Raw genomic sequence first — 55947 nt, forward strand, 5'->3', positions numbered from 1 at the left:
GTGTTGCGCGCGCATTGCCCGGGGAGGAGCATCCATGATCATCGACACGCATCTTCATCTGATCGACAAGACGGCGCTCACCTATCCCTGGCTTTCCGCAGTGCCGGCGCTGGATCGGGACTATCTTTACGAAACCTATCGCCAGGAAGCGCTCCGTTGCGGTATCGCCGCAAGCCTGCACATGGAGGTCGATGTCGCCGCTGACGAGATCGAGGCGGAGACGCGGCATGTCGGGCAACTGGCAGCAACGCCCGAAAGCCTGATCGTCGGCGCTATCGCCGCCTGTCGGCCGGAGGATGAGACGTTTCCCGCAACGCTGGAGCGCCAGCGCGACAATCCGCTCGTCAAGGGGTTTCGCCGCGTCCTGCACGTCATGCCCGACGCGCTTTCGGAAAGCGCCGTTTTTCGTGACAACATCAAACGTCTCGGGGGTACCGGCCTCACCTTTGATCTCTGCACCCTGCCGCGGCAGCTCGGTCATGCGGCCGCGCTGGCCGACCTCGCGCCGGACGTGACGTTCATCCTCGACCATTGCGGCGTTCCCGATATCCGTTCGGGCGACATGTCGCTGTGGCGGGACGAGCTGAAGAACGTTGCCCGCCGGCCGAACGTCGTTTGCAAGATCTCCGGGCTGATCGCCTATACGGATCCCGACAGCTGGTCGGTGGAAACGATCCGACCTTACGTGGAAACCGCGATCCTGCAGTTTGGCTGGGACCGGGTGGTCTGGGGCAGTGACTGGCCGGTCTGCACGCTCGCCGGCAGTCTCTCGACCTGGGTTGCCGCCACGCATGCGCTGCTGGCAACCAGCAGCGATGCCGAGCGCCACGCGCTGCTCGCCGGCAACGCCCTGAAGCTCTGGAGCCTCGACCTCCCCAGGCGGGGGTGAAGACGAGGTGACTAGCGCGCCTTGAAACTGTCGCGGAACAGGCGGTTGAGCTCGGCGACGACCGCCGGGGCCGGCCGCCTTTCCAGAAGGCCGCGATTGATCGTCTCAGAGGCTGCCTGCTGGAACGGCATGTAGCCATCATGGCGTGGCCGAACCCAGGCCGCCTCCAGCGTTGCCCGCGTGGCATGATAGAAATCGGCGGTCGCGGCGTTCACCGTCTCGTCTTCCCAGGCTGCGGCGTGTCCCGGCTGCCCGCTGGACGCGGCATAGTGCCCCTTCTGCACATCGCCACTCGCGATCCAGTAGGCGAAATCGAGCGCTTCTTCCGGCGATGTCGAGAAGGCGGAGACAGCGATGCCGGTGCCACCGATGGCAGAGCCGACCGGCCCTTCGTGACCCGCGGACGGTATGTCGTGAAAATGGATTGGCTTTTCCCGGAAGCCCTTCATGGCATAGCTGACATAGCCGTAGATCAGCGGCGACAGGGCATGCGCCGAGCGGGTATCCGCCATGGCTTCGAGGACGGCGATCGGGTCCATCTCGAAACATTTTTCTGGGACAAGGGCGGCAAGCTCCCGCAGCGCCTCGAACGCGGCCACACCGGCCTCCGGTACAATGAGCTGACCACCCTCGACGGCGCACGGCGTGCCGAGGTTGGCCGCCAGTGTATAGAAACTCATGAGGCTGTGCGGCGGGCGAAGAGGCAGCAGCACCAGGCCCCTGCGCGCGAGATCCAGCATCTCCTCCCACCGCTGCGGAGGTGCGGATAGGAGATCCGGCCGGAACGCCTGCACCTGCGTAGCGGCGTCGATCGGGAGCGCCCATTGCCGGCCCTGCCAGTTGTAGCTCGGAAAGGATGCGCCGACGCTGCCTGCGCGAAGCGCTTCGGCCTCGGCCACCTTTTCCGGAACATCGAGCGGCGCGAGGCAATTCTCGCGCGTGATCTGGCCGACATGCGGATGGTCGATGACGATGAGATCGTAGGCGCGCGCCAGCTCCTCGACCGGATAGGTCTCGAAATCCTGCAGGGATCGTTTATCCCAGGTGACGGCGACCCCGGTCTGCTCCTGCCAGAGGCGCGCGCAGGCGACCAGGGGATCGTAACCGCGAGGATGGTTCCAGGTCATGCCCTTGAGGGCGATGCCTTGCGCGCTCACAGGCCGAACTCCTTGCGGATGGCGGCGCTCTGCTCCCCGATCTTCGGAGCGGCACGCCCGAACGTCGGCCGGACGCCGTCGATGCGCAGCGGCGAACGCGTGGTGTGAATGGAGACGCCATCGTCGCGCGACACCGTCTGCAGCATGTCGAGATGGCGGAAGCCGTCGCTTTCCATCAGTTCCTTCCAGTCCATCACCTTGGCGCACCAGATATCGGCCGGCTCCAGGATGGCGAGCCATTCGTCGATGGTCTTTTCGGAAATGCGTTTGGCGATCAGCGCCTTGATCGCGTCGCGCGCGGTAAACCAGCTCGCCGGGTCGTCGCGGAACAGCGCGAGCTCGTCCATCTCCAGAAGGTCCGCGAGCTTGGAGATCGGCGTCATCGCGATGGCGAGATAACCGTCGGCTGCGGGATAGACGCCGTAGGGCGCGGAGAGATAGGCGTGCGCGCTGCGGAAATCAGAGCGCTTCGGCAGGCGACGGCCATCGTTCAGATGCGTGGTCAGGACTTCGAACTGCAGATCGACCAGGGCCTCGAGAAGGCTCGTTTCCACATGGCTGCCTTTGCCCGTCACCCCGCGGCGCACGAGGGCGGCAAGGATACCCTGCGCTGCGGCCGCGCCGGCCAGCATGTCGCCGATGGCAAGCCCGAAGGGCACCGGCCCCTGCCCCTCGTCGCCGTTCAGCCACATGACGCCCGAGCGCGACTGCGCCAGAAGATCCTGACCGGGCCGCGACACCCAGGGGCCTTCATTGCCGTAGCCGCTGATCGAGCAGAACACGATGCGCGGATTGATCGCCCTGACCTTGGGATAGTCGAGCCCAAGCCGCTCGATGACGCCGGGGCGAAAATTCTGGATGACGACGTCGGCGCTCTCCAGCAACTTGCGGAGCGCTGCAAGGTCGTCCGTGTTCTTCAGATCGATCGCGAGGCTTTCCTTGGCACGGTTGATCGCATGGAAGATCGTGGAATCGCCGCCGATCTCGGTGTCGCTCAGATAAAGCCGCCGCGAAAGATCGCCGCCATCGGGCCGCTCGATCTTGATCACGCGGGCGCCGAGATCCATCAGCCGCAGCGAACAATAGGGACCGGACAGGAACTGGCTCATATCCAAGACGAGCAGTCCGCTCAAGGGAAGGTCTGAATCCGCGGTCTCCGTTGTGGTCGCGAAGGAGGAAACGGAGGTCGGGAGATCGGACAGGGGCATGACGCTGACTTTTCGATGACGGCGAGATCGCCGAGGTTTTCAGAGGAGCGATCGGACGGCTGGCCAGACTGTTCCTGGCGGGAGCGTGCCAGCAGCGAGGCGCTGTACATCTCCCTCTGGCCTGCCTCATCACTTTCTTATGTGAATATAGTGTTCACATATGGATGACATTTACAAGGGGCGACAATCGCGCAGGAGCGTGCCGCTCCGGACCGCAAGGGACGCGGAAAAACGCGTCCGAACGCGACAGTCTCTCCGTCATCTCGGACGGGCACGACATCAACGGCAGTTCAGAAGGTTTTCGGCTGGGCGCAGAGCCTAACCTCGGCGCTGTCCTTCGCCAAAGAGACGGGACGACTGGATCGGAATGCGGCCGCCGCTCGGCAGCATCGCGGCGCATCATACGCGTTCAAATGATGACAAATGCCTGCCCGCCGCGATCGAACCGGCGCCATGACAGCATCGTCACGTTTACGGGCAGCCGCCAAAAAGACGATCGCGGAGCACACGCCGATGTCATCCGCTTTGCAAGATGGCTGCAACGGGACCGGCAGGACAGCGCCTGCCGGACCCCTCGCACGTTCAGGAACTTACTTGCCGTCTTTCAGCTTGCCGACCTCGTCGGCACTCAGTTCGCCCACGGTGGTGACGTCGCCATTGGTGATCTTCCACAGGCGGAACGGACCGGTGATATCGCCGTACTGGTCGAAGCTGACGGGGCCGATGACGCCTTCATATTTCACCGGCTTGCCCTCCTTGATCAGGGACAGGGCCTTGACGAACTCGTCCTTGCCCGCATGGATCGGCGTGCCGCCCGCGGCCACGACCTCGCGCATCGCGGTCTTGATGGCTGCCGCATCCGATTTGCCGGCCTTGGCAATGGCGAGGCCGACGATCGCGCCGGCATCGTAGGACCGATCGGCGGCCGGCGCCGAGGGTGCGATACCGCCGGAGAAGGCCTCATAGTTGGCGTTGAAATATTCGGTCGATGCCGTCGGGCTGGTGCCCGAGGAGGTGCCATAGGCGTTTTCGAGATATTGCGCGCCGACGCTCTCGATGAAGTCCTTGGAGTTCATGCCGTCGTTCAGAAGGAAGGTCTGCTTGCCGCCGCCGGAAATCCAGGCGCGGGCGATCGTGGCGCCGTCCACCGGCGTGCTGACGAGATAGAGCGCATCCGGTTCGCCAGCCATCGCGGCACTCGCCTCGGAGGCGTAGCTCGACTGTTTCTCGTTATAGGGCGTCATCGAGGTGATCGTGCCGCCAAGCTTTTCGTAGGCCGTCTTGAATTCGCGCACCATGTTGACGCCGAAGTCGTTGTTGACGTTGATGATGGCGATCTTCTTCAAACCCTGGTCGATCGCGTATTTCGCCGCCGCCGTTCCCTGCAGCGCGTCCGAGGTGATGGTGCGGAAGAAGACGCCGTTCGTCTTGCCGTCGCGGCCGAGCGCGGTGAGCGTCGGCGAAGAAGAGGCCGGGGACACCTGCACGACGCCGGCCGGCGCGGTCACCGAGGTCAGGATCGGAATGGAGACGGAGGAGATGATGCCGCCGATGATGACCGGCACCTTCTTGATGTTGACGAGCTGCGTCGCCTGATCGACGGCGACGTTGCCCTGGCTCTGGCTGTCGCGCGTGTCCGCCACCAGCTTGCAGCCCGCCACGCCGCCGGCCTCGTTGATGTCGCGGAAGGCCATCTCGACGGATTTCGCACCTGCCTGGCCATACTCGCCGGCCGGCCCCGTCAATTCCATCACCAGACCGACCGTGATGTCGCAATCGGCGGAAAGGGCGGGCGATGCGGAGGCGGCCAGCGTCGTGAACAGGGCGGCGAGCAGATAGGACGATCTCATTTTGATTCCCCTTTGTTGAGATTGTATTTCATGATGGAACCGTGGCGACCCGTGCGGTCGCGCTCCAGCGCATAGACATCGCCGTCCAGCGGCAGCGCCTCGGCCAGCACGGCATCGAGAGCCGCATGGTCGCTGCCATCGAGCGCGATATCGGAGATGGCGAGATTGGCCGGCAGATGGCTGCGGTTACGGGCGCCGACGATCACGGCAGCGACGGCGGGCTTCGTCAGCAGGGCAGCGCTCGCAACCGTCGCGATATCGGTTCCATGGCGGTCGGCGATGCGGCGCAGCGTGGCGAGCAGGGACTGGAAGAGATCCCATCCGCCGAAATCGTCGATGATCAGCTTGTATTTCGTCAGCGATCGATTTTCGAGCGGATGCTCCGGTTCCACCTGCCCCAGCCAGCGATCGCTGAGAAAGCCGCCGGCGACCGTGCCGTAGCAGAACAGGGCAAAGCCCTTGTCGCGGGCGAGATCGGCCATGCGCTTCTCCGGCCGCCGGTCGAGAAGCGAATATTGCAGCTGCAGCGAGGCGACGGGAACGCCGGCCTCGATGATGGCCGCCACGTGGTCGGTATCGAAATTGGTGAGACTCACCTTCCCGATCCGGCCCTCCTCCGAAAGCTCCCGCAGCCATCCCGCCGTCTCCAGCCAGCCGGGAACATCGAGCGCCCACCAGTGGAACTGCACCAGATCGAGCGTTTCGAGGTTCAGCCGCTTGCGCGAGGTATCGATGACGCTCTCGACATAGGCCTTGTCGATGGTCGGGAGGACCGTGAGATCGGGTACGAACTTGGTATGGACACGAATGCGCGACAGGGCTTCCGCACCGCGCAGGCGACCGTAGGCAAGCCGGAAGCGGCCGATCAGCTCTTCGACGCCGGTGTAGATATCGGCACAGTCGAACGTCGTGATGCCGGCATCGGCAAAGGCGATCATGTCGTCCACCGCCGCATCGGCATCGATGGCTCCATGGCCGCCGGCCAGTTGCCAGCCGCCGCGGATGACGCGGGAAATCTCGTAGCCGGGGGCGATGGCAAAGCGTTGCATGTCGGGAAGCCTATGTTTCGTCGGTCAGGGGGACGGCCGTGGTGGCGGCATGGCTGAAACGCCGGTGGCGCAACCGCGTGATCCGCAATCGAGTCGAGCAGTTGGGGTCCGGGCAGGCGATCTCCGTGTCCGTCGTCATCCAGTCGTTGCGATGCGTCGGCCTCTGCTTGGCGGCAAGAAGCGGCAGCACGGATGCGAGGGAATAGATCGAGACGCCCTGCCCCTCCGGGAGATGCAGCATCTCGCCGCGCAGCTCGAAATGGTCTCCCGGCCTCGCGCCGCAATAGACGACGCCGCCCTCGGGAATGATGATATCGACGCGCAGATCGTAGAGGTCGAAACCATCATCGCCAGCCTCAGCCATATCGCACCTCCGCTGTCTCCTGCGTGTCCAGCCGCCCGCGGATGAGGTTGAACGAGCGGCTGATATCATTGGTGAGCGACTGCAGTGCGGCCGCCTCGTCGCCGGCTTCCAGGGCTGCAATCAGCGCCCAGTGATGGTCCGTCGCGGCCAGCCCGCCTTGCGCATCGTGGATCTGCGCCGCCTGCCGGATGATCGCGCCGGACTGCAGCCAGAGGCTCTCGACGATCGACAGGAGCACAGGCGAGCGCGCGACGCTGTAGAGGTGGAAATGGAAGCGCTGGTTCAGCGCGGAGGTGACGTGGCCGATATCCCGACCATGTTCCTCGAAGGCGGCATCGCAATCGAGATTGGCCTGCTTCAGAACGGAGAGATCGTCGCGCGTCAGATGCGGCAGCGCCAGCGAGACCATCCGTCCCTCGATAAGGATGCGGGCGCGGGCGAGATCGTCAAGCCGGGAGCGGGTGATCAACGGCACGCGGACGGAGCGATTGGGCAGGGATTCCAGCGCCTTTTCCGAGACGAGACGCCCCAGCGCCTCGCGAACCGGCATGGTGCTCGTCTGAAGCCGTTCGGCGAGATCGACGATGCGCAGCACGTCGCCGGCATCGAACATGCCGTTGATCAGCGAATGGCGAAGCTGGGCGTAGACGCGATCCTGCAGCGTCTCGCGCCCGACCGGAGAGAGCGCAGCCTCCTCCCTGCCGTCATCCGAGCGATCCGATCCCACGATGCCACGCACCTTCGTCACAACAAACCGAGCTCCTTTAGGCAGAAAGTTTGATCAAACATCACCGATCAAAGCAAGCCGTTTTCGAGGTCAGGGACGGTGACAGCTTGATCCGGAGGGACAGCAGTCCCGTATCTCGCAGACACCGCGATCAACCTTCGGGCCTGCTGGCCCACGCGGTTTCTGGAGTTCCGAGGCATGGTCGAGACCGTCACCGTCTGGTTTGATAGCAGCTGCCCGCTCTGCCAGCGCGAGATTTCGCTGATGCGACGGCTCGACCGGAGGGCCGCCATTCGCTTCGTCGATGCCTACGACCCCCGTGCGTCCTGCCCGATCGATAGGGGCGAGATCCTCGCGCGCTTCCATGCCGAAGAGAACGGCCGGCTGTTGTCGGGCGCGGCGGCCTTCGCGGCCATGTGGCGGGCGATCCCGGCGCTGCGGCCGCTTGGCATCGCCGCCGGCTGGAAACCGGTAACGCCCCTCTTCGACATGGCCTATCGGGGATTTCTCCGGGTTCGCCCGCGTCTGCAGCGCCTGTTTCGATGAAGCGTCATCCTGGCAGTTGCCGTCGCGGGCGACGGCGTTAGATCGTGGATCAGCGGCTCGCCACGTGCGCAGAGGCGCAAGAACGGATCGGGAGAGAGATGAGCAATCCGAAACGCGTGGCGATCATCGGTGCGGGAATGGCCGGACTGACGCTCGCAAAGGCTCTCTCCAGCCACGCCTCCGTCCGTATCTTCGAGAAGAGCAAGGCCGTCGGCGGCCGGATGGCGACGAGACGGATCGGGGGCGCGTCGTTCGATCACGGGGCTCAATATTTCACGCTCCGTGACACGCGCTTTCGCAGCCTGCTGGACGGGGCGATCGCGGACGGCGCCGCAGAGCGTTGGAACGCCGACATCGTCTCTCTGCCCGCCACGCCCGCAGGCGGTCCTGAGACGGCAAGCGCCCCGCGGCAAAGCGAGGCGCGATATGTCGGCGCGCCGTCGATGAAAGCCTTGCCGGCCTGGATGGCGAAAGACTGCGATATCGCCTTTAATGTCGAGATCGCGTCGATCACCGGGACGCCACGAAACTGGATCTTAAAGACGGAAACGGGAGACATCGGCCCCTTCGACTGGGTGATCGCAACCGCACCGGCACCACAGTCGGCCAGGCTGTTGCCATCGACCTTCGGTCATCGCGATACTTTGCAGAATACCGCGATGAATGCCTGCTTCACCCTGATGGTGACCCTGCGCGCCGGCGCAGGCACGCCCTTTGCAGCGGCGCGCCTCGATGATCCGGTCCTCAGCTGGATCTCGCGCAACGATCGCAAACCCGGCCGCGGGGAGCAGCCGTGTCTTGTCGCGAATGCCAGTCCGCACTGGTCGGACGCGCATATCGAGGCGCCGCTTGACGGTGTGAAGGCGGAGATGCTCGGCGCTCTGCGTCGCTATGTGCCGCTCGATGCCGGCGAGGCTGCGGGCGCCGTCATCAAGCGCTGGAGCTATGCCAATGTCGCACGGCCTGCCGGCCGGCCGTTTCTGCTCGATCCGGAGCGCCATCTCGCCTGTTGCGGCGATTGGTGCATCGCCGGCCGCGTCGAAGCCGCCTTTCAGAGCGCCAGCCAGTTGGCGGACGCGCTCGTTCCGATGCTGAGGAAACCAGCCGAATGACGCCGATGTCGAAAGCCACATCCACCCTGCTGACCTATGCTGGCGCCCTGCCGTTCTGGTTGCTGCTCCTGGCGCCCGCGAGCCTCTTCGGCATCGATACGGTGCAGGCATTCCTTGCCTATGGCGCCGTCATCTCGGCCTTCATGGCCGGCACGCTCTGGGGTGTGGCGCAGATGGGCGGGGCGGGGCTTGCGACCATTTTCGCAAGCAATGTTCTCGCACTCCTCTCCTTCGCCACGCTGCTTCTGCAGCAGCCAGCGCTCTCGGCCGGGCTTCAGCTGATCGTCTTCGGCCTGCTGCTTCTGGCCGACAGGATCGTCTTTGCAGCGGATGTGGGACAGAGATGGTATTTCAGGCTTCGCACCGGCGTGACCGTCGTCGTCGCGATTGCCTATGTTGCGATGCTCTACCGACTGGCTTAGACCCGCAACGGATAACGACAGGAGCGAGAAGACATGCTGCTACTGAACAAGCCGCGCGGAAAAGGGCCTTATCCCGATAGGGACATCGCCTGCCAGGAAGCCGTGGAGCAGACGTTCCTCGACATCGCCAAGGGTCTGACGCCGGAAAACATCGTCGAGACCGCCTCTGGCCGCCTTCCGCCGCCGCTCCAGCGCCTGGCGAAAGAGGCCGAGAAGGTCGGCTGGGGTCTCGAAGAAGCCGAGGTCGCCATCAGCGAACTCGCGCAGAACCTTCTGGACGATATGTCGGCCATGTAGTCGGCCATGTAGTCGCCGCTGGAGACACGATACCTCAGACGGGGCGCGCGCCGTCGAATGCGTCGACGGCGGCGATGACGCCGCGCAGCTCGGCCAGCCCCTTGAGCCGACCGATGCAGGAATAGCCTGGATTGACGGTCTTCGCCTGATCGTCGATCAGGAGATGGCCGTGGTCCGGGCGGAAGGGGATGACGCTGTCTGTCCGTCCCGCTGCTTCGCGCCGCCGTTCTTCGCGCCGCAGCGCCGTCGCCAGCGCGACCATATCGACATCGCCATCGAGATGATCCGACTCGATGAAGGACCCGTCCGCTTCCTTGCGAACGTTGCGCAGATGCACGAAATGGATCCGGTCGGCAAACCGCGTCGCCATCTGCGTCAGGTCGTTGTCGGGTCGCGACCCGTAGGAGCCGGCACACAGCGTCAACCCGTTGGCCTCATGATCGACACTCTCAAGGATGGCCGAGATATCTTCGGCGGTCGAGACGACACGCGGCAGGCCGAACAGCGAGAACGGCGGATCGTCGGGGTGGATCGCAAGGCGAACCCCGTGCTCGGCCGCAACCGGCACGACCTCTTTCAGGAACGCGATGAGATTGGCGCGCATGTCGGCCGAGGAGATCTCGTCGAAACTGGCGATCTGGGTGCGGATACCCTCGCGCGTATGCGTATCCTCCTTGCCCGGGAGGCCCGCGATAATATTGGTCTCGAGCCGCAGCAAGGCGTCTTCGGACAGAGCCTCGAAGCGCCGGCGCGCCGTTTCCACGAGATCGGGCCGGTAGCTTTCCTCGGCTCGGGCGCGCTTCAACACGAACAGATCGTAGGCGGCAAAATCGGCCATATCGAACCGCAGGGCGAGCCCGCCGGTCGCGGTCGGATACCGCAGATCCGTGCGCGTCCAATCGACCACCGGCATGAAATTGTAGCAGACGACGGGAATGCCGGCGCGGCCCAGATTGGCAAGACTCACCTTCCAGCGATCGACATAGTCGCGCCATTGCCCGTTGCGCAGCTTGATCGCGGAGTTGACCGGAATGGATTCGCAGACCGACCAGACCATGCCGGCACGCTCGATGGCAGCCTTCCGCTCGGAAACGTCCTCTAGAGACCAGGCGCGACCGTCATAGATGTGGTGCAGGGCCGTGACGATGCCCTGCGCACCGGCTTGGCGCGCATGCGACAGGGTCACCGGGTCGCTCTCGCCGAACCATCTCCAACTTTCCAGCATTGACGTCTCCTCGATTTAATGTAGGACAATAAGCACATCAGAGGGACGGAAATGCAAGATCAAACCATTTCCAGGCTAAAATGCCCAACATAACGTCGAGGCCGTCGAGATGGCTGCAAGAGTGACTGCGACATCCCACATGCCGGACACGAAGGCCTCGGCCGTGGATGATGTGGTGATCCAGATCCGCGCCATGATCCGCGACCGCCGCATGGGCATCGGCGACGTCCTGCCGGGCGAGGTCGAACTTGCCGATATGTTCGCGACAAGCCGCGGCACGATCCGCGAAGCCATTCGCACGCTGAAGGCCTACGGCATTGCGGAATCCCGCCAGAAGCTCGGCGCGGTCCTCACAGACGGGCACAACACGGCCATGCAGGACCTCTTCGCCTTTGCGATGGAGGTCTCGACGGATGCGTTCCAGGACATTCAGGGCTTTCGGCGCCTGACCGAGATGAACCTCTTCGACCTGCTGATGGCGCATCTGGATGCGGAGGTTCTGGCCCGACTGGAGGCCATCAACGCCGCCATCCCCACGGCCGGCAGCGCCGACGAGGCCTCGGAGCGCGATTACGCCTTTCACATGGCGCTCGTCGCTGCGGCCGGCAATCGCACGTTGACGGAGACCTATGGCATGCTGAAACCGGTCATCCGTCGGCTGATGATGGCGGGCAAGACCAAGCGATCCACGCTGGAGCACGTCTTCGTCGAGCATCAGGCGATCCTGGAGGCGCTGCGCAACCGCGACCGGATCGGCTTTGCCTACCACATGGACCGGCACTTGAGTGCAGGGCTCGTCTTCATGCCCGGCGCTGAGACATATCGATCCGGACAGCAGCAGGAGACGGGCCGTGAGTGAAGAGAAGCGCGCGTTGGCGGAAAAAATCGCCGTCGTCACCGGCACGACCGGCATCGGACGGGCCGTTGCCCTTAATCTCGCAGAGAGCGGGGCGACGGTGTTTGCTCTCGGAATCGATCAGGCGGCCAATGCGGCGCTGCGCGACGACGCCGGTTCGATCGGCCTTGCGGTTTCGGTGCTCGACGTCGATGTGTCCGTCCCCACAGCCGTCGAACAGGCGATCGCGACCGCTGCTGCGCCCGGCGGCGGCATCGATATCATCGTCAATGCCGCCGCGATCCATCCCTATGGCGATGCGACGCAGACGCCGTTCGAGGATTTTCTGCGCTGCATGGCGGTCAATGTCGGCTCCATCCACCTGATGGCACAGTTCGGCGTGCCCGAGATGCGCAGGCGCGGCGGCGGCGTCATCGTCAACCTGTCGAGCGTCCAGGGCCATGCCTGCCAGAGCGGCGTTTCCGCCTATGTCGCCTCCAAGGGCGCCATTCACGCGATGACCCGGGCGATGGCGCTCGATTTCGCCGCGGACCGCATCCGCGTCGTCTCGATCAGTCCCGGTTCGGTGCGCTCGCCCATTCTGGCGCTGGCGGCGCGCACATTCGAGGGACCGGACGCGGATATCGAAGAGGTTTTCCGCCGGTTCGGCGCCGCCCATCCGATCGGGCGAATCGGCGAGCCGGAAGAAGTGGCGGATCTCGTCGCGTTCCTGGTCTCCGACAAGGCCGCCTTCATCACAGGCTCCGACCACCGCATAGACGGCGGTCTCACCGCCGGCATCGGCGTGCGTTGAAACATCCGGGAGAACCGCCATGACGAACAAGCTGCTGAGAAGCGACATCAACCGCATCCTGCATGAGGCCCAGGCCTTCATGGCCTCCCACGGTTACATCCTGCCGCCCTTCGCCAACTGGACGCCCGCCGCGATGCAGGCGCGCCGGGGCGAGATCGGCAACATCATCGATGCGGGTCTCGGCTGGGACATGACCGATTTCGGCCTCGGCGATTTCGCGCGAACCGGGCTTCTTCTGTTCACGACCCGCAACGGCCGACTGGCCGACCTGAAGCGCGGCGGCGGCATGCTCTACGCCGAAAAGGCAATGATCTCGCGGGAACATCAGGTCACGCCCAGCCACACGCATGTCCTGAAGACCGAGGACATCATCAATCGCGGCGGGGGAACGCTGGTCATCGAGCTCTTCGGCGACACCGACGGGCACTGCGACCGGACCCGGGGAACGACCGTGCTCTGCGATGGCATCGAGCGCGTGCTGCCGCCGGGCGCAAAGCTCGCGCTTGCCCCTGGAGAGAGCGTGACGCTGCGGCCTGGCGACTGGCATGCCTTCTGGGCGGAAAAGGCGGACGTCTTCGTCGCGGAGGTCTCGACCGTCAACGACGATGCCGCCGACAATATCTTCGAGAACCCCGATGTGACCCGGTTTTCCGGGATCGAGGAGGACGAGGCACCGGCCCAGCTGCTCGTCTCCGACTATCCGGCCTGGCTCTCCTGAACGCGGGATGGAGGAATAGGATGAAAGCGCTTTTTCTCGATGATGTCGGACAATTGGCCTTGCGGGAAACCGCCAGGCCCGAGCCCGGTCCGCATGACCTCCTCGTGCGCGTGGAGGCCTGCGGCATCTGCGGCACGGACCGGCATCTCTATCTCGGAGAGTTTCCCGCAAAACCGCCGGTCACGCTGGGGCACGAATTCTCCGGTATCATCGAAGCCATCGGCGAGCGCGTCTCGGGTTTTGCGCCCGGCATGCGCGTGACCGGCGATCCGAACATCGCCTGCGGCCGCTGCCCGGAATGTCACCGGGGCCGCGTCAATCTCTGCCACAATCTTCAGGCCATCGGCATTCATCGCAATGGCGGCTTTGCGGAATTCGTCATCCTGCCGGAAACGCAGGCTTTCGCCCTGCCCCAGACGCTCGATTCCCTGCATGGCGCCTTCTGCGAACCCCTCGCCTGCTGCCTGCATGGCGTTGATCTGGCGGAGATCAAACCGGGAGCCTCCGTCATCGTCATCGGCGGCGGCGTCATCGGGCTGCTCGTCGTGCAACTCGCACGGCTGGCGGGCGCAACCGATGTCGTCCTCGTCACGCGCAGCGAGAGCAAGCGCAGACTTGCCGAAAATCTCGGCGCGACGGCAACGCTCGATCCTTCTTCGGGCGATGTCATCGACCGCACCGTCGGGGCGCAGGGCATGATAGCGGGTGGGGCGGATGTGGTGTTCGAATGCGCCGGACTGGCTGAAACCGTCGAACAGGCGCCGCACCTCGCGCGACGCGGCGGAAGCGTCATCGTCCTCGGCGTTCTCCCGCAGGGCACGACGGTCGCGTTCTCGCCGTTCGACCTCCTGTTTCGCGAAGTCAGGGTCATCCCGTCGTTCCTGAACCCGTTTACCCATGCCCGGGCGGCCGCCCTCATCGCCTCGGGCACCGTCAAGGTCGCCGAACTCGTCAGCCGCACGATCCGCCTCGATGATGCCGCCGAGGCCATTTCCCAGCCCGCCGGAAACGGTGAGATCCGCGTCCTCGTCGTGCCCTGAGCTCCGTTGGCACGTGTCCTCAGGACCGACGGAACCGCCGTTTGAGGAATTTCGCCGTCTTGTATTTGACACCGGCCGGCCGTTCGGGATCGGCGATGTCCGACTCCGCCATCAGCTCCTCCGCCGTCGTAAGCTCCCGCATGACCACCGGCACCAGCCGCCGTCCCGTCTCGGCCGTGAGCCTCTCGATGGCCTTGATCAGCGAGCCATGCTCGGTGATGGCCGCGGCCACCGCGTGCTCGGTGCGCCCGAGATGCTCGCCGATCAGCGCGTTGCGACAGGCCAAGATCGTCTGCGCCGTCTCCGGCCGGTTCTCCGGCGCCTCGATCAGCACGTCGCATTCCGTGTCGTAGCCCATGGACCGATTGTTGAGGTTGGCGGAGCCGAGCTTGAGGATGCGGTCATCGGCGATCATGATCTTCGCGTGGACGTAGATCGGCGTGCCTGCATCGTTGACCGGATAGAGGATACGGAACCTGTCGAACCCGTCGGCATCGCGCACGAGCTTCATCAGGCGGATACGGGCGGAATCCATGACCTGCGCCTCGAGCCAGCCGTTCGCGCCTTCCGGATTGATGACGACGATCTCGGGGCCGTCCGGCTCCGCCAGACGCTTGGCCAGGGCTTCGGCGATTCGACGCGATGCGAAATACTGGCTTTCGATGTAGAGTGTCTTCTGCGCCGCGGCGATGATCGCGAGCGTTGCCGTCTCGATCTCGACCACCTGCTGGCGCTCGTCGTATTGCGGCAGAGTGCGGGCGATGCCCAGATCGATATCCCGAAAACCCACGGCGAGATCGTCCGGCCAGGCGTCTGATCCGCTCTCGACGGGCTCCAGAGTTTCCCCCGTGGCCTCCTGCCAGCGGGAGCGCGCGAGTTCGGCCAGAGCCGCCGCGGCCTCACCGGAAAAGCAGGTCGTCGCGTCATGCCAGGGGTCCTGCGGAAAGCCGAGCGGCGAACGGCGGCGCTTGTCCTTTTCGATGTGATCCGTCGTGTCCCACCGTCCGACCGTCATGTCGATGCCGCCGCAGAAGGCGACCGCGTCATCGATGACCAGCAGTTTCATATGATGCGCGGACATGGCCGGGTGGGCGCTGTCGAGCTTCAGGCTGACGCGATCGGAAAACAGCCAGCCCAGCATGTAAACCGGTGTCTCGCCCCGCACGAGCGAGGCAAACAGGCCCATGTCCCATTTGAGGATGCGGATGTTCAGCGCGTCGTTGCGCTTGGCGAGCCAGTTAAAAAACCGGCCGAGCTTGTCGGGCGAACCGTCCGTGCTCTTGCCCGGCACCAGGTCGATGCGCGTGTCGAAATCCCAACCGATCAGCACGATCGATCGTTTGGCTTTCATCATCGCCGTCCGCGCATGGCGAAAAAAAGCCTCGGCATCGACGATGACCGAAAGCCTGTCAGCGCGGGCGGTCCGCCAGCAGGTCTCACCTTCCGCCAGAATTGTCTGCATCGCACCCCGCTCCCTGAACTTTCCAGCAGCAGAGATAGGGTCGGTTCGTCGCCTGGCCATCTCCGAACCCGGAAGATCTCCTCGTCATCCGTGACGGATTGATCCCAAGCACCTGATGGTCGAGGATGCTCCGGTCAAAAACGCGAAAGAACGGAGTCGGGATGATGCAGGACGATCGGGACGAGCTGCAGCAGCGGATGACGATCCTCGGCGACCTCGATATCGCCGCCTTCCTCCCCTGGATCAACCGGCATGCCGCCAAGCTGGGTTTGCGCCAGACGATTTCCCATGCCGATAACGGGCGGATCGAACTCGACCTGCGCGGCCCGGAAGAGCTGATCGACATGATGGAGGTCGGCTGCCTTCTGGGGCCGATCGATGTCTGGGTGGAGACGATCGACCGCCAGCCACTGGAGACGCGCCGACTGGCGTGAAAACAACGGCTTGGCCGGGGCATGCAAAATCTTGTTGCCCGTTATTTGACCATGATTGCCAATGCAGTTTTTATATGCAAACCTAAGTCGGACGGAGCTGAGGGTCCGGCGGCACGAGCCGTATCGTCCCCTTGAGAGAGTTGAATCTTCCCGGGAAATGAACGCATGCGCTCCGATACGACAGGCTTTTGGACGCCAGTCGCCCTTTCTGCCGACATTCCCTCCGGAACTGTCATTCCGGCCCATGTCTCCGCCGGCACCATCGCCCTCTGGCGAAGCCAGGCCGGACAGATTGCAGCTTCGGCGGATCGCTGTCCCCATCGCGGCATGAGCCTGTCGCATGGTTTTGTCCGCGGCGAGGCGCTTTCCTGCATCTATCATGGATGGAGCTACGGGATGAGCGGACACTGTGTTCGCATTCCCGCGCATCCCAGCCTGACGCCGCCCGAGACGATCCGCGTAGTGACACATGCGGTGCGAGATACCAGCGGTGTCGTCTGGGTCGCGGAAGGCACGCCCGCGTCGGATCCGCTATCGCTGGACGGGTTGACCCCCTTGCGCTCGCTGACGGTCGAGGCCGACCGCGCAGCGATCGAGGCTGCCGCCGGTGTGCCGGCAAACGCCGACGGCCTGATCGAGATCGCGCGGGACGGCGAGGATCTCTGTCTGCTGCTGTCCGGTTCGCAACAAAGCCAGACCGGTGTCCGGACGGTCGTCCATGTGCTGGTGGCGACGGGAAGCCAGGCGCCTCAACGCATCGCGGCTTCGCGCAACGTCGAGAGGCTGCGGCGGATGGCGGAGACGACCTCTGCAGAAGGGAACGTGCCATGACAGGATCTGCTCCGGCCACCTCCCATCAAGCCCCCTCCCGTCAAGCCATGCTCGACGAATGGTATCCCGTCGGCCTCGTCAGCCAGCTCGACAGGGCCGGCCGGCACACGGCGCTCATGGGCGAGAAGATCGTTGTCGCCGGGGATGCCGACGGCCGTCCGATCGTCACGGGCGGCAACGGTCGCATCCTGCCGGTCAAGGTCCGCTATGGTCATGTCTGGTCGTCGGTCGGCGCACCGACGAAGGATATCTTCCCGATTCCGGAGGCCGATCAGCCGGGTCGCCGCTTCGTGGATGTCGGCGTCGTGCGGGTGCGCTGCTCGCCGCTGCGCGCGGTCGAGAATTTCCTCGACATCGCCCATTTTCCATTCGTCCACACCGATGTGCTCGGCGCCGAACCGCATACCGAGGTCTTGAACTACACGGCCGAGATCCGGCCCGATGTGGACGAGGTCTGGGCGACCCAGGTCAAATTCTACCAGCCACAGGCCTCGAAGTCGGCCAGCGGGGGCATCACGACCGAATATATGTACCGCGTGCCCGCGCCGACCTGTTCCGTGCTCTACAAGACCTGCCCGCCGCGGCCGAGCGAGTGGGATGTGATCACGCTCTTCGTCCAGCCGCTGGCCGAGGATCGGTGTGACGTCTGGCCCTGGATGGCGCTGTTCGACGATGAGACATCGATGACGGATCTCATCCATTTCCAGCAGATGATCTTCCTGCAGGATCGCTCGATCCTCGAGAACCAGATCCCCCGGCTCCTGCCGCTCGATCCCGGCATGGAAATTCCGACACGGGCCGACCTGACGTCCATCGCCTATCGGCGCTGGCTGAAGCGGCACAATTTCACCTACGGCGCTCAGCTGGTGGCGCGATAATGAAACTCTATGACTATATCCTCTCGCCCAGTTGCTACAAAGTTCGCCTGATGGCAGCGCTTGCCGGCGCGACACTCGACCTCAGGGCCGTCGATTTCCACCCCGGCGGGGAGCATCGCGGCCCGGAACTGCTTTCGCTCAACCCGGGAGGCTCCATCCCGATCCTGGTCGATGGCGACCTGATCCTCACGGAGTCCGCGGCGATCCTCGTCTATCTCGCCGCGAAAGCAGCACCGGAATGGCTCGGGCGCGTCTCGGCGGAAGATGCTGCGCGCGAACAGCAGTGGCTGTCCTTCTCGGGCCGGCTGACGACGAGCCTCGGTGGTGCGCGTCTGCACGAAATGTTGCTGCGTCCGGGCGATCTCGCCGCTTTGCAGGCGGCGGGCATCGCCGCACTTCGCGAACTGGAGGCGGGTCTCGTCGAGCAGCGGCTGCGGGGCCGGAATTTCCTCGTGTCCGACCGGCCGACCGTCGCCGATATCGCCTGCTTCCCTTATGTCGCGCTGGCGCCGGACGGCGGCGTGTCGCTCGATCCCTATCCGACGATCCGCCTCTGGTCGCGCGCGCTTCGCGCGCTCCCCGGCTTCATCGAGATGCCCGGCATTCACCGCCTGCATGAGCTGAAACCCGAACCAAATCTCGAACAGAGCGAGGTCTGACATGAGCGGCTATCTCCTCAGGAATTGTGCGGCCGTGATCGTGGACGAGGGCGACGGTCCTTTCGTGCGCCGCAATGTCGATCTCCTCACGCGAGGGGCCGCCATTTCCGCCATCGGCGCCGATCTCGCGCTGGGATCTCTGCCGGCCGGCACCATCGAGCAGGATGCCAGCGGCTGGTTCGTCTACCCCGGTCTCGTGAACACGCATCACCATTTCTTCCAGTGCTTCGTGCGCAACCGGGCCGATCTCGACTGGACGAAGCTGTCGGTGATCGAATGGCTCGACCGCATCTATCCGATCTTTTCACAGCTCAACGAGGCGTGTTTCTACCAATCGTCGCTGACCGCCATGGCCGAGCTGATCAAGCACGGCTGCACCACCGCCTTCGACCACCAGTACAATTTTCCCCGCCACGCCGGAAAGCGGCTGATCGACCGTCAGTTCGAGGCTGCCGATCTCCTGGGCATGCGGTTCCACGCCGGTCGCGGCGGCAATACGCTGCCGAAATCGGAGGGATCGACAATCCCCGACGAGATGCTGGAGACGACGGACGAATTCATCGCCGATTGCGACCGCCTGATCGACACCTTTCACGATGCCGGCCCGTTCAGCATGCGCCAGGTCGTCGTCGCGCCCTGCCAGCCGGTCAACTGCTACCGCGAGACCTTCGTGGAGTCCGTGGCGCTCGCGCGGGACCGCGGCGTGATGCTCCACACCCATGTCGGGGAGGGCGAAAGCCCGGTCATGCAGGCGCGGCACGGGCGGCGCACCGTCGATTATCTGGAAGACCTCGGCTTTGCCGGGCCGGACACGTTCTACGCCCATTGCTGGGAACTGACCCATGACGAACTGCGGACGATGGCGGCGAGCGGCACGGGTGTCTCCCATTGCCCGGAACCGGTCTATCTCGTCGGCGCCGAGGTGACCGATATCCCCGCCATGTCCGCCTTCGGCCTGCGCCTCGGGCTCGGCTGCGACGGTGCGGCCTCCAACGACAATTCCAACCTGATGCACTGCCTGCACTCGGCCTACATGCTCCAGTGCCTGGTTTCGTCCACGCGCGCGCATCCTGTGCCGCCGCCGGTCGATTTCCTGCGCTATGGCACGAGCGGCGGGGCGAGCCTGCTCGGTCGCCGCGACATCGGCCGCCTCGCGCCCGGCATGGCCGCGGATCTCTTCGCCATCGACACGCGCCGCATGGACTATGTCGGCACACGGCACGACCCGCTGAGCCTGATTGCGCGCGTCGGCATCGGCGCCACGGTGGACATGACGATGATCAATGGCCGTGTCGTCTGGCAGAACGGCGAGTTTCCGGGGCTGGACGAGGCGAAACTGGCCGCCGACGCCGAAGCCGCGCTCGCAACCGTTGAATTCTAAGAACGATAACAAAGGGAACCGACAATGGTGAACACCGAACTGACACGCCGACACCTGATGAAAGCCGCTGCGGCAACCGGCCTTGCCGGTGCGCTGGGCAGCCGCCTTGCCTTTGCCGCCGACGAGCCGCTGGGCATTGCCCTCGTCATCCCCTCGCCGGTCGGCGATGTGGGCTGGGGCCACGCGCTCGCCGCCGGCCTCGAGCCGATCAAGGCCGCCTATGGCGACAAGGTGAAGGTCACCATTCTCGAAAACATCGCCGAAGGCCCCGACGCCGACCGCATCATGACCAAGACGGTTGCCGACGGGAACAAGGTGCTGATCGCCGGCTCCTTCGGATACCAGAACGGTGCGCTGCAGATCGCCCGCCGCGACCCGAGCGTCACCGTGCTGCACGCCTCCGGCTTTCAGGTTGCGCCGAACTTCTCGCCGTTTGCCGCCAAGTATTTCCAGGGCACCTACCTGCTCGGCATGGCCGCCGCCGCCCTGTCCAAGACCGGCAAGCTCGGCTCGGTCTCGGCTTTCGCCATTCCGGAACTGATCACCTCGATCAATGCCTTCACGCTCGGCGCGCAGGCGGTCAATCCTGCGATCGAGGTCTCCGTGGTCTGGGTCAACTCCTGGTTCGATCCGGCCAAGGAGCAGGAAGCCGCCAAGGCGCTGATCGCGCAGACATGCGATGTGATCTTCTCCAACGCGCAGGACACGCCCTCGGTCGTCGCAGCCTGCGAAGAGGCTGGCGTCTACGCCTTCAACCTGAATTCCTCGATGAAGAAATATGCCGAGAAGACCTATCTCGGCTGCGTGGCGACCGACTGGTCGCCCTTCTTCAAGGCGTCCGTCGATGCCCATGTGGCCGGCACGTTCAAGGGCGCGAACGCGTTCCTCGGCGTTGCGGAAAAGGTCGTGGAGGTCGTGGACTGGAACCCGGCCATCCCCGCCGACACCATGGCGAAGATCAAGGACCTGGAGGCCAAGATCGCGGCCGGCAGCTTCTCGCCGTTCACCGGGCCGATCGCCAAGGCGGATGGCAGCGAGGGCGTGGCAGCCGGCGCGACGATGGCGGATGCGGAAATCATCGCCATGAACTGGCACGTCAAGGGTGTCGCCACCCCCCTGCCCAAGTAAGTCATGACAGCCCCGCTTCTGTCGCTTCGCGGCATTTCGAAGAGCTATGGTCCGATCAAGGCCAATCGGGAGATCGATCTCGATGTGGGCGAAAGCTCGATCCATGCGATCCTCGGCGAAAACGGGGCCGGCAAATCGACGCTGATGAAGCTCATCTACGGCGTGGAAAAGCCGGACGGCGGAAGCGCCGTCTGGCAGGGCGAACCCTTGAGCCTTGCGTCGCCGGCGGACGCGCGGCGCAAGGGCATCGGCATGGTCTTCCAGCACTTCTCGCTGTTCGAGACCCTGACGGTGGTCGACAACATCCGGCTCGTCGTGCCCGGCCGCAAGGCCGCGCTGGTCGACCGCATCCGCACGCTCGGGCGCAGCTTCGGCCTCGACGTCGATCCGCTGGCTCAGGTGCATGCGCTCTCCGTGGGGGAACGCCAGCGGGTGGAGATCATCCGTTGCCTGATGACCGATCCGAAACTTCTGATCCTCGACGAACCCACCTCCGTGCTGCCGCCGCAGCTGGTGGAAAAATTGTTCGAGACGCTGCGACGCCTGCGTGACGGTGGCGTCTCCATCCTCTTCATCTCCCACAAGCTGGACGAGATCCGGGCGATCTGCGATCGGGCGACGATCCTGCGCGGCGGCCGGGTGACGGGCCATGTCGATCCGCGCGAGCACGATGCGCAGGATCTCGCGCGGATGATGATCGGCCGCGACATGCCGGAGCCGATCCCGGCCGTGCCCTTTGCGGACGGAGACAAGCAGCTGGAGATCATCGGCCTCGACCACACGCCCGATGATCCTTTCGCCGTCCCCCTCTCCCAGATCACGATGTCCGTCCGCGCCGGCGAAATCCTGGGCATTGCCGGCGTTTCCGGCAACGGCCAGAGGGAGCTGGCGGGCCTGATCTCGGGCGAAACCCGGCTCGGCCGCGAGCATCCGGACCGCATCTTCATGATGGGCCGGGATGTCGGGCCGCTGCGCCCGGCGGAGCGGCGTGCCCTTGGATTCGCGTTCGTGCCGGAAGACCGCCTGGGCCGCGGCACGGTCCCCGAAATGTCGCTGGTGCTCAACAGCCTGTTGACGGCGCATCCGCTGAACCTCCTGAAACGGGGCCTCGTCGATCGCGCCCGGGCGCGCGCGTTCACGACCGACTGCATCCGCGACTTCGACGTCCGCACGGGCGGGCCGGAGAGCGAAGCCGGCTCGCTCTCCGGCGGCAATCTCCAGAAATTCATCGTCGGACGCGAGATCATGCTGGCGCCGAAGCTGCTCTTCGTCGCGCAACCGACCTGGGGCGTGGACATCGGCGCCGCCTCGGCCGTCCGCCAGCGGCTCATCGCGCTGCGCAATGCCGGCATGGCCATCCTCGTCATCTCCGAGGAACTCGAAGAGTTGTTCGAGCTCTGCGACACGATCCAGGTGCTCTACCACGGAACGCTCAGCCGGCCGCTGGTCACGCGGGACACCCTGCCGGAGGAGATCGGCCGCTACATGATCGGCGCACAGGCGCAGGGCGGAAAGACCACGGCATGACACGATCTCTCCTCGATCTCTTCCCCTCCCTCGTGCGCCGCGACCGTGCGTCGCTGACCGCAACGCTCATCGCACCGCCGATCGCGCTCGCCGTTGCGATCCTTCTCAATCTGCTTCTGTCCGTGGCCATCGATCGGGATCCGGCCACGGTGCTGCACGCGATGCTTCTCGAACCCTTTCTGTCCCGGGCGTCCTTCTCCGAGGTACTCCTGAAGACGGGGCCCCTGCTGCTGATCGCACAGGGGCTTGCGATCGGCTTTCGCGCGCGGGTCTTCAATATCGGGGCGGAGGGCCAGTTCGTGCTCGGCGCCATTTTCGCCTCGGCCATTCCGGTCTGGTTTCCGCAGGCGACAGGCGGCTGGATCTGGCCATCGATGCTGCTGCTCGGGGCCGTCGGCGGTGCGCTCTGGGCCTCGATCGCGGCCTTCTGGCGGGTCCGGCTGAATGCGAACGAGATCCTCGTCTCGCTGATGCTGAGCCTGGTGGCGATCCAGTTTCTCTATTTTCTGCTGCTCGGGCCCTGGAAGGACCCGAACGGCTTCAACTTTCCCCAATCGGTGCTGTTTCAATATGATGCAATGGTGCCGACCCTCATCCCGGGCACCCGGGTCAACGTCTCGCTGCTCCTCGCCTTCGCCGCGTCTCTCGCCGCCTGGGTGTTCATGCAGAAAAGCTTCATGGGCTACACGCTGCAGGTGGGCGGCATGGCGCCGCGCGCCGCGCGCTATGCCGGCTTCAGCGAAGGCCGCGCGATCTGGCTGTCGCTCCTGATCGGCGGCTTTGCGGCGGGTCTGGCCGGGGCGGCGGAGGTTGCCGGCCCGCTCGGCCAGTTGCAGCGCTCCATCCCTACGGGTTACGGCTATGCCGCGATCATCGTCGCCTATCTCGGGGCCCTGCATCCGCTCGGCATCGTCGTTTCCTCGCTGGTCATGGCGGTCATCTATATCGGCGGCGACAATGCGATGGTGTCGGCCAACCTGCCCATTGCCGTGGTGCGGGTCTTCCAGGGCGTCCTGCTTCTGTCCTATCTGATCGCGGTGTCCTTCGTGCGCTACCGTCTCGCCTGGCCGACCGCCGCAAGGAACCCGACATGAACGCGATCGAGTTCATCCTGGCCGGCATGCTGGCCGCGGCCACCCCCTTCCTGCTGGCAGCGCTCGGCGAAATGGTGGTCGAGCGCGCCGGCGTCCTCAATCTGGGGGTGGAAGGCCTCATGGCGCTCGGCGCCGTCATCGCCTTCATCACCGTCTATCACGGCGGTGGCCATATCCTCGGTTTCCTCGCGGCGGGTGCGGCGAGTGCGCTCCTCTCGCTCGTCTTCGCCTTCGTCGCTCTCGGCTTTCGGGCCAACCAGGTCGCCACCGGTCTTGCCATCGGCATTCTCGGACAGGGCCTCTCGGCGCTGTTCGGCAAGAGCTACGAGAGCCTGACGATCAAGGGCCTGCCGAAACTTCCCGTGCCCGGCCTGTCCGAGATCCCGATCGTCGGCGGCCTCTTCGTGCAGGACATGGTCGTCTGGCTGTCCCTTGCCGCGACGCTGGCGATCTGGGCCACCTTTGCCTTGACCCGGGTCGGGCTCGTCCTTCGCGCGGTCGGAGAGAATCCGAAGGCGGCCCATGCGATCGGCTATCCCGTGATCGCCGTGCGGGTCGCGGCCATCGCCTTCGGCGGCATGATGGCGGGCTTTGCCGGCGCCTATGCGGCCGCGGTCTACACGCCGCTCTGGGCCGACGGCATGATCGCCGGCCGCGGCTGGATCGCGATCGCGCTCGTCGTCTTCGGCACCTGGCTCACCGGCCGCATCTTCCTCGGCGCCTGCCTGTTCGGGGCGGTGTCGCTGATGTCGCTTACCGCACAGGCCACAGGCCTCGACCTGCCCTCGCAACTCCTGTCCAGCCTCCCCTACCTCGTCACCATCATCGTCCTCGGCATCATCTCGGCCGACCGGCGCCTCCTCAAACTCAACGGCGTCGCCTCGCTCGGCGAGCCGTTCGAGCGGTAGCTGCCACCTTTACTCCCGTGAAGGCGCTCGGTCGGAAAGCTCCTTCAGAATGTCCTGCGTATGCTCGCCAAGCCGCGGCGCCCGGCGCGACAAGGCAAGTTGGGCTTCCGAGAACACAAGCGGCGTGCGAACGCCCGGCACGCCATCGACATCGATCTGCATGTTGCGCGACCTGAACTGCACGTCGGCGAACAGCTCCGCCACGGTGTTGATCGGGCCTGCGGGAACGCCGATTGCCTCGAGCCGGCCGAGAAGGTCCGCTTTCGTCCAGAGCCGGGTTCTGTCCTCGATCGCGGCGGTCAGCCCATCGCGGTTTTCCACCCGCGCCGCGTTCGCCGCAAATCTCGGATCGAGTGCCATGTCGGCAAGGTCGAGCAGAATCGCGAGACGGGCAAACTGCGCATCGTTGCCGCAGGCGATGATGATGTGGCCATCCGAGACCGGGACGGTCTGGTAGGGTGCGATGTTCGGATGCGCGTTGCCGAGCCGCTTCGGTGCGGTGCCGGTCGCCAGATAGTTCATTGCCTGGTTGGCGAGCACACCGCCCATGCAGTCGAGAAGCGAGATATCGACCTGCTGCCCTCGTCCCGTTCGCGCTCGTTGCAGGAGGGCGGCCTGGATGCCGACGACGCCGTAGAGGCCGCTGAAAATATCGGCAAAGGCGACGCCGATCTTCTGTGGCGCGCCGTCCGGTTCCCCGGTCAAATCCATGATGCCGGAGATACCCTGGATCATGAAGTCGTAGCCAGCCCTCTGCGCCTGTGGACCTGTCTGGCCGAAACCGGTGATCGAGCAGTAGATCAGCCGCGGATGGTCCTTGGATAGACTTGCATAGTCGAGGCCATACTTCGCCAGCGCCCCGACCTTGAAATTCTCCACGACGACATCCGCCGTCAGGATCAAGGTCTTCACCGCCGCCTGCCCCTCGGCTGTGGAAAAGTCGAGCACCATTCCCCGCTTGCCGCGATTGCAGGCGTGGAAATAGGCAGCCGATGGCGTCTGCGCGTCATCGATATAGGGCGGACCCCAGCGTCTCGTGTCGTCGCCCTCCGCGCTCTCGACCTTGATGACATCCGCTCCGAGATCGGCAAGCGTCTGCCCGATCCACGGTCCGGCCAGAATACGGGCAAGCTCGATCACGCGGAGACCTTCGAGCGGTGCGGACATGGGAAATCTCCTGCGTGCGTGTGATGCTCGACCATTTCCTGTGAACACGGGTTTACAGGAAATGGTCTAGGTCTTTGCTTTTGACGCATTCTCCGACGCCGAAGCGAGCCTGCTTCGGCTGGAAATGTCCTAGAAGAACGCCTGAAGGCCCGTCTGCGCCCGCCCGAGGATCAGCGCATGGACGTCGTGCGTGCCCTCATAGGTATTGACGGTTTCCAGATTCTGCGCGTGGCGCATCACGTGATACTCGATCTGAATGCCATTGCCGCCATGCATGTCGCGGGCTTGCCGGGCGATATCGAGCGCCTTGCCGCAATTGTTACGCTTGATCAGCGAGATCATCTCCGGCGCGAAGCGATGCTCGTCCATCAGGCGCCCGACGCGCAGCGACGCCTGAAGTCCGAGTGCGATCTCCGTCTGCATATCCGCAAGCTTCTTCTGGAACAACTGCGTTGCGGCCAGTGGCCGGCCGAACTGCTTGCGATCGAGGCCATAGGCGCGGGCGCGCTCCCAGCAATCCTCGGCCGCACCCATGACGCCCCAGGAAATGCCGTATCGCGCCCGGTTCAGGCAGCCGAACGGGCCTTTCAGGCCGGAGACGCCCGGCAGGAGCGCATCCTCCCCCACCTCCACATCCTCCATGACGATCTCGCCGGTCACCGAGGCACGCAGGCTCAGCTTGCCGCCGATCTTCGGGGCGGAGAGGCCCTTCATGCCCTTTTCCAGAATGAACCCGCGAATAGCGTCGTCATGCGCGGCCGATTTTGCCCAGACCACGAACACGTCGGCAATCGGGGCGTTCGAGATCCACATCTTCGCCCCACTCAGCCGGTAGCCCGTCGCCGTCTTTTCCGCACGCGTCGTCATGCCGCCGGGATCGGACCCGGCATCCGGTTCCGTCAGTCCGAAACATCCGATAAGATCGCCCGAAACGAGACCGGGAAGATACCTGTCCTTCTGCGCCTCACTGCCATAGGCGTGGATCGGGAAGATTACCAGCGAACTCTGGACGCTCATCATCGAGCGATAGCCGGAATCCACGCGCTCGATCTCCCGCGCCACAAGCCCGTAGGCGACATAGCCGGCGCCGGCCGCACCATAGACTTCCGGAAGCGTGACGCCCAGAAGCCCCGCGCGGCCCATGGCGCGAAAGATGCCGGGATCGGTCGTCTCATCGAGATAGGCGTCCTTGATCCGCGGTGAAAGCTCGCTCTCCGCGAAGGCCCGCGCCGCATCGCGGATCATCCGTTCCTCCTCGCTCAGCTGATCGTCAAGCAGGAAGGGGTCGTTCCAGGAAAAGGGTGCCATATCGCTCATATCGGTCTCCAATGTAGCGGGATCATGCGACCAGGCGCTCGCCAATCCCCTCGTCGTGCGTCCGGCCGCGCCCTGAAGCGGCTCGCCGGACAGGCATACACTCTCTTGGAAGGTAGCGGTTCCTCTAGCCCCTCTTACTCCCGTTCCGCCATTCGAACAGCGCCGCAGCGCGATCCGCCAGATGCCGCGCGATCGGCATCGCCGATGTCGCGGCAGGCGATGGCGCGTTGCAGACATGGATCGTCCTGCGGGTTTCGCGGATCAGAAAATCATGGACGAGGCTCCCGTCGGCGAGAACCGCCTGGGCGCGGATGCCCGACCGATAGGGATAGAGGTCATCGAGCTGCAATTCCGGGCAGTATCGCCGGCACAGCGCGAGGTAGCGGCGCTTGCTGAGAGAATTGCCCATTTCCGACAGGCCGGAGCGGAGATTGTTGCGGACCAGGCGGCGAAAGCCGGGATAGGCAATCATCTCCTTGAGATCTCGGAAATCGACATCGGAAAACCGGTAGCCCTCCCGCGCAAAGGCGAGAACCGCATTCGGCCCCACGGTCACATAGCCGCCAATCATCTTCGTCAGGTGGACGCCCAGGAAGGGCAAAGCGGGGTCGGGGATCGGGTAGATGAGATGGTTGACGATAGCGTCCTTGTCCGGACCCAGACGGTAATATTCGCCGCGAAAGGGCACGATGCGGAAATCGAGCGCGAGACCGCAGAGCCGCGCCAGTCTGTCGGCCATGATTCCCGCGCAGGCGATAACGTGCCGGGCGCAGATCTCTTCCTGCGGAAGCTGAATGCGAACGCCGTCGGCCTCCTCGCGCAGGGTCTCGACCGTGGCACCGGTGCGGATCTCGACACCTCTCGCGGCGAGAAGGTCGGCCATCGTGCGGGCGATCAGTCCATAATCGACGATGCCGCTGGTCGGCACGAACAGTGCCCCGACGCCGCGGATATGCGGTTCCCGCCGGACGAGCTCAGCAGCATCCAGCCGTTCCACCGGCAGGCCGTTCTGCCGGCATCGATCCTCCAGTGCCGCGAGACGCGGCATCTCTTCCGCGGCCGTCGCCACGAGCATTTTTCCGCATTGCTCGAACGGAATGCCGTGCTCGCGACAGAAATCGATTGTTGCGCTCACGCCCTCCCGGCAGAAGCGCGCCTTGAGGCTCCCCGGCTGATAATAGACCCCGGCATGGATCACGCCGCTGTTGCGCCCGGTCTGGTGCGTGGCGACCTCAGCCTCCTTCTCCAGCACCACGATGGACAGTCCGGGCAGGCGGGTGGCGATTTCCAGCGCGGTGGACAGTCCGACGATGCCGCCGCCGATGATGGCAAGATCATGAGGCACCGATGCTATCCCCGCTCGTCGTTTCTGCGTCTGTGCAGAATGCGTCGAGCGCTGTCATGGGTCCAGAGGCGCATCGCGCAGCAGGTCGAACATCAGCTTGAAGAAGCGGTCGCTATCGACCTCATAAGCGATGCGGGCATTGTCGGGCTCGCCGCGTTCCTTCCAGAAATCGGCAACTGTCGCGCCGAAGGCGAACGTCCCGTCGAGATCGACGGCGATATGGGCAGGCCTCGTGCGCACCAGCGTCGGGTCGATCACCAGGGCCAGAGCCAGGGGATCATGCATCGCGCCACCGACACCCATGGAGTTGCGGTGGAGTTTTTCGTAGAAGCGCAGCCAGTCCATGACGAGCCTGCCGAGTTCGGTGTCGATGGTCGCTAGTTCCGCATATTGTTCCGCCTCGACCAGAACCTGCATCGTCACGTCCAGCCCGACCATGGTCACGGGCACGCCGCTATCGAGCACCAGCCGGACGGCTTCGGGATCGCAGAAGGCGTTGAATTCGGTGGGGGTGATGATCTCGCTCTTTCGGTAGAACACGCCGCCCATCCAGATCAGTTCCTTGATCTTGGGCAGCACCTGCGGATGCTTGAGCACGAGCAGACCGATATTGCTGAGCGGCCCGGTCGCCACCACGATGATCGGCTCGGGCGCCGCCGCCAGCCGTTCGGCCAGAAAATCGACGGCATGCTGGGCCAAGGGTTCGCGCTGCGGCATCGGCAGGTAGGGCGAGCCCTCGAGGCCGCTCGGGCCGTCCGCCGTTCCGAGCACGAGCGGGCGGGCGAGCGGACGAATGCAGCCGGCCGCGACCGGCACGTCTCCCGCGCCGATGAAGTCGAGAATACGGATGGCGTTCGAGGTGGTCTTGTCGAGCTCGGCATTTCCGCAGGTCGTCGTCACGCCCAGAAGCGCGATATCCGGCGAGCGGTGCGCCATGACCAGGGCGATCGCGTCGTCGTGGCCCGGGTCGCAATCGTAGAGGATGGGTGTCGGCATCGGAAACGTCCTTCAGGCTGCGGTGCCAAGACCTTCGGCACGCGCATAGCGCGCCATGGTGGCCTTGAAGATCGAGAGGAAGCGGCGGCCATCGAGGCCGGTGGCGATACGGGTCGTCCTGGGCCCGTCACCGCCGGGCAGGATCTGGTGGCCGCGATAGGCCACCACCTGACCCCGCGCGACGCCTTTTTCAATGACGACATCGGCAAAGAGCGGCGCCGTCGTCGTTACGAGATCCGGCGCGAAGGCCAGCGCGACGGTGATGACGTCATCCATGGGAAAGCCGACGAGGCCGAAGAATTCGCGCCAGATATCGATGTAGATCGGAAACACTTTGCCGATCATGTCCACAACGGCATTGTGCGCGCCGACCGAAGCCATGTCGGCAAGATCGTCGCGCGTCAGCATGCTGTCGGCTACACGATTGTCCTCGCAGATATCCAGTGGCACGAGGATCTTGTCGACATCGGCATTGAGGACGATGCGCGACGCCTCCGGATCGGCCCAGATATTATACTCCGACAGGGGCGTCATATTGCCGGGCGTCGTGAAGTTGCCGCCGAGCACCAGTATGTTCTTCAGGAGCGACGGCAGAGCGGGCTCCTGCAGGATGGCGAGCGCCGCATTGGTCGTCGGCCCCGTCGTCACCAGCGTGATCTCGCCGGGATTGGCCCTGACCGTGTCGATGATGAAATCGACGGCATGGCCCGGATTGGCCTGCCGGGTCGGCTCCGGCGCGGGCGGATTGAACACCGTCAGACGATCGCCGAAGCGCGCCGTCAGCCGCTTCTCAAAATGAACGGGCGCCTCCATGGCCGCCTTGGCGTGGCCGACAATCGGCCGCCAGGCGCCGGCATGCACCGGAATGTCGTCGCGACCGGCAAGCGACAGCGTGTTCAGCACGACGTCGGTCACCTGCTTGATCGGTCCGGCGGCGCCAGTGACGGTGGTGACGCCCTCCAGCTTGATATCCGGATGGGCGGCGGCAAACAGCACGGCGAGAATGTCGTCGCCGGCGGAGTCCACGTCGAGGATGATACGCTGCATGGGAAGCCTTCGAGGTCTCGGGTTTTCAGGAACGGGGAAGCGGCGCTTCGCGGCCGGCTTCTCCGGAGGGATGGACGGACAAGGCGCGGCGGATGGTCTCGACCGTTTCGCGGATGCGCTTCGGCCGTGCGCGCCAGGAGAGCACGAACAGGGCGACGAGCGCCACGGCATAGGGTACGGCCAGAACCAGATAGGACGGGAAACCGAAGGTCTGGAGACGGAGCGAGAATGCATCGGCAAAGCCGAACAACAGGCAGCCGGCCAGAACCTTCAGCGGGTCGCCACCGGAGAAAATCAGGATCGCCACCGCCATGAACCCGCGGCCCGACGACATGTTTTCGGTGAACATGGTGATGTAGCCGAGCGACATGTGCGCGCCCGCAAGCCCTGCGAAAAGGCCGCAGAGGAGCGATGCTGCATAGCGGATCCGCACGATCGAGATACCGAGCGCCTCGGCCGCTTCGGGCTTCTCTCCGACCACGCGGATATAAAGGCCAAGCCGGGTGCGGTTGTAGACGAGGATGAGCAGCGGAACGGCGAAGAAGGCGACGTAGACGAGTGGCGTGTAGCCCGAGATCAGCTGCGCGGTCGAGGGTCCGAGGAGATCCCGCGCACCGGGGATGTGCACCTTCGGCAGGCCGACGATGCCGCGTCCGACCACCGAGCCGCGCGTCCCGAAGATCGCTTTCAGCAGCGAAACGGTCATGCCGCCGGCAAGGATATTGAGCGCCAGCCCCACCACGACCTCGTTTGCCCGGAAACTGACGACGAGAACGGCATAGATCAGGGCGAAGACGAGGGCCGCGGAGACGCCGATGACCATGCCGCCGAGCGACGAGCCGGTATAGATCGAGCCGACGACGGCGAAGAAGGCGGCGATCAGCATCTGTCCTTCCAGGCCGATATTGAAGATGCCGGCCTTGGTGGTGAACGATCCGCCGAGCGCCACCAGCAGGATCGGCGTCGTGGTGCGGATCGTCGCGACGAGGAGGGCGACATTGAACAGGTTGCTCAGAATTTCCATCGACGCTCTCCCGTACGGTCGCCGCGTCGGCGCATCATGAGATCGGCGGAGACCGCCAGAATGATCAGTGCCTGGATGACCGTTATGATCTCGCGCGAGGCGGTGGTATCGACTTCGAGCAGGAGCGAACCGGCCCGGAGGGCGCCGAAGAACAGGGCCGTGAAGATGGTGCCGATGGGCGAACCGTTGGCGAGCAGGGCCGCGATGAGCCCATCGAAGCCAAAACCCGGCGCAAAGCCCTCCATGAACCGGTGATGCACGCCGAGCGTCTCGACGCCGCCTGCAAGGCCGCCGACGGCGCCGGAGACGAGGAGGATGCCGAAACCGACACGGCGCACGTTGACGCCGCCATATTCCGCGAATTTCGGCGCGGAGCCGACCATGGTCGCGGCATAGCCGGCAGAGGTCCAGCGGAAGAAGGCGGCGACGCCGATGGCGAGCGCCAGGCCGATGAGGAGGCCGATGTTCAAGCGGGAGAAGGAGAAGAGTTCGGGCAGATAGGCGCTCGTCAGGATCGGTGGCGTTTCCGACCACCCGCCCGGACGCTTGAACAGAAAGATCGTGAAATAGGAGGTCAGCAGCGTCGCGATGTAATTGGCAAGGATGGTCGACACCACCTCGTTGGTGCCGAAGCGAACGCGGAAGAAGGCGGGTATCGCGATCCAGAGCGCACCGGCAATCACCGCAAGCGTCATCGCGGCAAGCACATGCAGCACCGGCGGCAGCGAAAAGGCGAAGCCGACCCAGGCGGCCGCGAAACCACCGAGGAAGAGCTGTCCCTCGATGCCGACATTGAACATGCCGCCGCGAAGGGCGATGCAGGCCGCGATGCCGCAGATCAGGATCGGCGTCGTCTGCAGCAGCGTCCCCGCGATCTTCTCCGCATCGCCAAAGGCGCCACGCATCAGCGTCATGAGGACGGCGACCGGACTTTCATCGATCATGAGAATGATGACGGCACCCAGCGCCAGCGCGATGGCGAAGGCGAGCGCTTGGCCCGCCAGCGTTCGTGCCAACCCTTTTGAGAAGAGCCCCCGGAAGAGCAGGCGGTTCGTCATGAGGCCTCCGTCAACTCGGCCGGGTCGATCCCGGCCATCATCAATCCGATTGCGTCGTCGTCCACCACGGCGCCATCGACCTCACCCATGATCCGGCCGTCGAACATCACGAGGATCCGATCGGCCAGCGCCTTCAGTTCGTCGAGCTGGGTGGAGATCAGGAGGATAGCGCGGCCATCGGCCCGCTGGCGCATGATCTCGTCGTGGATCGCCTCCTGCGCGCCGATATCGACACCGCGGGTCGGCTGGTCGATGAGAAGCACGTCGCCACCGGCCGTGAACTCCCGCGCCAGCACGACCTTCTGAATGTTGCCGCCGGACAGGCTGCGCGCCGGATCCTTCGGCCCGCGCGCGCGGATGTCGAAACGCTGGATCAGCGCGCGCATCGTTCCATGCACCGCCGCCCAGTCGATCACGCCGAAGCGGGCGAAGGGCTTTTTCGATTGCCGGCCCATCAGCATGTTGGCCGAGAGCGAGGCCGTGCGATCGACGCCCCGCACCATGCGGTCGCCGGGGACATGGGCGAGCCCACGATTTCGGATCTCGGCCGGCGTCCTCTCGAGAATGTCGTGTCCGTGTAGCTGCGCGCCGCCATGGCTTGCTGGGCGCAGTCCGGAGAGAACCTCCGCCAGCTCGGTCTGGCCGTTGCCGGCAACACCGGCGATGCCGACGATCTCGCCCGCGCGGACCGTCAGATCCACCGACTTCAGGGCTGTCAGCCGACGGTCGTCCCGCGCCCAGAGATCTTTGACCTCAAGCGCGACAGCCCCATCGTTTCGGGTTCGAGGGCGCCTGTCGAAACTGACGTCGCGGCCGACCATGAGCCGGACGAGCTCACGCTTCGTGAGCGCGCTCTTCGGTTTCGTGGCGACGACGCGGCCGTCCCGCAGCACGGTCACCGTGTCCGACACCGCCATCACCTCCTCGAGATGATGCGAAATGAAGATCACCGTCATGCCGTCGTCCACGAAGCTGCGCAGCGTCTGGAACAGATCGCGGCTTTCCTGCGGGGTCAGAACGGCGGTGGGCTCGTCGAGGATGATGGTGCGGGCGTTGCGCGCCAGAACCTTCAGGATTTCGATGCGCTGCTCGATGCCAACCGAAAGGCCTGCCACCCGCTCCTGCGGATCGACCCGCAGGCCGAACTTCTCCGAGAGAACGCGGGTGCGCTCCACCTGGGCGGCGCGGTCGATCAGCCCGTTGCGACGGATTTCCATTCCGAGAAAGATATTGTCGGCAACGGTCAGCGAGGGCACCAGCTTGAAATGCTGGTGCACCATACCGAGCCCCTCGTTGATCGCGACCGCCGGACTGTCGACAAGCATGGTCTTGCCGCCGATCGAGATGGTGCCGGCGTCCGGCTGCAGAAGGCCGAACAGGATGTTCATCAGCGTTGTCTTGCCCGCACCGTTCTCGCCGATGATTGCGTGAATTTCGCCGCGTCGGACGGCGAGGTCGATGCCGTCATTGGCGGTGAAGGCGCCGAAGCGCTTGGTGATACCGGAGAGATCGACGGCAGGGTCCATGAGGCATACCGGGGCAGGAGAAGAAGATGCGAAGGTCGGCGCGGGAGACACGTACGGAAAACGGACTTTGACATCTGTCATTGCCACGCCGCCCGATCGGCTGGACGCCGGGAGCCCGCGCCGCCGGTCGAGGCATCCGAGGCGGCGAGGACGACGGCGCTACCCCCCTCCTCGCCGGACGGTCTTACTTCGCGCGGGCGATCTGGCTTACTTCGCGCGGGCGATCTGGATCTTGCCGGCGATCACATCCGTCCGGATGGTTTCGAGCTTATCCTTGATCGCGGCCGGAAGCTTTGCCGCGACGTCGTCGCAGACCTTCACCTCGACGCCGCCCGAGGCGAGATCGAAAGTGCGCGTACCCGGCGTGACCTTGCGGCCTTCGACCTCATCCTTGATGATCGCGTAGACGGCGACGTCGCCGCGCTTCAGCATGCTGGCCAACACGTTGCCGGGTGCACTGGCGCACATGTCGATATCGACGCCGAGCGAATACTTGTCGGCGGCGGCGCTGGCTTGCATCACGCCCTCGCCCGTCGGTCCGGCAACGTTGTAGACGATGTCGGCGCCCTGCCCGTAAAGCGCCATGGCCAGTTCGCTGCCCTTTGCCGGATCATCGAAGGTGCCAGCGAAGACGGAATTGACCTTTACATCCGGGGCAACGTATTTCGCGCCCTGTTCGTAACCGCCGAGGAAGTTGCGGATGACGGGAATATCGCGTCCGCCGACGAAACCGATCGCCTTGCCGTCGCCGATCTTGTCGAATTCAGGCCCCATGTCCTCGACGAGGCCCGCAAGCGCACCGGCGATGAACGAGCCCTGCTCTTCGGCGAAATTGGCGTAGACCATCGTTTTTGCATCGAGCACGCCGTCGATGAAGACGAAGCGCTGATTGGGATACTGGGCGCCGACCTTCTGCAGCGCGTCCACCAGTTCCCAGCCCATGACGAAGATCAGGTCGTACTGCCCGCTCTTAGCCAGATTGGCGAACTGCTCTTCGTAATCGAGCGCACGGTTGCCCGTGTCGACAAGCTTGAGATCGATGCCGAAATCGTCCTTGGCCTTGTTCAGGCCGTTGACGATGGAAATGCCGAAGCCTTGCGCGAAATAGCCGGAGATGGCAGCGATGTGCACCTTCTCGGCAGCGACGGACGGAAGGGCGGATGCAGCCAGCACGACGCCGGCCGCTAAGAAGCGGGCAAAAATCTTCATTGTGGTTCTTTCCCTCTGGTAGCCTTCTCGGCAGATCCATCATCCGGTCTTGAAGCCGCATTAGTTGATGGTCATACGAATACTGTGTCGACTTCCAATTCTTGTCAATCGCTTTCTGACGCTTTTTTCATCTTGCTGCATTGCAGCTCAGAATCGTTCATTGCCGTCGCTCTGGAACATCGTGAAGGCGATGAGAAACGGTTTCTCGGCGCCCTCTCTTGACAACGATAGGAGCTGATGAATTGTTACCACTCTAACAAATATGGAGAGGTACATGGCAGACGTGGTCGTCCGAAAATTCGTCGTTTCCGTGGATGAGATCTTTCACGAGGGAGGACCGGTTACCGACACGCCGCTGCGGCGCGCCTCCGTGCTTGCCGTCATCGAGAACCCATTTGCCGGCGCCTACGTCAAGGACATCGCCTTCTTCATGGATGATCTGAAGCCGCTTGGACTGGAGATGGCGCGCCGGCTGATCGATGCGCTGGGCGGCGATCCCGCCGTCGTCGAAGGCTATGGCAAGGGCGCGATCGTCGGATCGGCCGGAGAGCTGGAACATGCGGCCCTCTGGCATAATCCGGGCGGCTATTCCATGCGGGAGCTCCTGGGCGATGCCCGGGCCATCGTTCCCTCGACCAAGAAAGTCGGCGGACCCGGCACGCGCCTCGATGTGCCGATCACGCACATCAACGCATCCTATGTCCGCAGCCATTTCGATGCGGTCGAGGTCGGCATCGGCGACGCGCCGCGCGCAAACGAAATCGTGCTGGCCCTCGCGATGACCACGGGTCCGCGCGTTCATGCGCGTGTCGGCGGGTTGAAGGCCGGCGAGATCAAGGGCGAGGATGGCCTGCGATGAGCGAGAGCGACACCATCGGCCTGCGCCGCATCCTGACCGTGGTTGAAGAAACGCTGATCGAGGGGGGGCGAAAGCTTGAAAAGCCGACCCGGCGGGCGGCCTCCGTCGCCGTCATCCACAACCCCCTAGCCGGACACTATGTCGAGGATCTCTCCGCGCTTGAGGCCGTGGGACAGGTGCTCGGCCGTATTCTGCCGGAGCGGGCCGTGGCAGCCCTGGCGATCGAGGGCTCGCGGATCGAAAGCTTCGGCAAGGCCGTCCTCGTCGGTGAGGATGGCGAACTGGAACATGCTGCGGCCCTGATCCATCCGGAGCTCGGCGCACCGTTTCGCGCCGTGCTCGGCGGCGGCGCTGCCCTCATCCCCTCCTCAAAGAAACGCGGCGCCGCGGGTGCGACCTTCGACATTCCGCTCGGCCACAAGGATGCAGCCCGGGTGCGTAGCCATTTCGACGGCATGGAGGTCCGTGTGCCGGACGCCCCCCGCGCCGACGAAATCGCCGTGGCGATCGCGGTGACCGACAGTGGCCGGCCGCACCCGCGCGTCGGCGGCCTGACGGTGGACAAAATCATCGGCAAGGACGGCGTGGTCTAAACTTTCCCTCTCACCGACAGGCAAAGGCCGCAGCTGGACAGGCGCGCGGCTTTTGCCTGTCCTGATGCCGTCAGCCGGCCAGAAGCTCGGGCACGAGGATCGACGGCGGCGTGTTGCGGCTGCGGGTGATGCGGGGGACGCCATCCACCAGGATCATTCCGATCCCCGGCATGTTGCCGAGCGTCATGCTGTCAAGAACGCCCTTGCCCGCCCCGCCCATGGCCTGATCGATAAAGACGAGATCGGCGGCAAGGCCCACCGCGATGCGTCCTCGATCCGACAGGCCCCGCAGGCGCGCGACATTGCCCGTCGCCAGGCATATCGCGACTTCCGGCGCGAGGCTGCCGAGAGAAGCCAGCATGGTGAGGAGCCGCAGCATGCCGAGCGGCTGAACACCGGAGCCCGCCGGACCATCCGTGCCGAGCACGAGGCGATCGAGCGCACCCACGTCGCGCACGGTATCGAGCACGAAAAGACCTGCCCGCATGTTCCCGTTGTGGACGATCTCGAGACCGCGCCTGCTCTCTTCGCAGATAAGGCGAAGTTCCGCTTCCGGCAGGGAAGTCGGCCCCCCGTTCAGATGTGCGGCGACATCGGCATCGACTTCCAGCACCGTCTCTGCCCCGATGCGCGCCGAGCCGGGAATGGAATGGCCGCCGACATGGGTCATGGAGGTCATGCCGTTCTGCCGTGCCCAGGCGACCATCTGCCGACCGGTGGCCCCATCCTTGACCGATCCGAGGCCAACCTCCCCGATGAGCGTGATGCCGGCTGCCGCAAGTTCGACGAAGTCCGCTTCGGTCAGCCCGTGCTCGAGGATCAAGGCCCCTGCGAGCACTTTCATGCCTGTCGGGGAAAACGCGCTGAAGGCGCGCTGGGCGGTGATGGCGAGCGCCTTGACGCCGATCACGTCGCGCGGACGACCGGGCACATGCACCTCGCCGGCCGAGACCAGAGTCGTCACACCGCCATGCAAGGTGGAATCGATCCAGCCGAGTTGGTTCTGCCGCGGCGTCCAGTCGCCCATGACAGGATGCGAATGATTGTCGATCATGCCCGGCATGATGGCCGAGCCCTTGGCGTCGATCACCGTGATGCCGTCCGGAAGCGCCATGGAGGATGCCCGTCCGATCGCCGAGATCCGCCCGTCCTCGACAAGAATGGTGTCCGCATCTGCAATTGGCGCGGCGAGGTCGCCGGTGAGCACCAAGCCGAGATTGCGAATGAGAAGACGGTCGAAAGAGGGTTGCATCGTCGGAATTCCTCAGGGCTTGATCGTGGCAATTGCGGCGTGGCATGACGGCGCCCGCGTATCGGCTGGCGTCAGTCCGCTTCGGGTTCGCCGACCCTGTTCAGCAAGTCGAGCAGCGTTGCCTGCTCGCCGGGCGAGAGCGGTGACAGCAGCCGGCGCGCCACCTGCATGGAGCGGTCGAGCAGCGGCAAGGTGTAGTGCACGCCGGCATTGGTCAACGTGATCATCGTCATGCGCTGGTCGGTTTCCGAGCGCTTGCGCGCGATCAACCCGCGCTTCATCAGTGCCTTGACGACAAGACTGATGGTTGACGGGTCCATCTGCGTCATGCGGCCCAAATGGTTCTGAGAAAGCTCGCCCTGTTTCAAAAGCGTCGCCAAAGCGGCGAGCTGCGTCGGCGTCAGGTCGTTTTCGGGCATGACCGCCTGAAAGCAGGCCGTCGCCCGCTGATGCGCGCGTCGCAGCAGATGCGCCGCATGATGCTCCAGCGAATATCCGGTCCGGGCATAATACGCCTGGATTTCATCGCGGCCGAGTTCGGGAAGCGCGGTCGCAGCGGCCTCGTCGTTCGCGTTCGGCGATAGGAGATCAGGAGAGATGGGATCGATCGTCTTCAAAAGCTCTTCCATTCGATTGGCAAGTCCTGGGGGCGGTCGCGCTCTTGTTGGGCCGCAATCGCCGCCTGCGCGGTCAGGCCGCAATCATATTGGTGAGCGTGTCGCCCCTGCCGAGCGCGGCAACGACGGATTGCGTATCCGAAACAATGCCGAAATGCGTGGCGATGTCGTAGAGCGAACTCTCCTGTTCGCGTGGCCCGGTCGCAGCGCAGGCATCAGCCGGCACAACCACCGCGTATCCGTTGAAGAACGCGTCATGGACGGTCGAGCGCACGCAGATATTGGTGACGACACCGCAGATGACGAGCTGGTCGATCTGCATGTCCTTTAACGTCAGATCGAGATCGGTCTGGAAGAAGGCCGAGTAGCGACGCTTGATAACGTGGATGTCGTCGGGTCGGGCGCCGAGATCCTCGATGATCTCCGTCGCCCAGGTATTTTCCAGTCCGTGCGGCGTGCGCTTTGCCCATTCGCGCTCATGCCGCATTCCCGGCCGGTGCGCGTCGTGAACCCAGATGACCGGCACTCCGGCCGCACGCGCGGCCTCCACCAGCGCCCGTTGCGGCCCGACCAGTGCCTCATAGCCCGGCAACACCATCTTGCCGCCCGGCTTGCAGAACTCGTTGATCATGTCGATGACGATCAGAGCGCTCCGCTTTCCATCCAGGCGGATGTCCTGCTGTTCAAGATGTGCAGAAAAGACGTCGAGCGACATGGGCGTCTCCGTGATGAAGGGGAGGAGCAATGGTAAAACTCATTGATGATCAAACAAGCAATCGAAGGTCGATGAAGTCAAGCGGTTTATCTGAGACGTCTCCGGAATTTCGTCAGACGTCTGGCGCTGAAGCGTTTCCTTCTTTCTAAAATTCTAGGGAAAAACAAGCGGAAAACCCGTCTTGACATCGTCCACGTGATGAGACCTAATCGTATGACCATCAACGATATTGGCAGCCATCTGTGCGGTTTTGGCGCCTCGATATCCGATGTCGGGAGCTGGCGTTTTCATGACATCCTGTTCGCATCCCCGAAAGCGGCAACCCGTGTTCGGCTTCGTTCAACAAGGGATTTTCCGATGAGCCGCATTCTGGTGACCGGTTCGAGCGGCTTGCTCGGTCGTCACGTCGCTTCAAGCCTTGGGGAAGCCGGCCACGCGGTGACTGGGCTCGATGTCGTCGCGCCACCGGGAGACGCAACCTGGTCTCATGTCACCGGCGAGGCCGGCGACCTTGCCGTGATGGCCGAAACGGCCAAGGATATGGATGCGCTCGTTCATATCGCCGCCATTCCCCGCCCGACCGGCCGGCCAGCGGTCGATGTGTTCCGCATCAATATGGCGGCGATGTATGCCGCGGTGGAGGCTGCGCGCCTCAGTGGCGTTCGCAGGTTCGTCTATGCCTCGTCCTTCAGCGTGCTCGGCTTCCCGTTTTTCGAGAAGACGATCATACCGGCTTACCTGCCGATCGACGAAGCGCATCCGATCGGCGCGCAAGATGTCTACGCGACAACCAAATGGCTGGGTGAAGAGCTTGTCGAGACGATGGTTCGACGCGGCGCCTTCTCGGCCGTCAGCCTGCGCATGCCGTGGATCCAGACGCCGGACACCTTTCACGCGGCCATCGGCCCGAGACGCTTGCATGCGGATGCCGCACGCGACCTCTGGGCCTATCTCGATGCGCGCGATGCGGCCGCAGCCTTCGTGGCTGCCGTCGAGCGGCCGCTGACCGGGCACGTGCGCGTGTTCATCAGCGCCGCCGACAGCTATATGGATTGCGCCAGCGCGGATCTGATTGGAAAGGCGTATCCGGATACGCCGATCCGCACGTCGATTGCAGGCTGCGCCGCATTGATCGACACATCGGCCGCTGAGCGGCAGCTTGGCTTTGCGCCGCGCCATTCCTGGCGGGATTATCCGGCATCCGAAAACTGAAATGCGAGAGGAGTGGCAATGATGCGGTTTGCTGACAAGGTCGTGCTGATCACAGGCGCTGCAGGCGCCATCGGACGCGCGGCCGTGCAGCGCTTCATGGCAGAAGGCGCTCGCATTGCCATCGCTGACATCGATTTCGACAGGGCCGAAGCGCTTGCCACGAGCTTCGGTGCGAGAGCGAAGGCCTTTGCCGTCGATGTGGCGGATCCTGCATCGGCCGCCGCGATGGTGGGCGATGTCGCTGCCCATTTTGGCCGTATCGACGTGCTGTTCAACAATGCGGGCATCTCGGGCAAGGTCGCACCGGTCCACGAACTCGCCATCGAGGACTGGCAGCAGATCGTCGGCATCAATCTCAACGGCATTTTCTACGTGTTGCGCGCCACACTGGCCGTCATGATCGAAGCGAAAGTCGAAGGCGCCGTGGTGAACATGGGTTCGTCCATGGCGGGCTGGGACGTACTCTCGGGCGGAGCGGGCTATGCATCGACCAAACAGGCCGTCGTCGGCCTAACCCGCATCGCAGCGCTCGATTCCGCGCCCTATGGCATTCGCGTCAACGCCATCTGCCCCGGTGTGATCGAGACGCGGCTCGGCGTCCCCGCGGGGGACGATGCCGCTTATGACGCCGGCATCCGTCGGTTTTCCGACCGCATTCCCTTGCGCCGCATCGGCCAGCCGGAAGACGTGGCTGCCGCGGTCGCCTTCCTCGCCTCGGACGATGCGCGCCACGTGACCGGCGTCGACTGGCTGATCGACGGCGGCCAGACCCTGCAGAGCTGGGCCAACGCCCCGGATGCCGAGGCATTCCCGCGGCTGGTCTGAAGTCCTTTGTGTCGAGGAACGGACATCCGGCCCAGCCCTGCGGAACCGAAAGGCAAGGTTTCCATCTCTGCGGTTTCCCATGCGCGCGGCGGCGTTTGACTGTCCGTCAATCAAGAAACTCAACGTGTGGAACCGTGAGATGATGGCCGCCTGGCGTCAGCAGCCATCCCTCACCCTGCACTGCAAAGCATCCTTGCACATCGTGTCACGCAAAATACCGCAGCTTCAGCGGCAGGACGGCGGCGCCGATGGCGGCGGGGTCGCCGGCGGTTTCGCTGAGGACGAGTTGCGCCTCGGGCGGCCCGATGCCGTAGCGGTGGATGCGCGCGGAGGGAAGATGGGCGCGCGCGATCATCATGCGGCCGAGGGCGGGCGGAAGCTGGCCGCCGAAGACGATGGCCTGGGGGTCGAGCACGGCGACGAGCGTTGCGATCAGGCGATCGACCTGCGGCATGGTATCCGTCAGCCAGGCCTCGACGCCCGGCCATGACGGGTCGAAATCCCGGCGCAGCACCTCGACGCTATCGATGTCGATGCCGTTCTCCTGCAGCCGCGCCAGGAGATATTGCAACGCCGGGCGTCGTTCGGATTCGCCGGGGATGTAGATGCCGCTGAACTCGCCGGCATTGCCATGGAAGCCGTGGAACGGCTTGCCGTCGAGGATCAGACCGCCGCCAAAGCCGTAATTGAAGGAGAGGAAGGCGAAGGTCCGGCACCAGAGGCCGACGCCGCGCATGCTCTCGCCGATCGCCGCCGTCGTCGCGTTGTTCTCCAGCCAGACCGGCAGGCCGAACGCCTGTTCCAGCTCCGGGCGCAGATTGCGCAAGGACCAGTCGGCGAGCGGTTCCGGTGCATTGAAGGCGCGATCCTCCGACACGAAGAAACCCGACATCGAAAAGCCCAGACCGGCAAGGGTGCTTTTCGGGACCCGGTATTGCTCCAGCAGCGCGTCGAGCCGTGTGGAGATCGCCTGCAGGGTCGTTTCCCGGTCGCTCGGGTTGAGGTCCATCCTCTCGTGCACGATGATGTCGCAGGCGAGATCGGTGATGCAGAGGACGACCGAGTCCGTGTTGACGGAGAGGCCAATCGCGCTTGCCCCGCCGCGCGCCAGTTCGATCGTCGGGCTCGGCTGACCTCGCATGCCGCCGATCGGCGCCCCGGTTCGCAACAGGCCACGCTCGACCAGCCCCTCGACCAGCCGGTGGACCGACTGCTGCGTCAGGTTCGTGTGGCTCGTGATGGTCGATCGCGCCATCGCGCCGTGGCGACGCAGGACATCGAGGATCATGCGCTCGTTGTCGCTGGCCAGCGGCATCTGCGAAAGCGCGTCCCGTTCCGCTGGCATGTCCTCGTCCTCCGGCCGTCTCGGCTCTCACGTCACGGCCGCTGGATATCGCGCCGGGTCCCGCCCGGCAACGACCGGCAAGGCAAATCGTGAAATTCATCAAACCGTCATAAATATTACACTCAAGGTGTAGTAATACTCCGCCGACGTCAACGCGCATGCCTCCAGAGGCACGACAGCCCCATCACGACCCTTCCTCGGATCACAGGAGACCCCATGTTCCGGACCCTTCTTGCAGCGACTGCCTTGATGCTGACGGCAGCCACCGTGCCCGCACGTGGCGCCGAAACCAACATGAAGAACCTCAGCTTCGATCTCTCGTCGGTCACCCGCGAGAATTTCTACGACATCGTCGTGCCTGCGGCGAAGGCCGAAGGCGCGGTGACGATGTACAACTTCGCCGGCAGCTTCGGCGATACGTGGAAGGAACTCATCCGCCGCTTCGAGGAGACATACGGCATCAAGGTCACCTACAGCGACGTAAAGGGCGACCAGGCGAACCAGCAGCTCATCGCCGTGCAGGCCGCCGGCCAGGATTCTCCGGTCGATGTCTATTTCGCCGGTGGCGGCGGTTATCCGCTGCTGTCGTCCAAGGGTGTCGTCGGCAAGATCGCATTGACGAAGATCCTGCCCAATATGGACCACTACGACCCGGTTCTGAGCGACAGCGTCTTCGGCAAGCCCCATGGCGGCAGCTTCCCGCTCGTCCATCTCAACCAGACCGCCATCGGGTATGACAGCGCCGTGGTCGCGGCTTCAGACGTGCCCAGAACTTTCGAGGATCTGCTCGTCTGGGCAGAAAAGAACCCGAAGCGCGTCGGCATCACCTCGCCGGCCAAGGGCGGTTCGGGCAGCGGGTTTCTCTATTCTCTGGCGCTCGACCGTCTCACCGGCGACTGCAAGACACAGCTGACCGACACGCGCCAGAGCGCGCAAGAGGCCGAGGACTGGGCCATGGACACGGAATGCCTCGACCCGGTCTGGGACTATTACCGTCGTCTGCTGGCCGTCGCCGAACTGACCAACGGCAATGCGGATACGCTGAACCTCATCAACAATCGCCAGCTTGCCATGGGTACGGTCTGGGAGGATCAGGTGATGACCTTCCTCGGGACGAAGCAGCTCCCGGAAACCATGCGGCTGACCCTGCTCGAAAAAGGTCAGGTCGGTTCGGGCGATGCGATGTTCGTGCCGGCCAACGCCCGGCATGTGGCCGCGGCTCTTCTCCTGATCGACCTGGCGATGAGCAAGGATTTTCAGCTCTGGAAGCTTGAGACCAAGGCCTCGCGCTCGCCGCGCACGGATGTGACGAGCGCCCAGGTGCCGGCCGACAAGCAGGCGCAGATGCTGCCGGCCAGCGTCTATCCGCGCCTCACCGTCACGCCCTTCTGGGACATGGCCACCGCGCTTTCCAACGTGCTGGATGTGAAGGTCCTCAACCAGTAGCCGTTCGGCCATCCCCGGCGGCGGCATGTCGCTGCCGGGGCTGCGCCAGCCGCGATCCTCCCTCGACGCCGCCCCTATCGATCCATCAGGAAACCGCCATGAGCATGCTTGAGATCACCGATATCACCAAGGATTACGGCACCAGCCGTGCCCTTCATCCGGTCTCGCTGTCCGTCGACGAGGGCGAGTTCGTCACCATTCTCGGCCCGTCCGGGTGCGGAAAGTCCTCGCTCCTACGGATCGTCATGGGCATCAGCCAGCAGAGCGGCGGCGAGATCCGCCTTGCCGGAAAGCGCGTCGACGTGCTGCCGCCGGAACGGCGCGACATCGCCATGGTGTTCCAATCCTACGCCCTCTTTCCGCATATGACCGTGGAGCAGAACCTTCGCTTCGGCCTGCGAATGAAGAACGTCGCCAAGGCGGAGCAGCAAAGGCGGATCGCACATGCCATGGAGATCTGCACGCTGACGGGCCTGTCGAGCCGCATGCCGCGCCAGCTTTCCGGCGGGCAGCAGCAGCGCGTTGCGCTCGCCCGCGCCATCGTCATGCAGCCGAACCTGCTGCTCTTCGACGAGCCGCTGTCCAATCTCGATGCGAAACTGCGCGACACGCTGCGCCACGAACTCGTTGCGCTGCACCGGCGCATCGGCGCGACCAGCCTCTACGTCACGCACGACCAGGCCGAGGCGATGGCCATGTCGGACCGGATCGTCGTCATGAATGCCGGCCGCGTGATCGAGGTCGGGACGCCGCTGGAGCTCTACCGATCGCCGCGACAGGCTTTCACGGCCGGTTTCCTCGGACAGACCAACCTTCTCGCCGTCACCGCGTCCGGCCGCAAGGCGCACCTGCCCTGGGGACAGCTGGTCGATCTGGCCGAAGACGCCGCAGGCCCGGGCCAGGTGTCCGTGCGCCCCGAAAGCATCGGCATCCGCGCCTGCGATCGCGGCGGGCGGGACACAGGCTTCAGCGCGCCGGCAACCGTCGCCGGCGTTTCCTTCATGGGTGCGAGCGCGCTCTACACGGTGGCCATCGGCGATACGCTCCTGAAGGTGAGCCAGGCGGGCGGCGATGCGCTGATCGAGCCCGGCCGCACCGTCGCGCTGAGTTTTCCGGACCGCCTGCCGCTGCTCGAAGACCGCGCCCCCGACCGGGAGGCGGCATGATGTCGATGCTCCTGCGCGATCGGCGCATGCTCCTGCCGCTGCTTCTGGCGCCCGGCGTCGGCTATCTCCTCCTCTTCTTCGGCGGGCCGCTCGCCTCTGCTTTCATCGGCAGCCTGCGCCTGGAGGACGGCAGCTTCACGCTCGACTGGTACAGCCGCATCTTCACGCGACCCTCCATGCTGCGTGGTCTCGGCACGTCCATCTATTTCGGGGTGGCGCCGGTCGTCGTCTCGCTCATCGTCTCCGTGCCGTTATCGCTGGCCATCCGGCGGCATTTCGTCGGGCGAAAACTGTTCAGCGGCCTCTACAAGCTGCCACTCGCGGTGCCGGGCATCATCGTCGGCCTGATGATCATCGTGCTCTTCGAACGCGGCGGTTTTATCGATCGGGCGATCGCCCCGCTCGGTTTCGGCCTGCCGAAGCTCGTGCGGGACGATTGGGGCGTCGGCGTCATTCTCGCCAGCGTCTGGAAGCAGATCCCCTTCATGACGCTGATCATCACCAGTGCCTTCGCCGCGATCCCGGAGGATATCCGTTTCGCCGGGAGAACGCTCGGGGCGTCACGCCTTGCCACGTTCTTCCTCGTGGAGGTCCCGCTTGCGATGCCCGGCATCACGGCGGCCGTGCTCCTCACCTTCATCGGCTCCATGGGCTCCTATGCCATCCCCGATATCGTCGGCCCGCCGACCGCAAGGCCGCTGTCGGTGCTGATGGTCGAGGAATTCAACCTCGGCCGCTTTCCTCAGGTCTTCGCCATGGGCATGGTGCTCAGCGCCTTCGCGGTCGCCGTGCTCGTCGCCTACTACACCCTCACATCGCGCATCGGCGATGCGCATGGACGCGGAGACGCCCGATGACCGCCCTTTCAGACCCCGCGCCAGCACTTCGCCAAGCCCGCAGCTTGCGCTTCACGAGCGACGACCGGCTCCCGGTCGCGATCGGCCTCTATGTCTCGCTGTTCCTGGCGATCGCCCTTCCGCTCGGCCTGATGTTCCTCTGGAGCATCGCCGACGGCTGGCGCCCGCCGAACCTGCTGCCGCAGGCCTACACAGCGGCGAGATGGGCGGACGTGCTCGCCGATGACGGGCTGTTGCGCGCGGCGATCAACAGCGTCGTCATCGCGATCGTCGTCACCTTCGCCACGGCGATCATCGCCTTGCCCACGGCCTGGGCCATGGCGCGGTTTCCCTTTCGGCTGAAACGGGTGGTGGAGGTCTTCATCCTGGCGCCGATCATCATTCCCGGCATCGTGGTGGCCGTCGGCATCGGGCAGATCTTCCTCGCGCTCGGGCTCGCCTATTCGGTGGCCGGCGTCATCCTCGTCCAGATCGTCGGCACCCTGCCGCTGATGATCCGCCTGATGACGGCCGCGCTCGAGACCATTCCCGACGACCTGATCCACGCCGCCCGCTCGCTCGGCGCCGGCACGCCCGGCATCGTCAGGCACATCGTGCTGCCGCTTGCCGTGCCCGGCCTTCTCGCCGGCGGTCTCATGTCCTTCGTCGGCAGCTTCGAGGAGTTCGACAAGTCGTTCATCGTCGGCGCTCCCGTGGTCGAGACCCTCCCGATCAAGCTCTACATGTATCTCGATCCCTATTCGATGCAGCTGCCGCTCGCCTCCATCGTCTCCTTCCTCCTGCTCCTGCCCGCCCTCATCGTCTTCGTCATCGCCGGCCGCGTGCTGCGCGACGACCTGATGGCCGCGGGCATGGGCAAGATCTGATGTCCACAAGCCTTCCCACCAGCCGAAAGCAAGACCTCATGCCCAATTCGCAAAGCCGCCTCGCCGCCACCCCGTCGCACCGGCCCGACGTCCTCCTCATGGCCTCGCGCGACAATCCCGGCATCCTCACCATCGCCCATCGCGGCTTCTGGATGACGACGGCGGAGAATTCGATCGCCTCGATCGAAGCCGCCATCGCGCTTGGCGTCGAGATGGTCGAAATCGACACCCAGGCAACCGCCGACGGGCACCTCGTCGTCATCCATGACAAGACGCTGGAGCGCACGACGACCGGCTCCGGCATCGTCGCCGAACTGCCGTTCGAGATCGTCCGGAATTCACGGCTGAAGGCCGGCGCCGGGGGCGAGAACGCCGCGCCGACGGCAGAAATCGTGCCGACGCTGGAAGAGATCCTGGAGGCCGCACGCGGGCGCATCGCGGTCAACATCGACACGAAGTTCGAGCGCGATCTTCCGCGCGTCATGGAAACGGTGCTTCGCCTCGGCGTCGCAGCGCAGATCCTCGTCAAGACCGATATCGACATCGACGCGACGACCTTCCCGCTGCTCGGCGAGGACTGGTTCGGCCAGATCCCGCACATGCCGATGTTCCGGGTGCGCAAGGGGCGCTTTGCCGAGGATCTCCGGCGCATCGCGCCGCTCCGCGCGCCGATGATCGAGGTCAGGTTCGACGATCTCGACGATGTGGCCGCGGCACGCGACGAGCTCGACCGCCAGAATATCCGCGTCTGGATCAATACGCTCGATGTTTCCCACTGCCTCGACTACAACGACAGCCGGGCCCTTCGCGATCCGCAGTCGGTCTGGGGCCGGCTGGCACAGGCGGGTGTCGGCGCCATCCAGACCGACGAGGTCGAGGCCTTCCGGGCCTGGGCGACCCGACAGGAGGGAGCTTCGGCATGACGGAGGCAGAAAACCGCCTAGCAAGGGCGACGGGCATCGTGGAAGAGGCCCTGCACGAGGCGATGACCTTCTTTGCCGCCCGCGAGACGATCGCCACGCGGGAGAAGGGTTTCCAGGATTTCGTTTCCGAAGCCGATACCAGTATCGAGACCCTGATCCGGAAACGGCTTGCTGCAGCCTTTCCGGGAGAAGCCATCGTCGGTGAAGAGCTCGGTGGCGTGGGTGGAAACGCCTACTGGATCATCGATCCGATCGACGGCACCGCGAATTTTCTGCGCGGCTCGCCGCTCTGGGGCATCTCGCTCGGGCATGTCACCGACGGGCGTCCCGACCTCGGCGTGGTCGCCCTCCCGGTGTTCGGCGAGGTCTATGGCGCCGCCGAGGGCACCGGCCTGCTGCGCAACGGCGCGCCTCTTGCCCGCGGAGCGCCCCTCAGCGACGTCCGCGTCGTCTCGCTCGGCGACAGCGCAAAGGACGACATCGCGGAGATCGGGGCGCTGCACACCGGCCTGCGCGAAGCAGGATGGGTGGTCGAAGCGTTGCACACCACGTCGGTCTCGCTGGTGTTCGCCGCCCGCGGCATTTTCGACGGGCACCTCCAGAAATTGACCACCATGTGGGACATCGCCGGCGGCGCCGTGCTTGCCCGCGAGGCCGGTCTCGACGTCCGCATCGGTCTGCGCACCGGCCCGGACGGCGAGGCCGACATTCCCTGGATCGCGGCAGGCACCGCAGCACTTCTGGAGGCCACCGCCGCATTTTGGCCGGAGGTGACGGAGGGATAGCGGCGAGCCTTTCGCCCGCCCATCGCATCGCCCCTCGTTCGACACGCTTCGATGTCTCGGACGAAGGGCACCCGATCGAAACCTGCGGAACGGCCGTTGAAAACAGGCCGCACGGATGTAGGTTTCCTGTGGGATGAGGTTGATGCGATGCGGAGGAGATCATCATGTTCAAGCTATTGCCGGGCTTTGTTGCGGCAGGTTGCGCTGCGGCCATGATCATCAGCGCGCCAGCGTTGGCAGCGGAACCTCAAGCGCCTGCGCCAGCAGGCCCCGCCTCTCCGCCGGCAGACAAGCCGCTGAAGGCGTTCGTCACCTCGGTCGAGGCGGACGGGTCGATCACCTTCCGCCTCTTCGCCCCGGCCGCGAAATCGGTTTCCGTCGTCCTCGGGCAGCGTGACCCGATGACGATGACTTGGAGCGAGAACGGCGTCTGGACAGCCAAGAGCGACCGTCTCGCGCCGAACCTTTACGAGTATTATTTCGACGTCGACGGTTTCCGCAGCATCGACACCGGTACAAACCAGCCGAAACCGCAGAGGCAGGTGAACACAAGCCTCGTTCTCGTGCCAGGCAGCATTCTCGACACGCGCGACGTACCGCATGGCGATCTACGCCTGGTGACCGTGTCGTCGAAGGCCCTGAAATCGCAGCGCCAGATGCATGTCTACACGCCACCGGGCTACACCGATGCGTCCGAGCCCCTGCCCGTCGTCTACCTCTATCACGGCTTCGGAGACACGGTGGACTCCTGGGTCACACAGGGACGCGCGCCCCAGATTCTCGACAATCTGCTGGCGGAACCGAAGATCCGGCCGATGATCGTGGTCATCCCGGATACAGAAGCCGACATACCCGAAGCGATCGCCGAGAATTTTCCGGCGGCCCAGCGCCGCAAGGACTTCTATCCGATCAACGCGGACGCGATCGACCGCGAGCTGATCACGGATCTCATTCCCTATATGGAGAAAACCTACCGCGTGCGCACGGATGCCGACGGGCGCGCCGTCGCCGGCCTCTCGCAGGGCGGCTATCAGGCCCTGGTCTCCGGGCTATCGCATCTCGGCACCTTTGGCTGGGTCGCGACCTTCAGCGGTGTCTCCACCACCACGGTGCCCAACACGGCGGTCGATGCGGCGCTGAACGCGCCGGACACGATCAACAAGGCGCTTCGCAACTTCACCGTGACCGTGGGGTCGAAAGACATGGTGACAGGCAAGGACATTGCCGGGCTGAAGGCGAAACTGGACGAAAAGAAGATCACCCACGCGTATCACGAGTACAAGGACCTCCAGCACGAAATGGACGTCTGGAGGCCCTCGCTGATCGCCTTCCTCGAAAAAGCCTTCAAGGAATAGCCTTCAGGAATAGCCGGGCGGCTTGTTGCCTGAAGCCTAGCGACCGCTCTTCCGAGCCATGTCCGTGCCCGTCGCGCCGCCATATTCGTCCGGCACGTACATGTCCGTCGGCACGGGCTTGCGGTAGTAATCGGCATTGCGGGTGCGATCCGGCAGCTCGATCGACATCTTCGGCACGTCCTCGTAGGGGATCTGCTGCAGGAGATGCGAAATGCAGTTTAGGCGCGCCTTGCGCTTGTCGACGGCATCCACCACCCACCAGGGGGATTCCGGGCGATGCGTCCGCTCCAGCATATCCTCCTTGGCCTTGGTGTAGGCCTCCCAGTGGATGCGGCTCTCCAGGTCCATCGGAGACAGCTTCCACTGCTTCAGGGGATCGCGGATCCGCATGTTGAAGCGGAAGGCCTGCTCCTCGTCGGTGATCGAGAACCAGTATTTGATGAGGATGATGCCTGAGCGCACGAGCATGGTCTCGAACTGGGGAACGGACTGGAAGAACTCCTCCAGCTCGTCGGGCGTGCAGAAGCCCATCACGCGCTCCACGCCGGCCCGGTTGTACCAGCTGCGGTCGAACAGCACGATCTCGCCGGCGGTCGGCAGATGCTGCACGTATCGCTGGAAATACCACTGGTGACGCTCGCGCTCCGACGGTGCCGGCAGCGCGACCACGCGGCAGACGCGCGGGTTCAGCCTCTGCGTCACGCGCTTGATGGCCCCGCCCTTGCCGGCGGAATCGCGTCCCTCGAACAGCACGACGACCTTCAGCTTCTTGTGCTGGACCCAATCCTGCAGACGCACGAGCTCATGCTGAAGGCGGAACAGTTCTCGGAAATAGACCTTGCGATCGAGCAGCTGCTCGGCCGTCGGCTCCACGCCATCGTCAAGAAGATCGTCCAGGCGATCCTCTTCCATCTGCATTTCCAGCTCTTCGTCGAAACTGTCGATGATTTCCGCCTTGATACGTGCGAGCTGGGCCGGGTCGTTGATGTTCATGGAGGCTCCGGAAAGGATAAGGTCAAGCAGTGCGGGACGTTACAGCCTTTCCTGTGTCAGCAGAATGACGATCGTCTCATGGCCGACGATGCAAGACCGCATTGTCCCGATTTTTGCGGATCATCGTTCGAATGCAGAGACTTGGACGTTGACTCGAAAGCCGTCTTGCGGCCCTGTCTGCGTGCGCAGACAATAACGCTGCACACCGATCGAAACAGCAATTGCATTGCGATGCCAGCATGTTCCCGGGTCCGGGTCCGGCATCGGACGGGAAAGGACGTTGCGTTGGCGACAGGCTTGATAGCGCTACTGGATGACATCGCGGCCATCGCAAAGCTTGCGGCCGCCTCTCTCGACGATGTCGGGGCGCAGACCGCGAAGGCCAGCATCAAGGCCGCAGGCGTCGTCATCGACGATACCGCGGTAACACCGACCTATGTGGTCGGACTGTCGCCGAGCCGGGAACTGCCGATCATCTGGCGGATCGCCAAGGGCTCCTTGCGCAACAAGCTCGTCTTCCTGCTGCCCGCCTGCCTGCTCATGGGCAGCTTCGCGCCGTGGCTGATCACCCCGCTGCTGATGATCGGCGGCACCTATCTCTGTTTCGAGGGCGCAGAAAAAATCGATTCCGCGCTGTCGGGACACGGCCATGCCGACGCGACCGCGGCCTCGACCGTCGATCCGGCGACGCTCGAAGAGCAGAAGGTCTCCGGCGCCATCCGGACGGACTTCATTCTTTCGGCAGAAATCATGGCGCTGACGCTTGCCGGCGTCTCCGCCTCGAACCTCGTGACGCAGATTGCGGTGCTGGCCGCCGTCGGCATCCTGATCACGGTCGCCGTCTACGGTGTCGTGGCCTTCATCGTCAAAGCCGACGATATCGGCCTGCATCTGGTCGCGACGGGCGGCGGGATCGGCAGGTCCGTCGGGCACGGCCTCGTCAAGGGCGTTCCGGTCTTTCTGCAGATCCTCGCGATCGTGGGAACCGCCGCCATGCTCTGGGTCGGCGGGAGCATCGTCATTCATGGCCTTGCCGAATTCGGCATCGCGCAGCCGGAACATATCGTCGAGGCAACCGCTGCGTTTGCGCAGACGGTCGTTCCCGTCCTGCCCGACGTCGTCCATTGGCTGGCGGCAACGCTGGTGCAAGCGGTTTTCGGCGCGATCCTTGGCGGCATCGTCGTCCTACTGGTTTCGGCCGCCGCACCGCTCTTCGCAAAGCACAAGGCCTGAAAGATCGACCCGCGCCGCGCGACATTGTGAAGTGCTGAACCGCCAGAGAATGATCGTGACCCCACAAAGCGGTCTTGCGGGATCGCGCGTCTGATCGCATAAGCCCTGCATGTCTGATTCACGAATTTTCGTCGGCCTCAAGTCGGCCAAGAAGAAGTCCAAAGCCTCTGAGGCGCCCACGGGGCCGCAGTGTCAATGGCAGGGGTGCGAGAAGACCGGGACGCATCGCGCACCGGTCGGTCTCGGCGGCGAAGGCCTGTTCCTGATGTTCTGCCTCGACCACATCAAGGAATACAACAAGGGCTACAACTTCTCACCGGATCTCTCCGACCCGGTTGTTGCGCGCTACCAGCGCGACGCGATCAGCGGCGCGCGGCCAAGCTTTGGCAAGCCGATCCAGGAAGCAACCGAACTGCCGATGCCGTTTACCGTGCGCTCGGGTTCGGCAAAGTCCCTGAACGCCCGGAAGAGTGCGGCCGAACGCCTGATGCAGAAGCGGGAGGCACAGGCGCGGAAACTGAAAGTGCTCGAAGCGAAGGCCTTCGAAACACTCGGCCTGCCGCACGATGCCACGGCGGATCAGATCAACCGGCGCTACAAGGAGCGGATCAAGCTCCATCACCCCGATGCAAACGCCGGAAATCGCTCGTCGGAGACCGACCTTCAGGCGACGATCGAGGCTCACAAGATCCTGAAGCTCAACGGATTCTGCTGAGAACCGATCGGCTTTCCATTCTTTCCCACACGTCAGCGACCCGTGCGCCATGGCAGGTTCGGCGGGCCCCGCCGTGCCGATGCGCATGCCTTGCTTCCGCCGCGAGACAAGCGCTTGACAGACGGGCGGCGAGCGCCCACCGTTCCGGCATCGCTAAAACAGCGATCCGGAATGGGAGGCCGCGATGGGAGGGAGGATCCACGTGACCATGACGCCCGCAGGCGAGGTGCGATCTGCGACATGGCGCCGAGCCCTGGCGGTCGCACGCCGTGAGCAGGGTTGGCGGTGGAGCGCCGCTGCCGACAATCTGAAACCGTCGCTGCCGATGGTAGACGCCATCCGGTTCTCCCGTCCGAGGAGACATTGCCGGGTCGAAATCCTGCGGCGCGCGGCATGAGCGCGGATGTTTTCGACATCATCGTGATCGGCGCGGGCCCCGGAGGCTGCGCGACGGCGGCGCGGATCTCGGAGGCCCGGCCCGACTGGCGGATCGCACTGGTCGAGACGGGGCCGGCAACGGGCAACATGCTGGTCTCCATCCCGGCCGGCATCAGTGGCCTCGTCGGCCGTCGCAATCGCCACAATTATGCCTATGAGACTGTTCCGCAGCCGGAGCTCAACGGTCGGCGCGGCTTCCAGCCGCGTGGCCGCGGCGTCGGGGGCAGCAGCCTCATCAATGCGATGATCTACATGCGCGGGCAGGCGGAAGACTACGATGGCTGGGCGGCCCAGGGATGCATCGGCTGGGGCTGGCGCGATGTCCTGCCGCTTTTTCTGCGCGGGGAGGACAATACCCGCGGAGCGGACGCCTTTCACGGAAAAGGCGGACCTCTGCACGTAGACGACCTGTGGACGGATGTCGCGCTGACCGGCGATTTCATCACCGCGGCAGAACAGGCGGGCTATCCGCTGAACAGCGACTTCAACGGGCCGACCCAGGAGGGCTTCGGTGCATACCAGCTGTTCCAGAAAGACGGCCGCCGCTTCGATGCCGGCCGGGCCTATATCCACACGCGGCGCGGCCCGAACCTCGCTGTGCTGTCCGAAACGCAGGCCCTGCGCCTGACCTTCCAGCAGAACAGGGCCACCGGAGTGGAGGTCCGGCACGGCGGACGAACCCGCACCATCACCGCACGCGGCGAAATCGTGCTGGCCGGCGGCGCCTTCGGTACGCCGCAACTTCTCATGCTCTCCGGCGTCGGCCCGGCGGAAGATCTGCGCCGGCATGGGATCGCCGTCATCTCCGACCGGGCGCAGGTGGGTGCCAACCTGCAGGATCATCTCGACCATATCAGCAGCAGGCTCATCCGCGGCGGCGGAGCAATCGGAACGACGCCTCTCGGATCGGTTCCGCTGGTGCGCGGCATCCTGCCGTTCCTGCGGAGACGGCGGGGAAGCCTCTCCAGCAACTTTGCAGAAGCGGGCGGGTTCGTGCGATCCTCGCCCCTGGTGGATCGTCCGGATCTTCAGTTTCATTTCACCATCGGTTTGGTGGACGATCATGCGCGCCGCATCCTGCTCAAGACAGGCATCTCGCTTCACGTCTGCGTTCTCCGTCCCGCCAGCCGGGGCACCGTAACGCTGGCCAATGCCGATCCGACGAGCCCGCTCCTCATCGATCCGCGCTATCTCTCCGATGCCGGCGACCTTCAGACGCTGATCGAGGGCGTGCGCATCGCCGAGCATATCCTCCGGCAACCGGCTTTCGAGCAACACAGGGGTCGCCCGTTCCGTGCGCTCGATCCGCAGGACGATGCAGCGATCGAGGCAAGCATCCGCAACCACGCCGATACGATCTACCACCCTGTCGGCACCTGCCGGATGGGCAGCGATCCGGCGTCCGTTGTCGATCCGGAGCTGCGCGTCCGCGGCGTCTCGGGCCTGCGTATCGCCGACGCTTCGATCATGCCGACACTCGTCAGCGGCAACACCCAAGCGCCGAGTGCCATGATCGGCGAACGGGCCGCCGACTTGATCCTGCGCTCCGTGAACCGATAGAGTCAGCCATGACCGATCTCGACGCCCTTCTCGCCAAACAACGCCGCGCCTTCCTGACGGCCCTGCCGGAGCCGGTCGCTCTTCGCGTCGATCGACTGAGGCGCGCGGCATCGATGATCCGAGACAATGCCAAAACCTTCTGCGCAGCACTCTCGGAGGATTTCGGGCATCGCAGCGTCGAGCAATCCATGCTGACCGATATCGCCGTCTCGATCGGTGCGCTCGACCACGCCGCAAAAAACCTGCACGCATGGTCGAAGCCGGAGCGGCGGCCCTTGCAGTTTCCGCTCTCACTCCTCGGCGCGCGGGCACAGGTCGAGTATCAGCCGAAGGGTGTCGTCGGGATCATCGCGCCCTGGAATTTTCCGATCAACCTCATCATGACGCCTATGGCCGGCGTTCTCGCAGCCGGCAACCGCGCGATGGTCAAGACCAGCGAATACACACCGGCAACCAATGCCGTCTTCTCGGCGGTGGCCGATCGCTATTTCGAGGACGATGAAGTGAGCTTCGTGACAGGGGGTGCCGACGTCGGTCGGACCTTCTCGGCACTCCGCTTCGATCATCTGATCTTCACCGGGGCAACGGATATTGCCCGCCATATCCTTCATGCCGCCGCCGACAATCTTGTCCCGGTCACGCTGGAACTCGGCGGAAAATCGCCGGTCATCATCGGAAGCGGCGCCGATATCGCCCGCGCGACCGGACGCGTGGCACTGGGAAAGATGCTGAATGCCGGACAGGTCTGCCTTGCACCCGACTACATGCTGGTGCGCGATGCGGATGACGACGCCGTCGTTGCGGGGCTGAAAGCCGCTGTCGAGAGAATGTACCCGACCATGCTCGACAATCCGGACTACACGTCGATCATCAGCGACCGGCATATCTCACGCCTGACCGAGCTCGTGGACGACGCTCGTGCGAAAGGCGCCGAGATCGAGGTCGTCA

55 protein-coding genes (1 of these 55 cut by a window edge) are annotated in these 55947 nt (G+C 64.5%); 33 read left to right on the forward strand and 22 right to left on the reverse strand.

The genetic code is table 11. The features are described from left to right. Positions 1 to 34 precede the first annotated feature (34 nt). Positions 35 to 889: an amidohydrolase gene (locus C8J36_RS18915; RefSeq protein ID WP_132536927.1), complete on the forward strand. Its 855-nt coding sequence runs from the start codon at positions 35 to 37 to the stop codon at positions 887 to 889. An 11-nt stretch (positions 890 to 900) separates the two neighbouring features. Here C8J36_RS18915 and C8J36_RS18920 read toward each other — a convergent pair whose 3' ends face one another. The 6 genes from C8J36_RS18920 to C8J36_RS18945 all read right to left on the reverse strand — a co-directional run bounded on the left by C8J36_RS18920 (position 901) and on the right by C8J36_RS18945 (position 7265). Further along, a complete protein-coding gene (locus C8J36_RS18920) occupies positions 901 to 2016 on the reverse strand; it encodes an extracellular solute-binding protein (RefSeq protein ID WP_132537050.1) in 1116 nt (371 codons plus the stop codon). 26 nt (positions 2017 to 2042) lie between these two features. Beyond that, complete coding sequence (locus C8J36_RS18925; protein WP_132536928.1) at positions 2043 to 3254, reverse strand: CaiB/BaiF CoA-transferase family protein; 1212 nt, start codon at positions 3252 to 3254, stop codon at positions 2043 to 2045. Between the two features lie 590 nt (positions 3255 to 3844). After that, positions 3845 to 5104, reverse strand: coding sequence for an ABC transporter substrate-binding protein (locus C8J36_RS18930; RefSeq protein WP_132536929.1), 1260 nt, complete (start codon positions 5102 to 5104; stop codon positions 3845 to 3847). After that, a complete protein-coding gene (locus C8J36_RS18935) occupies positions 5101 to 6153 on the reverse strand; it encodes an aldo/keto reductase (RefSeq protein WP_132536930.1) in 1053 nt (350 codons plus the stop codon). Before C8J36_RS18935 ends, C8J36_RS18930 begins: the two co-directional genes overlap by 4 nt. A gap of 10 nt (positions 6154 to 6163) precedes the next feature. Continuing rightward, positions 6164 to 6517: a TIGR04076 family protein gene (locus C8J36_RS18940; protein WP_132536931.1), complete on the reverse strand. Its 354-nt coding sequence runs from the start codon at positions 6515 to 6517 to the stop codon at positions 6164 to 6166. Then, complete coding sequence (locus C8J36_RS18945; RefSeq protein ID WP_348631365.1) at positions 6510 to 7265, reverse strand: GntR family transcriptional regulator; 756 nt, start codon at positions 7263 to 7265, stop codon at positions 6510 to 6512. Before C8J36_RS18945 ends, C8J36_RS18940 begins: the two co-directional genes overlap by 8 nt. 177 nt (positions 7266 to 7442) lie before the next feature. On the opposite strand from C8J36_RS18945, the gene C8J36_RS18950 reads away from it, so the two are divergent. The 4 genes from C8J36_RS18950 (at position 7443) to C8J36_RS18965 (ending at position 9621) form a co-directional block, all read left to right on the forward strand. Next, positions 7443 to 7790 carry a DUF393 domain-containing protein gene (locus C8J36_RS18950; protein ID WP_132536932.1) on the forward strand — a complete coding sequence of 116 codons (348 nt, stop codon included), beginning with the start codon at positions 7443 to 7445 and terminating at the stop codon, positions 7788 to 7790. Between the two features lie 98 nt (positions 7791 to 7888). Beyond that, on the forward strand, positions 7889 to 8902 hold the full coding sequence (locus C8J36_RS18955) for an FAD-dependent oxidoreductase (RefSeq protein WP_132536933.1): 1014 nt from the start codon (positions 7889 to 7891) through the stop codon (positions 8900 to 8902). Next, complete coding sequence (locus C8J36_RS18960; RefSeq protein ID WP_132536934.1) at positions 8899 to 9324, forward strand: DUF3429 domain-containing protein; 426 nt, start codon at positions 8899 to 8901, stop codon at positions 9322 to 9324. The genes C8J36_RS18955 and C8J36_RS18960 overlap by 4 nt, the downstream gene beginning before the upstream one ends. A 33-nt stretch (positions 9325 to 9357) precedes the next feature. Further along, complete coding sequence (locus C8J36_RS18965; RefSeq protein ID WP_132536935.1) at positions 9358 to 9621, forward strand: hypothetical protein; 264 nt, start codon at positions 9358 to 9360, stop codon at positions 9619 to 9621. A gap of 34 nt (positions 9622 to 9655) precedes the next feature. On the opposite strand, the gene uxuA is transcribed toward C8J36_RS18965, so the two are convergent. Next, positions 9656 to 10846, reverse strand: coding sequence for a mannonate dehydratase (uxuA, locus tag C8J36_RS18970; protein ID WP_132536936.1), 1191 nt, complete (start codon positions 10844 to 10846; stop codon positions 9656 to 9658). A 139-nt stretch (positions 10847 to 10985) separates the two neighbouring features. On the opposite strand from uxuA, the gene C8J36_RS18975 reads away from it, so the two are divergent. From C8J36_RS18975 to C8J36_RS18990, 4 genes are read left to right on the forward strand one after another with little or no spacing between them, the layout of a single operon-like run. Next, positions 10986 to 11705, forward strand: coding sequence for an FCD domain-containing protein (locus tag C8J36_RS18975; protein WP_245506631.1), 720 nt, complete (start codon positions 10986 to 10988; stop codon positions 11703 to 11705). Continuing rightward, on the forward strand, positions 11698 to 12495 hold the full coding sequence (locus tag C8J36_RS18980; RefSeq protein WP_245506632.1) for an SDR family oxidoreductase: 798 nt from the start codon (positions 11698 to 11700) through the stop codon (positions 12493 to 12495). The genes C8J36_RS18975 and C8J36_RS18980 overlap by 8 nt, the downstream gene beginning before the upstream one ends. 31 nt (positions 12496 to 12526) lie before the next feature. Then, positions 12527 to 13213: a D-lyxose/D-mannose family sugar isomerase gene (locus C8J36_RS18985; RefSeq protein ID WP_132537053.1), complete on the forward strand. Its 687-nt coding sequence runs from the start codon at positions 12527 to 12529 to the stop codon at positions 13211 to 13213. Positions 13214 to 13233: 20 nt separating this feature from the next. After that, positions 13234 to 14253, forward strand: a complete 1020-nt coding sequence (locus tag C8J36_RS18990) for a zinc-dependent alcohol dehydrogenase family protein (protein WP_132536938.1) — start codon at positions 13234 to 13236, stop codon at positions 14251 to 14253. Positions 14254 to 14272: 19 nt separating this feature from the next. Here the strand turns inward: C8J36_RS18990 and C8J36_RS18995 are convergent, their stop codons facing one another. Further along, complete coding sequence (locus C8J36_RS18995; RefSeq protein ID WP_132536939.1) at positions 14273 to 15715, reverse strand: phospholipase D-like domain-containing protein; 1443 nt, start codon at positions 15713 to 15715, stop codon at positions 14273 to 14275. Between the two features lie 164 nt (positions 15716 to 15879). On the opposite strand from C8J36_RS18995, the gene C8J36_RS19000 reads away from it, so the two are divergent. The 9 genes from C8J36_RS19000 (at position 15880) to C8J36_RS19040 (ending at position 24555) form a co-directional block, all read left to right on the forward strand. Continuing rightward, complete coding sequence (locus C8J36_RS19000; protein ID WP_132537054.1) at positions 15880 to 16149, forward strand: acylphosphatase; 270 nt, start codon at positions 15880 to 15882, stop codon at positions 16147 to 16149. A 165-nt stretch (positions 16150 to 16314) separates the two neighbouring features. Continuing rightward, positions 16315 to 16980: a Rieske 2Fe-2S domain-containing protein gene (locus C8J36_RS19005; protein WP_132536940.1), complete on the forward strand. Its 666-nt coding sequence runs from the start codon at positions 16315 to 16317 to the stop codon at positions 16978 to 16980. After that, positions 16977 to 17858, forward strand: a complete 882-nt coding sequence (locus C8J36_RS19010; RefSeq protein ID WP_132536941.1) for an aromatic ring-hydroxylating dioxygenase subunit alpha — start codon at positions 16977 to 16979, stop codon at positions 17856 to 17858. Before C8J36_RS19005 ends, C8J36_RS19010 begins: the two co-directional genes overlap by 4 nt. Continuing rightward, complete coding sequence (locus C8J36_RS19015) at positions 17858 to 18517, forward strand: glutathione S-transferase family protein (protein WP_132536942.1); 660 nt, start codon at positions 17858 to 17860, stop codon at positions 18515 to 18517. Before C8J36_RS19010 ends, C8J36_RS19015 begins: the two co-directional genes overlap by 1 nt. A 1-nt stretch (position 18518) precedes the next feature. Further along, positions 18519 to 19898, forward strand: coding sequence for an amidohydrolase (locus tag C8J36_RS19020; protein ID WP_132536943.1), 1380 nt, complete (start codon positions 18519 to 18521; stop codon positions 19896 to 19898). A gap of 24 nt (positions 19899 to 19922) precedes the next feature. Continuing rightward, on the forward strand, positions 19923 to 21026 hold the full coding sequence (locus C8J36_RS19025) for a BMP family ABC transporter substrate-binding protein (protein WP_132536944.1): 1104 nt from the start codon (positions 19923 to 19925) through the stop codon (positions 21024 to 21026). Between the two features lie 3 nt (positions 21027 to 21029). Then, entirely contained in the window at positions 21030 to 22553 is a 1524-nt protein-coding gene (locus C8J36_RS19030; RefSeq protein WP_132536945.1) for an ABC transporter ATP-binding protein, read from the forward strand. Continuing rightward, a complete protein-coding gene (locus C8J36_RS19035) occupies positions 22550 to 23647 on the forward strand; it encodes an ABC transporter permease (RefSeq protein ID WP_132536946.1) in 1098 nt (365 codons plus the stop codon). Before C8J36_RS19030 ends, C8J36_RS19035 begins: the two co-directional genes overlap by 4 nt. Then, on the forward strand, positions 23644 to 24555 hold the full coding sequence (locus C8J36_RS19040) for an ABC transporter permease (protein WP_132536947.1): 912 nt from the start codon (positions 23644 to 23646) through the stop codon (positions 24553 to 24555). Before C8J36_RS19035 ends, C8J36_RS19040 begins: the two co-directional genes overlap by 4 nt. 9 nt (positions 24556 to 24564) lie before the next feature. Here the strand turns inward: C8J36_RS19040 and C8J36_RS19045 are convergent, their stop codons facing one another. The 9 genes from C8J36_RS19045 to C8J36_RS19085 form a co-directional block, all read right to left on the reverse strand. After that, complete coding sequence (locus tag C8J36_RS19045; RefSeq protein ID WP_132536948.1) at positions 24565 to 25722, reverse strand: CaiB/BaiF CoA-transferase family protein; 1158 nt, start codon at positions 25720 to 25722, stop codon at positions 24565 to 24567. Positions 25723 to 25851: 129 nt separating this feature from the next. Then, positions 25852 to 27039 carry an acyl-CoA dehydrogenase gene (locus C8J36_RS19050; RefSeq protein WP_132536949.1) on the reverse strand — a complete coding sequence of 396 codons (1188 nt, stop codon included), beginning with the start codon at positions 27037 to 27039 and terminating at the stop codon, positions 25852 to 25854. 124 nt (positions 27040 to 27163) lie between these two features. Beyond that, on the reverse strand, positions 27164 to 28384 hold the full coding sequence (gene lhgO / locus C8J36_RS19055) for an L-2-hydroxyglutarate oxidase (protein ID WP_132536950.1): 1221 nt from the start codon (positions 28382 to 28384) through the stop codon (positions 27164 to 27166). 54 nt (positions 28385 to 28438) lie between these two features. Further along, positions 28439 to 29380: a nucleoside hydrolase gene (locus C8J36_RS19060; protein WP_132536951.1), complete on the reverse strand. Its 942-nt coding sequence runs from the start codon at positions 29378 to 29380 to the stop codon at positions 28439 to 28441. A gap of 12 nt (positions 29381 to 29392) precedes the next feature. Next, positions 29393 to 30427, reverse strand: a complete 1035-nt coding sequence (locus C8J36_RS19065; protein ID WP_132536952.1) for a nucleoside hydrolase — start codon at positions 30425 to 30427, stop codon at positions 29393 to 29395. Positions 30428 to 30452: 25 nt separating this feature from the next. Further along, complete coding sequence (locus tag C8J36_RS19070; protein ID WP_132536953.1) at positions 30453 to 31451, reverse strand: ABC transporter permease; 999 nt, start codon at positions 31449 to 31451, stop codon at positions 30453 to 30455. Then, on the reverse strand, positions 31439 to 32509 hold the full coding sequence (locus C8J36_RS19075) for an ABC transporter permease (protein ID WP_132536954.1): 1071 nt from the start codon (positions 32507 to 32509) through the stop codon (positions 31439 to 31441). Before C8J36_RS19075 ends, C8J36_RS19070 begins: the two co-directional genes overlap by 13 nt. After that, on the reverse strand, positions 32506 to 34035 hold the full coding sequence (locus tag C8J36_RS19080; protein ID WP_132536955.1) for an ABC transporter ATP-binding protein: 1530 nt from the start codon (positions 34033 to 34035) through the stop codon (positions 32506 to 32508). Before C8J36_RS19080 ends, C8J36_RS19075 begins: the two co-directional genes overlap by 4 nt. Positions 34036 to 34242: 207 nt before the next feature. Then, positions 34243 to 35244: a BMP family ABC transporter substrate-binding protein gene (locus C8J36_RS19085; RefSeq protein ID WP_132536956.1), complete on the reverse strand. Its 1002-nt coding sequence runs from the start codon at positions 35242 to 35244 to the stop codon at positions 34243 to 34245. 274 nt (positions 35245 to 35518) lie between these two features. On the opposite strand from C8J36_RS19085, the gene C8J36_RS19090 reads away from it, so the two are divergent. Beyond that, a complete protein-coding gene (locus C8J36_RS19090; RefSeq protein WP_132536957.1) occupies positions 35519 to 36103 on the forward strand; it encodes an amino acid synthesis family protein in 585 nt (194 codons plus the stop codon). Continuing rightward, positions 36100 to 36696: an amino acid synthesis family protein gene (locus tag C8J36_RS19095; protein WP_132536958.1), complete on the forward strand. Its 597-nt coding sequence runs from the start codon at positions 36100 to 36102 to the stop codon at positions 36694 to 36696. The genes C8J36_RS19090 and C8J36_RS19095 overlap by 4 nt, the downstream gene beginning before the upstream one ends. A 70-nt stretch (positions 36697 to 36766) precedes the next feature. Here the strand turns inward: C8J36_RS19095 and C8J36_RS19100 are convergent, their stop codons facing one another. From C8J36_RS19100 to C8J36_RS19110, 3 genes are all read right to left on the reverse strand, one after another. Then, on the reverse strand, positions 36767 to 37948 hold the full coding sequence (locus C8J36_RS19100) for an amidohydrolase family protein (protein WP_132536959.1): 1182 nt from the start codon (positions 37946 to 37948) through the stop codon (positions 36767 to 36769). A 71-nt stretch (positions 37949 to 38019) separates the two neighbouring features. Continuing rightward, positions 38020 to 38577 carry a MarR family transcriptional regulator gene (locus tag C8J36_RS19105; protein WP_132536960.1) on the reverse strand — a complete coding sequence of 186 codons (558 nt, stop codon included), beginning with the start codon at positions 38575 to 38577 and terminating at the stop codon, positions 38020 to 38022. 61 nt (positions 38578 to 38638) lie between these two features. Further along, positions 38639 to 39280 carry an isochorismatase family cysteine hydrolase gene (locus C8J36_RS19110; RefSeq protein WP_132536961.1) on the reverse strand — a complete coding sequence of 214 codons (642 nt, stop codon included), beginning with the start codon at positions 39278 to 39280 and terminating at the stop codon, positions 38639 to 38641. A gap of 357 nt (positions 39281 to 39637) precedes the next feature. Here C8J36_RS19110 and C8J36_RS19115 point away from each other — a divergent pair, with 357 nt between their 5' ends. Then, the gene (locus C8J36_RS19115; protein WP_132536962.1) at positions 39638 to 40492 is read left to right on the forward strand and encodes an NAD(P)-dependent oxidoreductase; all 855 of its coding nucleotides are present in this window, start codon (positions 39638 to 39640) and stop codon (positions 40490 to 40492) included. 18 nt (positions 40493 to 40510) lie between these two features. After that, positions 40511 to 41317, forward strand: coding sequence for an SDR family NAD(P)-dependent oxidoreductase (locus C8J36_RS19120; protein WP_132536963.1), 807 nt, complete (start codon positions 40511 to 40513; stop codon positions 41315 to 41317). A gap of 205 nt (positions 41318 to 41522) precedes the next feature. Here C8J36_RS19120 and C8J36_RS19125 read toward each other — a convergent pair whose 3' ends face one another. Continuing rightward, positions 41523 to 42662 carry an ROK family transcriptional regulator gene (locus C8J36_RS19125; RefSeq protein WP_132536964.1) on the reverse strand — a complete coding sequence of 380 codons (1140 nt, stop codon included), beginning with the start codon at positions 42660 to 42662 and terminating at the stop codon, positions 41523 to 41525. A gap of 249 nt (positions 42663 to 42911) precedes the next feature. On the opposite strand from C8J36_RS19125, the gene C8J36_RS19130 reads away from it, so the two are divergent. From C8J36_RS19130 to C8J36_RS19160, 7 genes are all read left to right on the forward strand, one after another. Next, a complete protein-coding gene (locus C8J36_RS19130; RefSeq protein WP_348631366.1) occupies positions 42912 to 44108 on the forward strand; it encodes an extracellular solute-binding protein in 1197 nt (398 codons plus the stop codon). Positions 44109 to 44206: 98 nt separating this feature from the next. Then, positions 44207 to 45274 carry an ABC transporter ATP-binding protein gene (locus C8J36_RS19135; protein ID WP_132536966.1) on the forward strand — a complete coding sequence of 356 codons (1068 nt, stop codon included), beginning with the start codon at positions 44207 to 44209 and terminating at the stop codon, positions 45272 to 45274. Beyond that, positions 45274 to 46131, forward strand: coding sequence for an ABC transporter permease (locus tag C8J36_RS19140; protein WP_132537055.1), 858 nt, complete (start codon positions 45274 to 45276; stop codon positions 46129 to 46131). The genes C8J36_RS19135 and C8J36_RS19140 overlap by 1 nt, the downstream gene beginning before the upstream one ends. After that, on the forward strand, positions 46128 to 46997 hold the full coding sequence (locus C8J36_RS19145) for an ABC transporter permease (protein WP_132536967.1): 870 nt from the start codon (positions 46128 to 46130) through the stop codon (positions 46995 to 46997). The genes C8J36_RS19140 and C8J36_RS19145 overlap by 4 nt, the downstream gene beginning before the upstream one ends. 38 nt (positions 46998 to 47035) lie before the next feature. Beyond that, the gene (locus C8J36_RS19150; protein ID WP_245506633.1) at positions 47036 to 47920 is read left to right on the forward strand and encodes a glycerophosphodiester phosphodiesterase family protein; all 885 of its coding nucleotides are present in this window, start codon (positions 47036 to 47038) and stop codon (positions 47918 to 47920) included. Beyond that, positions 47917 to 48705 carry an inositol monophosphatase family protein gene (locus C8J36_RS19155; RefSeq protein ID WP_132536968.1) on the forward strand — a complete coding sequence of 263 codons (789 nt, stop codon included), beginning with the start codon at positions 47917 to 47919 and terminating at the stop codon, positions 48703 to 48705. Before C8J36_RS19150 ends, C8J36_RS19155 begins: the two co-directional genes overlap by 4 nt. 164 nt (positions 48706 to 48869) lie before the next feature. Further along, positions 48870 to 50060, forward strand: coding sequence for an alpha/beta hydrolase-fold protein (locus tag C8J36_RS19160; RefSeq protein ID WP_132536969.1), 1191 nt, complete (start codon positions 48870 to 48872; stop codon positions 50058 to 50060). Positions 50061 to 50096: 36 nt separating this feature from the next. Here C8J36_RS19160 and ppk2 read toward each other — a convergent pair whose 3' ends face one another. After that, positions 50097 to 51053 (reverse strand): polyphosphate kinase 2, encoded by a 957-nt coding sequence (ppk2, locus tag C8J36_RS19165; RefSeq protein ID WP_132536970.1) that lies wholly within the window; start codon positions 51051 to 51053, stop codon positions 50097 to 50099. Between the two features lie 285 nt (positions 51054 to 51338). On the opposite strand from ppk2, the gene C8J36_RS19170 reads away from it, so the two are divergent. The 4 genes from C8J36_RS19170 to C8J36_RS19185 form a co-directional block, all read left to right on the forward strand. Beyond that, entirely contained in the window at positions 51339 to 52286 is a 948-nt protein-coding gene (locus C8J36_RS19170; protein ID WP_132536971.1) for a DUF808 domain-containing protein, read from the forward strand. Between the two features lie 109 nt (positions 52287 to 52395). Next, positions 52396 to 53001 (forward strand): J domain-containing protein, encoded by a 606-nt coding sequence (locus tag C8J36_RS19175; RefSeq protein ID WP_062596937.1) that lies wholly within the window; start codon positions 52396 to 52398, stop codon positions 52999 to 53001. A 393-nt stretch (positions 53002 to 53394) separates the two neighbouring features. Then, positions 53395 to 54999, forward strand: a complete 1605-nt coding sequence (locus C8J36_RS19180; RefSeq protein WP_132536972.1) for a GMC family oxidoreductase N-terminal domain-containing protein — start codon at positions 53395 to 53397, stop codon at positions 54997 to 54999. Between the two features lie 8 nt (positions 55000 to 55007). Then, positions 55008 to 55947: the 5' portion of a coniferyl aldehyde dehydrogenase gene (locus C8J36_RS19185; RefSeq protein ID WP_132536973.1), read on the forward strand. The gene runs 518 nt beyond the window's last position; 940 of the gene's 1458 nt are visible here — the first part of the coding sequence; the start codon lies at positions 55008 to 55010; its stop codon lies off the right edge, out of view.

It is taken from the genome of Rhizobium sp. PP-F2F-G48, from assembly GCF_004342335.1.
Taxonomy (GTDB): domain Bacteria; phylum Pseudomonadota; class Alphaproteobacteria; order Rhizobiales; family Rhizobiaceae; genus Ferranicluibacter.

Excerpts from the sequence above, each read along its gene's own strand:
- C8J36_RS18915 (WP_132536927.1), top strand. The coding sequence starts at position 35 with ATGATCATCGACACGCATCTTCATCTGATCGACAAGACGGCGCTCACC.
- C8J36_RS18920 (WP_132537050.1), bottom strand. The coding sequence starts at position 2,016 with ATGACCTGGAACCATCCTCGCGGTTACGATCCCCTGGTCGCCTGCGCG.
- C8J36_RS18925 (WP_132536928.1), bottom strand. The coding sequence starts at position 3,254 with ATGCCCCTGTCCGATCTCCCGACCTCCGTTTCCTCCTTCGCGACCACA.
- C8J36_RS18930 (WP_132536929.1), bottom strand. The coding sequence starts at position 5,104 with ATGAGATCGTCCTATCTGCTCGCCGCCCTGTTCACGACGCTGGCCGCC.
- C8J36_RS18935 (WP_132536930.1), bottom strand. The coding sequence starts at position 6,153 with ATGCAACGCTTTGCCATCGCCCCCGGCTACGAGATTTCCCGCGTCATC.
- C8J36_RS18940 (WP_132536931.1), bottom strand. The coding sequence starts at position 6,517 with ATGGCTGAGGCTGGCGATGATGGTTTCGACCTCTACGATCTGCGCGTC.
- C8J36_RS18950 (WP_132536932.1), top strand. The coding sequence starts at position 7,443 with ATGGTCGAGACCGTCACCGTCTGGTTTGATAGCAGCTGCCCGCTCTGC.
- C8J36_RS18955 (WP_132536933.1), top strand. The coding sequence starts at position 7,889 with ATGAGCAATCCGAAACGCGTGGCGATCATCGGTGCGGGAATGGCCGGA.
- C8J36_RS18960 (WP_132536934.1), top strand. The coding sequence starts at position 8,899 with ATGACGCCGATGTCGAAAGCCACATCCACCCTGCTGACCTATGCTGGC.
- C8J36_RS18965 (WP_132536935.1), top strand. The coding sequence starts at position 9,358 with ATGCTGCTACTGAACAAGCCGCGCGGAAAAGGGCCTTATCCCGATAGG.
- uxuA (WP_132536936.1), bottom strand. The coding sequence starts at position 10,846 with ATGCTGGAAAGTTGGAGATGGTTCGGCGAGAGCGACCCGGTGACCCTG.
- C8J36_RS18975 (WP_245506631.1), top strand. The coding sequence starts at position 10,986 with ATGCCGGACACGAAGGCCTCGGCCGTGGATGATGTGGTGATCCAGATC.
- C8J36_RS18990 (WP_132536938.1), top strand. The coding sequence starts at position 13,234 with ATGAAAGCGCTTTTTCTCGATGATGTCGGACAATTGGCCTTGCGGGAA.
- C8J36_RS18995 (WP_132536939.1), bottom strand. The coding sequence starts at position 15,715 with ATGCAGACAATTCTGGCGGAAGGTGAGACCTGCTGGCGGACCGCCCGC.
- C8J36_RS19000 (WP_132537054.1), top strand. The coding sequence starts at position 15,880 with ATGCAGGACGATCGGGACGAGCTGCAGCAGCGGATGACGATCCTCGGC.
- C8J36_RS19005 (WP_132536940.1), top strand. The coding sequence starts at position 16,315 with ATGCGCTCCGATACGACAGGCTTTTGGACGCCAGTCGCCCTTTCTGCC.
- C8J36_RS19010 (WP_132536941.1), top strand. The coding sequence starts at position 16,977 with ATGACAGGATCTGCTCCGGCCACCTCCCATCAAGCCCCCTCCCGTCAA.
- C8J36_RS19015 (WP_132536942.1), top strand. The coding sequence starts at position 17,858 with ATGAAACTCTATGACTATATCCTCTCGCCCAGTTGCTACAAAGTTCGC.
- C8J36_RS19020 (WP_132536943.1), top strand. The coding sequence starts at position 18,519 with ATGAGCGGCTATCTCCTCAGGAATTGTGCGGCCGTGATCGTGGACGAG.
- C8J36_RS19025 (WP_132536944.1), top strand. The coding sequence starts at position 19,923 with ATGGTGAACACCGAACTGACACGCCGACACCTGATGAAAGCCGCTGCG.
- C8J36_RS19030 (WP_132536945.1), top strand. The coding sequence starts at position 21,030 with ATGACAGCCCCGCTTCTGTCGCTTCGCGGCATTTCGAAGAGCTATGGT.
- C8J36_RS19035 (WP_132536946.1), top strand. The coding sequence starts at position 22,550 with ATGACACGATCTCTCCTCGATCTCTTCCCCTCCCTCGTGCGCCGCGAC.
- C8J36_RS19040 (WP_132536947.1), top strand. The coding sequence starts at position 23,644 with ATGAACGCGATCGAGTTCATCCTGGCCGGCATGCTGGCCGCGGCCACC.
- C8J36_RS19045 (WP_132536948.1), bottom strand. The coding sequence starts at position 25,722 with ATGTCCGCACCGCTCGAAGGTCTCCGCGTGATCGAGCTTGCCCGTATT.
- C8J36_RS19050 (WP_132536949.1), bottom strand. The coding sequence starts at position 27,039 with ATGAGCGATATGGCACCCTTTTCCTGGAACGACCCCTTCCTGCTTGAC.
- C8J36_RS19060 (WP_132536951.1), bottom strand. The coding sequence starts at position 29,380 with ATGCCGACACCCATCCTCTACGATTGCGACCCGGGCCACGACGACGCG.
- C8J36_RS19065 (WP_132536952.1), bottom strand. The coding sequence starts at position 30,427 with ATGCAGCGTATCATCCTCGACGTGGACTCCGCCGGCGACGACATTCTC.
- C8J36_RS19070 (WP_132536953.1), bottom strand. The coding sequence starts at position 31,451 with ATGGAAATTCTGAGCAACCTGTTCAATGTCGCCCTCCTCGTCGCGACG.
- C8J36_RS19075 (WP_132536954.1), bottom strand. The coding sequence starts at position 32,509 with ATGACGAACCGCCTGCTCTTCCGGGGGCTCTTCTCAAAAGGGTTGGCA.
- C8J36_RS19080 (WP_132536955.1), bottom strand. The coding sequence starts at position 34,035 with ATGGACCCTGCCGTCGATCTCTCCGGTATCACCAAGCGCTTCGGCGCC.
- C8J36_RS19085 (WP_132536956.1), bottom strand. The coding sequence starts at position 35,244 with ATGAAGATTTTTGCCCGCTTCTTAGCGGCCGGCGTCGTGCTGGCTGCA.
- C8J36_RS19090 (WP_132536957.1), top strand. The coding sequence starts at position 35,519 with ATGGCAGACGTGGTCGTCCGAAAATTCGTCGTTTCCGTGGATGAGATC.
- C8J36_RS19095 (WP_132536958.1), top strand. The coding sequence starts at position 36,100 with ATGAGCGAGAGCGACACCATCGGCCTGCGCCGCATCCTGACCGTGGTT.
- C8J36_RS19100 (WP_132536959.1), bottom strand. The coding sequence starts at position 37,948 with ATGCAACCCTCTTTCGACCGTCTTCTCATTCGCAATCTCGGCTTGGTG.
- C8J36_RS19105 (WP_132536960.1), bottom strand. The coding sequence starts at position 38,577 with ATGGAAGAGCTTTTGAAGACGATCGATCCCATCTCTCCTGATCTCCTA.
- C8J36_RS19110 (WP_132536961.1), bottom strand. The coding sequence starts at position 39,280 with ATGTCGCTCGACGTCTTTTCTGCACATCTTGAACAGCAGGACATCCGC.
- C8J36_RS19115 (WP_132536962.1), top strand. The coding sequence starts at position 39,638 with ATGAGCCGCATTCTGGTGACCGGTTCGAGCGGCTTGCTCGGTCGTCAC.
- C8J36_RS19120 (WP_132536963.1), top strand. The coding sequence starts at position 40,511 with ATGATGCGGTTTGCTGACAAGGTCGTGCTGATCACAGGCGCTGCAGGC.
- C8J36_RS19125 (WP_132536964.1), bottom strand. The coding sequence starts at position 42,662 with ATGCCAGCGGAACGGGACGCGCTTTCGCAGATGCCGCTGGCCAGCGAC.
- C8J36_RS19130 (WP_348631366.1), top strand. The coding sequence starts at position 42,912 with ATGCTGACGGCAGCCACCGTGCCCGCACGTGGCGCCGAAACCAACATG.
- C8J36_RS19135 (WP_132536966.1), top strand. The coding sequence starts at position 44,207 with ATGAGCATGCTTGAGATCACCGATATCACCAAGGATTACGGCACCAGC.
- C8J36_RS19140 (WP_132537055.1), top strand. The coding sequence starts at position 45,274 with ATGTCGATGCTCCTGCGCGATCGGCGCATGCTCCTGCCGCTGCTTCTG.
- C8J36_RS19145 (WP_132536967.1), top strand. The coding sequence starts at position 46,128 with ATGACCGCCCTTTCAGACCCCGCGCCAGCACTTCGCCAAGCCCGCAGC.
- C8J36_RS19150 (WP_245506633.1), top strand. The coding sequence starts at position 47,036 with ATGCCCAATTCGCAAAGCCGCCTCGCCGCCACCCCGTCGCACCGGCCC.
- C8J36_RS19155 (WP_132536968.1), top strand. The coding sequence starts at position 47,917 with ATGACGGAGGCAGAAAACCGCCTAGCAAGGGCGACGGGCATCGTGGAA.
- C8J36_RS19160 (WP_132536969.1), top strand. The coding sequence starts at position 48,870 with ATGTTCAAGCTATTGCCGGGCTTTGTTGCGGCAGGTTGCGCTGCGGCC.
- ppk2 (WP_132536970.1), bottom strand. The coding sequence starts at position 51,053 with ATGAACATCAACGACCCGGCCCAGCTCGCACGTATCAAGGCGGAAATC.
- C8J36_RS19175 (WP_062596937.1), top strand. The coding sequence starts at position 52,396 with ATGTCTGATTCACGAATTTTCGTCGGCCTCAAGTCGGCCAAGAAGAAG.
- C8J36_RS19180 (WP_132536972.1), top strand. The coding sequence starts at position 53,395 with ATGAGCGCGGATGTTTTCGACATCATCGTGATCGGCGCGGGCCCCGGA.